The sequence below is a fragment of the Kitasatospora sp. NPDC087315 genome (assembly GCF_044744345.1).
Lineage (GTDB): Bacteria > Actinomycetota > Actinomycetes > Streptomycetales > Streptomycetaceae > Kitasatospora.
In genome coordinates, this window is sequence record NZ_JBIUYD010000021.1 from 93,113 (window position 1) to 145,372 (window position 52,260).

General features: G+C 70.4%; 76 protein-coding genes and 1 pseudogene (1 of these 77 running past the window's edge). 8 read left to right on the forward strand and 69 right to left on the reverse strand.

Going from position 1 to position 52,260, the window contains the following annotated elements:
• The 25 genes and pseudogenes from ACIO5D_RS27540 to ACIO5D_RS27660 all read right to left on the reverse strand — a co-directional run.
• A pseudogene (locus tag ACIO5D_RS27540) lies at positions 1-990 on the reverse strand (hypothetical protein); the annotation flags it as partial.
• 52 nt (positions 991-1,042) lie between these two features.
• Positions 1,043-1,876 carry a hypothetical protein gene (locus ACIO5D_RS27545; protein ID WP_400798583.1) on the reverse strand — a complete coding sequence of 278 codons (834 nt, stop codon included), beginning with the start codon at positions 1,874-1,876 and terminating at the stop codon, positions 1,043-1,045.
• Between the two features lie 180 nt (positions 1,877-2,056).
• Complete coding sequence (locus tag ACIO5D_RS27550) at positions 2,057-3,547, reverse strand: hypothetical protein (protein ID WP_400798580.1); 1,491 nt, start codon at positions 3,545-3,547, stop codon at positions 2,057-2,059.
• Entirely contained in the window at positions 3,540-4,640 is a 1,101-nt protein-coding gene (locus tag ACIO5D_RS27555; RefSeq protein ID WP_400798577.1) for a hypothetical protein, read from the reverse strand. Before ACIO5D_RS27555 ends, ACIO5D_RS27550 begins: the two co-directional genes overlap by 8 nt.
• Positions 4,637-5,566 carry a hypothetical protein gene (locus tag ACIO5D_RS27560; protein WP_400798574.1) on the reverse strand — a complete coding sequence of 310 codons (930 nt, stop codon included), beginning with the start codon at positions 5,564-5,566 and terminating at the stop codon, positions 4,637-4,639. The genes ACIO5D_RS27555 and ACIO5D_RS27560 overlap by 4 nt, the downstream gene beginning before the upstream one ends.
• Position 5,567: 1 nt before the next feature.
• Positions 5,568-6,476: a hypothetical protein gene (locus ACIO5D_RS27565; protein WP_400798572.1), complete on the reverse strand. Its 909-nt coding sequence runs from the start codon at positions 6,474-6,476 to the stop codon at positions 5,568-5,570.
• A complete protein-coding gene (locus tag ACIO5D_RS27570; RefSeq protein WP_400798569.1) occupies positions 6,473-10,939 on the reverse strand; it encodes a phage tail tape measure protein in 4,467 nt (1,488 codons plus the stop codon). Before ACIO5D_RS27570 ends, ACIO5D_RS27565 begins: the two co-directional genes overlap by 4 nt.
• A 45-nt stretch (positions 10,940-10,984) precedes the next feature.
• The gene (locus tag ACIO5D_RS27575) at positions 10,985-11,248 is read right to left on the reverse strand and encodes a hypothetical protein (RefSeq protein WP_400798566.1); all 264 of its coding nucleotides are present in this window, start codon (positions 11,246-11,248) and stop codon (positions 10,985-10,987) included.
• A gap of 116 nt (positions 11,249-11,364) precedes the next feature.
• A complete protein-coding gene (locus ACIO5D_RS27580; RefSeq protein WP_400798563.1) occupies positions 11,365-11,928 on the reverse strand; it encodes a hypothetical protein in 564 nt (187 codons plus the stop codon).
• 108 nt (positions 11,929-12,036) lie between these two features.
• Positions 12,037-12,540: a hypothetical protein gene (locus ACIO5D_RS27585; protein WP_400798560.1), complete on the reverse strand. Its 504-nt coding sequence runs from the start codon at positions 12,538-12,540 to the stop codon at positions 12,037-12,039.
• A gap of 133 nt (positions 12,541-12,673) precedes the next feature.
• A complete protein-coding gene (locus ACIO5D_RS27590) occupies positions 12,674-13,120 on the reverse strand; it encodes a hypothetical protein (RefSeq protein WP_400798558.1) in 447 nt (148 codons plus the stop codon).
• The gene (locus tag ACIO5D_RS27595; RefSeq protein WP_400798556.1) at positions 13,117-13,299 is read right to left on the reverse strand and encodes a hypothetical protein; all 183 of its coding nucleotides are present in this window, start codon (positions 13,297-13,299) and stop codon (positions 13,117-13,119) included. Before ACIO5D_RS27595 ends, ACIO5D_RS27590 begins: the two co-directional genes overlap by 4 nt.
• Positions 13,296-13,697, reverse strand: a complete 402-nt coding sequence (locus ACIO5D_RS27600; protein WP_400798553.1) for an HK97 gp10 family phage protein — start codon at positions 13,695-13,697, stop codon at positions 13,296-13,298. Before ACIO5D_RS27600 ends, ACIO5D_RS27595 begins: the two co-directional genes overlap by 4 nt.
• A complete protein-coding gene (locus ACIO5D_RS27605) occupies positions 13,694-14,131 on the reverse strand; it encodes a DUF6093 family protein (protein WP_400798551.1) in 438 nt (145 codons plus the stop codon). The genes ACIO5D_RS27600 and ACIO5D_RS27605 overlap by 4 nt, the downstream gene beginning before the upstream one ends.
• On the reverse strand, positions 14,131-14,502 hold the full coding sequence (locus ACIO5D_RS27610; protein ID WP_400798548.1) for a hypothetical protein: 372 nt from the start codon (positions 14,500-14,502) through the stop codon (positions 14,131-14,133). The genes ACIO5D_RS27605 and ACIO5D_RS27610 overlap by 1 nt, the downstream gene beginning before the upstream one ends.
• 95 nt (positions 14,503-14,597) lie before the next feature.
• Positions 14,598-15,341, reverse strand: coding sequence for a spherulation-specific family 4 protein (locus tag ACIO5D_RS27615; RefSeq protein WP_400798546.1), 744 nt, complete (start codon positions 15,339-15,341; stop codon positions 14,598-14,600).
• On the reverse strand, positions 15,332-16,189 hold the full coding sequence (locus ACIO5D_RS27620; RefSeq protein ID WP_400798543.1) for a hypothetical protein: 858 nt from the start codon (positions 16,187-16,189) through the stop codon (positions 15,332-15,334). Before ACIO5D_RS27620 ends, ACIO5D_RS27615 begins: the two co-directional genes overlap by 10 nt.
• Positions 16,186-16,518 carry a hypothetical protein gene (locus tag ACIO5D_RS27625; RefSeq protein ID WP_400798541.1) on the reverse strand — a complete coding sequence of 111 codons (333 nt, stop codon included), beginning with the start codon at positions 16,516-16,518 and terminating at the stop codon, positions 16,186-16,188. Before ACIO5D_RS27625 ends, ACIO5D_RS27620 begins: the two co-directional genes overlap by 4 nt.
• A gap of 89 nt (positions 16,519-16,607) precedes the next feature.
• On the reverse strand, positions 16,608-16,919 hold the full coding sequence (locus ACIO5D_RS27630; protein ID WP_400798539.1) for a hypothetical protein: 312 nt from the start codon (positions 16,917-16,919) through the stop codon (positions 16,608-16,610).
• Positions 16,913-17,974, reverse strand: coding sequence for a major capsid protein (locus ACIO5D_RS27635; RefSeq protein ID WP_400798536.1), 1,062 nt, complete (start codon positions 17,972-17,974; stop codon positions 16,913-16,915). Before ACIO5D_RS27635 ends, ACIO5D_RS27630 begins: the two co-directional genes overlap by 7 nt.
• Positions 17,975-17,986: 12 nt before the next feature.
• A complete protein-coding gene (locus ACIO5D_RS27640) occupies positions 17,987-18,730 on the reverse strand; it encodes a hypothetical protein (RefSeq protein WP_400798534.1) in 744 nt (247 codons plus the stop codon).
• A 111-nt stretch (positions 18,731-18,841) separates the two neighbouring features.
• Entirely contained in the window at positions 18,842-19,624 is a 783-nt protein-coding gene (locus ACIO5D_RS27645; RefSeq protein WP_400798532.1) for a hypothetical protein, read from the reverse strand.
• Positions 19,625-19,705: 81 nt separating this feature from the next.
• Positions 19,706-21,547 (reverse strand): hypothetical protein, encoded by a 1,842-nt coding sequence (locus tag ACIO5D_RS27650; RefSeq protein WP_400798529.1) that lies wholly within the window; start codon positions 21,545-21,547, stop codon positions 19,706-19,708.
• A 24-nt stretch (positions 21,548-21,571) separates the two neighbouring features.
• Positions 21,572-23,140, reverse strand: a complete 1,569-nt coding sequence (locus tag ACIO5D_RS27655) for a terminase large subunit domain-containing protein (protein ID WP_400798527.1) — start codon at positions 23,138-23,140, stop codon at positions 21,572-21,574.
• Positions 23,133-23,747, reverse strand: coding sequence for a hypothetical protein (locus tag ACIO5D_RS27660; RefSeq protein WP_400798524.1), 615 nt, complete (start codon positions 23,745-23,747; stop codon positions 23,133-23,135). The genes ACIO5D_RS27655 and ACIO5D_RS27660 overlap by 8 nt, the downstream gene beginning before the upstream one ends.
• Before the next feature lie 271 nt (positions 23,748-24,018).
• Here ACIO5D_RS27660 and ACIO5D_RS27665 point away from each other — a divergent pair, with 271 nt between their 5' ends.
• Positions 24,019-24,393: a hypothetical protein gene (locus ACIO5D_RS27665; RefSeq protein ID WP_400798522.1), complete on the forward strand. Its 375-nt coding sequence runs from the start codon at positions 24,019-24,021 to the stop codon at positions 24,391-24,393.
• A gap of 129 nt (positions 24,394-24,522) precedes the next feature.
• Here ACIO5D_RS27665 and ACIO5D_RS27670 read toward each other — a convergent pair whose 3' ends face one another.
• Complete coding sequence (locus ACIO5D_RS27670; protein WP_400798519.1) at positions 24,523-24,696, reverse strand: hypothetical protein; 174 nt, start codon at positions 24,694-24,696, stop codon at positions 24,523-24,525.
• 208 nt (positions 24,697-24,904) lie between these two features.
• On the opposite strand from ACIO5D_RS27670, the gene ACIO5D_RS27675 reads away from it, so the two are divergent.
• The 4 genes from ACIO5D_RS27675 to ACIO5D_RS27690 all read left to right on the forward strand — a co-directional run bounded on the left by ACIO5D_RS27675 (position 24,905) and on the right by ACIO5D_RS27690 (position 27,706).
• Entirely contained in the window at positions 24,905-25,372 is a 468-nt protein-coding gene (locus ACIO5D_RS27675) for a hypothetical protein (RefSeq protein ID WP_400798517.1), read from the forward strand.
• A 92-nt stretch (positions 25,373-25,464) separates the two neighbouring features.
• Positions 25,465-25,995, forward strand: a complete 531-nt coding sequence (locus ACIO5D_RS27680) for a hypothetical protein (RefSeq protein ID WP_400798515.1) — start codon at positions 25,465-25,467, stop codon at positions 25,993-25,995.
• The gene (locus ACIO5D_RS27685; protein ID WP_400798512.1) at positions 25,992-27,122 is read left to right on the forward strand and encodes an MAB_1171c family putative transporter; all 1,131 of its coding nucleotides are present in this window, start codon (positions 25,992-25,994) and stop codon (positions 27,120-27,122) included. The genes ACIO5D_RS27680 and ACIO5D_RS27685 overlap by 4 nt, the downstream gene beginning before the upstream one ends.
• Positions 27,119-27,706 (forward strand): hypothetical protein, encoded by a 588-nt coding sequence (locus ACIO5D_RS27690; RefSeq protein ID WP_400798509.1) that lies wholly within the window; start codon positions 27,119-27,121, stop codon positions 27,704-27,706. Before ACIO5D_RS27685 ends, ACIO5D_RS27690 begins: the two co-directional genes overlap by 4 nt.
• 64 nt (positions 27,707-27,770) lie before the next feature.
• On the opposite strand, the gene ACIO5D_RS27695 is transcribed toward ACIO5D_RS27690, so the two are convergent.
• Entirely contained in the window at positions 27,771-27,920 is a 150-nt protein-coding gene (locus tag ACIO5D_RS27695; RefSeq protein ID WP_400798506.1) for a hypothetical protein, read from the reverse strand.
• 237 nt (positions 27,921-28,157) lie between these two features.
• Between ACIO5D_RS27695 and ACIO5D_RS27700 the strand changes: the two genes are divergently transcribed.
• Both ACIO5D_RS27700 and ACIO5D_RS27705 read left to right on the forward strand, forming a co-directional pair.
• Positions 28,158-28,994, forward strand: coding sequence for an XRE family transcriptional regulator (locus ACIO5D_RS27700; protein WP_400798503.1), 837 nt, complete (start codon positions 28,158-28,160; stop codon positions 28,992-28,994).
• Positions 28,995-29,028: 34 nt separating this feature from the next.
• Complete coding sequence (locus tag ACIO5D_RS27705) at positions 29,029-30,087, forward strand: PhlD (protein WP_400798501.1); 1,059 nt, start codon at positions 29,029-29,031, stop codon at positions 30,085-30,087.
• A gap of 102 nt (positions 30,088-30,189) precedes the next feature.
• Here the strand turns inward: ACIO5D_RS27705 and ACIO5D_RS27710 are convergent, their stop codons facing one another.
• The 21 genes from ACIO5D_RS27710 to ACIO5D_RS27810 all read right to left on the reverse strand — a co-directional run bounded on the left by ACIO5D_RS27710 (position 30,190) and on the right by ACIO5D_RS27810 (position 40,175).
• The gene (locus ACIO5D_RS27710; RefSeq protein WP_400798499.1) at positions 30,190-30,381 is read right to left on the reverse strand and encodes a hypothetical protein; all 192 of its coding nucleotides are present in this window, start codon (positions 30,379-30,381) and stop codon (positions 30,190-30,192) included.
• 54 nt (positions 30,382-30,435) lie between these two features.
• Positions 30,436-30,765, reverse strand: coding sequence for a hypothetical protein (locus tag ACIO5D_RS27715; protein ID WP_400798497.1), 330 nt, complete (start codon positions 30,763-30,765; stop codon positions 30,436-30,438).
• 127 nt (positions 30,766-30,892) lie between these two features.
• Positions 30,893-31,342 (reverse strand): hypothetical protein, encoded by a 450-nt coding sequence (locus tag ACIO5D_RS27720; RefSeq protein WP_400798495.1) that lies wholly within the window; start codon positions 31,340-31,342, stop codon positions 30,893-30,895.
• The gene (locus ACIO5D_RS27725; protein ID WP_400798493.1) at positions 31,339-31,533 is read right to left on the reverse strand and encodes a hypothetical protein; all 195 of its coding nucleotides are present in this window, start codon (positions 31,531-31,533) and stop codon (positions 31,339-31,341) included. Before ACIO5D_RS27725 ends, ACIO5D_RS27720 begins: the two co-directional genes overlap by 4 nt.
• 34 nt (positions 31,534-31,567) lie before the next feature.
• Positions 31,568-32,101, reverse strand: coding sequence for a hypothetical protein (locus ACIO5D_RS27730; RefSeq protein WP_400798490.1), 534 nt, complete (start codon positions 32,099-32,101; stop codon positions 31,568-31,570).
• Between the two features lie 541 nt (positions 32,102-32,642).
• Positions 32,643-33,029 carry a DUF3846 domain-containing protein gene (locus ACIO5D_RS27735; protein ID WP_400798487.1) on the reverse strand — a complete coding sequence of 129 codons (387 nt, stop codon included), beginning with the start codon at positions 33,027-33,029 and terminating at the stop codon, positions 32,643-32,645.
• A 71-nt stretch (positions 33,030-33,100) separates the two neighbouring features.
• Positions 33,101-33,595: a hypothetical protein gene (locus ACIO5D_RS27740; RefSeq protein WP_400798484.1), complete on the reverse strand. Its 495-nt coding sequence runs from the start codon at positions 33,593-33,595 to the stop codon at positions 33,101-33,103.
• Between the two features lie 69 nt (positions 33,596-33,664).
• Positions 33,665-34,057: a WYL domain-containing protein gene (locus ACIO5D_RS27745; protein ID WP_400798481.1), complete on the reverse strand. Its 393-nt coding sequence runs from the start codon at positions 34,055-34,057 to the stop codon at positions 33,665-33,667.
• 224 nt (positions 34,058-34,281) lie between these two features.
• Entirely contained in the window at positions 34,282-34,776 is a 495-nt protein-coding gene (locus tag ACIO5D_RS27750) for a hypothetical protein (RefSeq protein ID WP_400798478.1), read from the reverse strand.
• Positions 34,777-34,925: 149 nt separating this feature from the next.
• Entirely contained in the window at positions 34,926-35,216 is a 291-nt protein-coding gene (locus ACIO5D_RS27755; protein WP_400798476.1) for a hypothetical protein, read from the reverse strand.
• 103 nt (positions 35,217-35,319) lie between these two features.
• A complete protein-coding gene (locus ACIO5D_RS27760) occupies positions 35,320-35,862 on the reverse strand; it encodes a hypothetical protein (RefSeq protein ID WP_400798473.1) in 543 nt (180 codons plus the stop codon).
• A gap of 187 nt (positions 35,863-36,049) precedes the next feature.
• A complete protein-coding gene (locus tag ACIO5D_RS27765; RefSeq protein ID WP_400798471.1) occupies positions 36,050-36,691 on the reverse strand; it encodes a response regulator transcription factor in 642 nt (213 codons plus the stop codon).
• Complete coding sequence (locus ACIO5D_RS27770) at positions 36,688-36,897, reverse strand: hypothetical protein (protein ID WP_400798468.1); 210 nt, start codon at positions 36,895-36,897, stop codon at positions 36,688-36,690. The genes ACIO5D_RS27765 and ACIO5D_RS27770 overlap by 4 nt, the downstream gene beginning before the upstream one ends.
• 60 nt (positions 36,898-36,957) lie before the next feature.
• Complete coding sequence (locus tag ACIO5D_RS27775; RefSeq protein WP_400798466.1) at positions 36,958-37,287, reverse strand: hypothetical protein; 330 nt, start codon at positions 37,285-37,287, stop codon at positions 36,958-36,960.
• 62 nt (positions 37,288-37,349) lie between these two features.
• On the reverse strand, positions 37,350-37,652 hold the full coding sequence (locus ACIO5D_RS27780) for a hypothetical protein (protein ID WP_400798463.1): 303 nt from the start codon (positions 37,650-37,652) through the stop codon (positions 37,350-37,352).
• A 10-nt stretch (positions 37,653-37,662) separates the two neighbouring features.
• Positions 37,663-38,295 carry a hypothetical protein gene (locus ACIO5D_RS27785; protein ID WP_400798460.1) on the reverse strand — a complete coding sequence of 211 codons (633 nt, stop codon included), beginning with the start codon at positions 38,293-38,295 and terminating at the stop codon, positions 37,663-37,665.
• Entirely contained in the window at positions 38,292-38,519 is a 228-nt protein-coding gene (locus ACIO5D_RS27790; protein ID WP_400798457.1) for a hypothetical protein, read from the reverse strand. The genes ACIO5D_RS27785 and ACIO5D_RS27790 overlap by 4 nt, the downstream gene beginning before the upstream one ends.
• 134 nt (positions 38,520-38,653) lie before the next feature.
• Positions 38,654-39,010 carry a hypothetical protein gene (locus tag ACIO5D_RS27795; RefSeq protein WP_400798455.1) on the reverse strand — a complete coding sequence of 119 codons (357 nt, stop codon included), beginning with the start codon at positions 39,008-39,010 and terminating at the stop codon, positions 38,654-38,656.
• Positions 39,007-39,228 (reverse strand): hypothetical protein, encoded by a 222-nt coding sequence (locus tag ACIO5D_RS27800; protein WP_400798452.1) that lies wholly within the window; start codon positions 39,226-39,228, stop codon positions 39,007-39,009. The genes ACIO5D_RS27795 and ACIO5D_RS27800 overlap by 4 nt, the downstream gene beginning before the upstream one ends.
• An 82-nt stretch (positions 39,229-39,310) precedes the next feature.
• Entirely contained in the window at positions 39,311-39,511 is a 201-nt protein-coding gene (locus ACIO5D_RS27805) for a hypothetical protein (protein WP_400798449.1), read from the reverse strand.
• A gap of 91 nt (positions 39,512-39,602) precedes the next feature.
• The gene (locus ACIO5D_RS27810; RefSeq protein WP_400798446.1) at positions 39,603-40,175 is read right to left on the reverse strand and encodes a hypothetical protein; all 573 of its coding nucleotides are present in this window, start codon (positions 40,173-40,175) and stop codon (positions 39,603-39,605) included.
• 112 nt (positions 40,176-40,287) lie between these two features.
• On the opposite strand from ACIO5D_RS27810, the gene ACIO5D_RS27815 reads away from it, so the two are divergent.
• Positions 40,288-40,473, forward strand: a complete 186-nt coding sequence (locus ACIO5D_RS27815) for a hypothetical protein (protein WP_400798443.1) — start codon at positions 40,288-40,290, stop codon at positions 40,471-40,473.
• 178 nt (positions 40,474-40,651) lie between these two features.
• Here ACIO5D_RS27815 and ACIO5D_RS27820 read toward each other — a convergent pair whose 3' ends face one another.
• The 21 genes from ACIO5D_RS27820 to ACIO5D_RS27920 all read right to left on the reverse strand — a co-directional run.
• Positions 40,652-41,218 carry a hypothetical protein gene (locus ACIO5D_RS27820; RefSeq protein WP_400798441.1) on the reverse strand — a complete coding sequence of 189 codons (567 nt, stop codon included), beginning with the start codon at positions 41,216-41,218 and terminating at the stop codon, positions 40,652-40,654.
• Entirely contained in the window at positions 41,215-41,424 is a 210-nt protein-coding gene (locus ACIO5D_RS27825; RefSeq protein WP_400798438.1) for a hypothetical protein, read from the reverse strand. The genes ACIO5D_RS27820 and ACIO5D_RS27825 overlap by 4 nt, the downstream gene beginning before the upstream one ends.
• Positions 41,425-41,458: 34 nt before the next feature.
• Entirely contained in the window at positions 41,459-41,716 is a 258-nt protein-coding gene (locus ACIO5D_RS27830) for a hypothetical protein (protein WP_400798435.1), read from the reverse strand.
• 9 nt (positions 41,717-41,725) lie between these two features.
• A complete protein-coding gene (locus ACIO5D_RS27835; RefSeq protein WP_400798432.1) occupies positions 41,726-42,109 on the reverse strand; it encodes a hypothetical protein in 384 nt (127 codons plus the stop codon).
• Between the two features lie 17 nt (positions 42,110-42,126).
• Positions 42,127-42,744: a hypothetical protein gene (locus ACIO5D_RS27840; protein WP_400798429.1), complete on the reverse strand. Its 618-nt coding sequence runs from the start codon at positions 42,742-42,744 to the stop codon at positions 42,127-42,129.
• 105 nt (positions 42,745-42,849) lie between these two features.
• Positions 42,850-43,182, reverse strand: coding sequence for a hypothetical protein (locus ACIO5D_RS27845; RefSeq protein ID WP_400798426.1), 333 nt, complete (start codon positions 43,180-43,182; stop codon positions 42,850-42,852).
• Positions 43,179-43,886 (reverse strand): hypothetical protein, encoded by a 708-nt coding sequence (locus tag ACIO5D_RS27850; RefSeq protein ID WP_400798423.1) that lies wholly within the window; start codon positions 43,884-43,886, stop codon positions 43,179-43,181. Before ACIO5D_RS27850 ends, ACIO5D_RS27845 begins: the two co-directional genes overlap by 4 nt.
• 75 nt (positions 43,887-43,961) lie before the next feature.
• Positions 43,962-44,090, reverse strand: coding sequence for a hypothetical protein (locus ACIO5D_RS27855; protein ID WP_400798420.1), 129 nt, complete (start codon positions 44,088-44,090; stop codon positions 43,962-43,964).
• A complete protein-coding gene (locus ACIO5D_RS27860) occupies positions 44,090-45,028 on the reverse strand; it encodes a hypothetical protein (RefSeq protein WP_400798417.1) in 939 nt (312 codons plus the stop codon). Before ACIO5D_RS27860 ends, ACIO5D_RS27855 begins: the two co-directional genes overlap by 1 nt.
• 52 nt (positions 45,029-45,080) lie before the next feature.
• Positions 45,081-45,479, reverse strand: a complete 399-nt coding sequence (locus ACIO5D_RS27865) for a hypothetical protein (RefSeq protein ID WP_400798414.1) — start codon at positions 45,477-45,479, stop codon at positions 45,081-45,083.
• Positions 45,480-45,619: 140 nt separating this feature from the next.
• The gene (locus ACIO5D_RS27870; RefSeq protein WP_400798411.1) at positions 45,620-45,967 is read right to left on the reverse strand and encodes a hypothetical protein; all 348 of its coding nucleotides are present in this window, start codon (positions 45,965-45,967) and stop codon (positions 45,620-45,622) included.
• Between the two features lie 74 nt (positions 45,968-46,041).
• The gene (locus ACIO5D_RS27875; RefSeq protein WP_400798408.1) at positions 46,042-46,467 is read right to left on the reverse strand and encodes a hypothetical protein; all 426 of its coding nucleotides are present in this window, start codon (positions 46,465-46,467) and stop codon (positions 46,042-46,044) included.
• The gene (locus ACIO5D_RS27880; RefSeq protein ID WP_400798405.1) at positions 46,464-46,889 is read right to left on the reverse strand and encodes a hypothetical protein; all 426 of its coding nucleotides are present in this window, start codon (positions 46,887-46,889) and stop codon (positions 46,464-46,466) included. Before ACIO5D_RS27880 ends, ACIO5D_RS27875 begins: the two co-directional genes overlap by 4 nt.
• Complete coding sequence (locus ACIO5D_RS27885) at positions 46,886-47,233, reverse strand: hypothetical protein (protein WP_400798402.1); 348 nt, start codon at positions 47,231-47,233, stop codon at positions 46,886-46,888. Before ACIO5D_RS27885 ends, ACIO5D_RS27880 begins: the two co-directional genes overlap by 4 nt.
• A gap of 92 nt (positions 47,234-47,325) precedes the next feature.
• On the reverse strand, positions 47,326-47,760 hold the full coding sequence (locus tag ACIO5D_RS27890; protein WP_400798400.1) for a hypothetical protein: 435 nt from the start codon (positions 47,758-47,760) through the stop codon (positions 47,326-47,328).
• A gap of 180 nt (positions 47,761-47,940) precedes the next feature.
• On the reverse strand, positions 47,941-48,258 hold the full coding sequence (locus tag ACIO5D_RS27895; RefSeq protein ID WP_400798397.1) for a hypothetical protein: 318 nt from the start codon (positions 48,256-48,258) through the stop codon (positions 47,941-47,943).
• A 159-nt stretch (positions 48,259-48,417) separates the two neighbouring features.
• A complete protein-coding gene (locus ACIO5D_RS27900) occupies positions 48,418-48,657 on the reverse strand; it encodes a hypothetical protein (RefSeq protein WP_400798394.1) in 240 nt (79 codons plus the stop codon).
• Between the two features lie 104 nt (positions 48,658-48,761).
• On the reverse strand, positions 48,762-49,331 hold the full coding sequence (locus ACIO5D_RS27905) for a hypothetical protein (protein ID WP_400798391.1): 570 nt from the start codon (positions 49,329-49,331) through the stop codon (positions 48,762-48,764).
• Positions 49,332-49,523: 192 nt separating this feature from the next.
• Positions 49,524-49,823, reverse strand: coding sequence for a hypothetical protein (locus ACIO5D_RS27910; protein ID WP_400798388.1), 300 nt, complete (start codon positions 49,821-49,823; stop codon positions 49,524-49,526).
• A 435-nt stretch (positions 49,824-50,258) separates the two neighbouring features.
• Positions 50,259-51,182 (reverse strand): ParA family protein, encoded by a 924-nt coding sequence (locus tag ACIO5D_RS27915; RefSeq protein ID WP_400798385.1) that lies wholly within the window; start codon positions 51,180-51,182, stop codon positions 50,259-50,261.
• Between the two features lie 100 nt (positions 51,183-51,282).
• Positions 51,283-52,260, reverse strand: the 3' portion of a protein-coding gene (locus ACIO5D_RS27920) for a ParB/RepB/Spo0J family partition protein (RefSeq protein ID WP_400798382.1). Its footprint extends 477 nt past the window's final position; only the last 978 of its 1,455 coding nucleotides appear in the window; its start codon lies off the right edge, out of view; the stop codon is at positions 51,283-51,285.

Genomic DNA, 52,260 nt, shown 5'->3' on the forward strand with positions numbered 1-52,260 from the left:
GGGGCCCTCGTTGTAGAAGCGGCCACCGCCCCGGGCCACCAGCAGCTCGCCGAGGCGGGCGACACACGCGTTGTTCGCGCCGGGGCCGAACTGGTCGGCACCGGGGAAGGCGTTCGGATCCGGAACCGGCTGCGGCCGGGAGGGCGTGCTGCCGCCGGGCACCTTGCCCGTGTCGAGGTTGCCCGGATCCCAGTGGTCGTTGCCCGGGACGTGGCAGTGCCCGTAGTGGCCGCCCTTCGACTGCCAGATGTCACGGCGCCGGGACATCGGTGCGGACGGCGAACTGGCAGGCGGCCCGGCCGGCCAGGTGTCCGGCACGCCGTGCGCCCGGGCGGCCGCGAGGAGCAGCTGGAAGTTCGGCTTCGCGGCCGGGTCGAAGCCGTCGGTCCACGGGGAGCCGGCCCGGGCGACGACCTCCACCTGGATGTTCACCGAGCCCTCGCGGTTGGTGCGCCGCGTGCCGTCGTTGGCCAGCGCCCGGCCGGACTGGGTGAGCGGCCCGAACTGGCCGAGCCGGTCGCTGGTCGGGTCGTACAGCACCTGGGGCTCAACCCCGGCCGACCTCAGGTAGGAGCCCATAGAGTCGAAGTACCGGGCGCCGGAAGGGCATTCGGTGGTGTGCCAGGTGACCCGGGGCCCGGACTCGGGGTGATCCATCGCCCCGCCGATCACCTGCCCGCCGAGGCGCTCGACACCGTCGATGTAAGCCGGGCCGGACAGCTTGCGCGGCCGTCGGCCGACGGCGGCCGGGCCAGGGTCGGGGGCGCGGACCTCGTACGGGTCGGCGTCGGTCGGCACGTAGTGGTCAAGGTCGCCGTCCTCGCGCAGCACGTACAGCGCGCCGGGCTGGCGCGGGTGCTCGCGCAGGAACCGCGGGGAGCTGTCGAGCGCGGCGATCGCGCGGACCTGGTCGACGTGGGCCTGGTCGACGATGCCGCAGTAGGTGGTGGATCCGTCGGGGTGGACGACGGCGGCGTGGAACTCGGTCACGGGTTCCCCCTTCGGTGGGGTGAGGGGTAGGAAAGGCGGGGGCGGCGAGCGGTCAGGGCGCGCCGGCCGGGCGGAGCTGGATCGCGTCGATCTCGCGGCGCAGCGCGGCGTAGATGTTCAGCGGCAGCAGGAACTCGCCGTCGAGGCCCCAGCTCCCGCCCCAGGAGTTGCGGACGCGCAGGACGGTGTGCTCCGGGTCGACCCGGCCGTGCGGGTCGAAGCCGAGCTGCTCAACGCCAATGGCGCACACCTCGTGGCCGCCAGCCACACCAGAGGCCTCCCAGCTGGTCAGCTCGCCGATGTTGCCGTTGGTCGGCGGGGTGAACCAGGCGTTGTACCAGGGCAGGCCGAGCAGCACCGGGCCGTGCTGGAGCAGGCTCACCAGGGCCGTGGCGGTGGTGGCGTGGACGTAGGAGTTGATGAGGCCGCGCCGGTAGGTGGCGCGGGCGACGCCGAGGCCGGAGGAACCGCAGTCGTCGTGCGGCCACTGCTGGGACAGCCACTCGTCCTGGCGGGTCGCTTCCGAGTACAGCCGGATGGTCCACTCCTGCGCCGCGACCGCGTCCGCCAGGTCAAGGCCGGAGGAGGCGCACTGCCCGGCGCTGAGAACCACGGACAGAGCGGTGGCGGCGGCGTTGGCGGTGCAGCTGCCGAGCGCGTCGACGTCGTCGGTGCCGTCCACCAGGAGGCTGGTACGGATGCCCTGCTGGAGCAGGTTCTGCTGGTCGAGGACCGGCACCTTGGGTTCCCAGTGCACCGCGCGCAGGGCGGCTGGTGCCGGTTCGTGATGCTGCCAGCGCAGGGAGCGGGCGTCGAGGACCTGGTGCCGGCCAAGGGCCGGGTGCTGGTTGTAGAGGCGCACGGAGATGCCGTGGCTGGTGGTCATGCTGGTCCGCTCTCCCCCGTGCCCGGTCAGATGGCTGTGGTGGCCCCGGCCGGAGCTGGGACGTCCCTCGGGGGCGGTGCGGACCGCGTGAGCGGCGGCGGACGGAGGGTCGTCCGCACATGATCAATGATAGAGCCGCAGCGGTCGTGCGCTGTCGTGCTCACTCCCGCTGTCTCTGCGTCAGCCCAGGTCCCAGACGCAGCGGGAGAGGGAGACGAAGCCGTCACTGATGGGGCTGCTGGAGACGACCTCGATCCGGCCGTCCCGGTGGATGAACACGATGACCCCGGCTGCGCCGCCGGCCGCCGGCCGGAAGATCTCGTCGACGACGGGGGCGTAACCGCTGGGCAGGGTACCGATCACGCCGCTGGTGAATCCGCCGGGCACGCTGGCCACTCCACGCAGGGCCACCGTGCCGTCGGTCTGCTTCTTCACCTGAACTTTTCGCCAGCTTCCGGGTGTGCCGTCCCCGAGGTTGCCAAATGTGGGCTTGAACGTGATGTCGGTCCAGGTCTCACCGTTTGTGATCTTGGAGAATGCGCCGAGGACGATGTTCGCGCTGGGGCCGACGGTGAGGTCCCCGCCGCTGATCTTCACGGGGCTGTTGATGTAGAGGCCGCTGCCGGTGGCGTAGCTGAGGCTGGAACCGTCGGCCAGGTCGACCTGGAACAGTGCGGGGTCGATGTACACCATGCCGTGCTTGGCCGGGTTGGCCTTGGCCCGGACGAACAGCCTCACCATCCCCTCGGTGTCCCCGTCACCGGCACTGCCTGCGATGCTCGCCTCGCCGTTGAGGCCGGTGGCCCCGCTGGCGCGCAGCATGAAACGGGCGACGCCGGAGTACGCCGACCCCGGCTTGCCACCGCCGAGCAACAGGGTGGAGACGTGCGTGCCACCGGTGTCGGCGATCCGCGGGCTCGACAACGTGGTGACCGGGGTGGCTGGCGAGTCGTCGACTGGCGCCACAGCCGCCGTGAACTGTGCGGGTGCCTTCTCTGCCGCCGCACCGGAGTAGAGCGTCACAGCCGGGTTGGGATCGCCGGTGAGCGGGTCGTTCGGGGTGAGGGTGACCCGGCGACCGGAGGTCCCCGTCTGGACGGTTGAACCAGTCACGGTGACACCGGTGAGGGTGAACCCGTTAATGGCGTTGGCCTCAAGATCCGGACCGTCAGCTCTACGCGGCGTTCCGGAAACGGCGGTGGTGACCGGGCCGGCGACGCCTGCGGTCGTCCGGGCGCGCAGGCGCACCCACCACTGCGCGTACCCGAGGGGAACGGTCACGGGGCCGCCCTGCGGGGTCTCGATGGTACCGACCAGAGTAGCCGCACTGGGGACGAACGTCGCGTTGGTGCCGACGTGCACTTCGACCCGGGAGAAGTCCAGCGGCGCGGCCACCGCGCCCTGCCATGTCCCGTCCCAGGAGACCGTGAGCGCGGCCAGCGCCGGGGTGACGGCCGGCTTGGCGGGTGTGGGCGGTACGGGCCCGTTGGTGACGTTCACTGCGGTGGTGCCGTCGCCCTGCTGGCCGATGACAGCGCGAAGTGACCCACTGCCGTCGTAGACGTTCACGGCGCCGTTCTCGATGCTGGAGTGCTGGAGGCGGGGTGAGGACTCCAGCCGTTGGAGTCGTAGTTCCAGCGCAGCCATGCGCCAGCCGATGTTCTCAGCCACTGGTGCTCCCGTAGGTGAATGACGCGGACGGTTCCAGGTCGATGGTGTAGGTGTCGGTGTCGGGGTGGGTTGTCCAGCCGGTGATGCGCATCCACGTGTCCAGGTCGGTCCAGCGGTTGTGCACGGTGGTGCGGACGTCGTCGCCGATCTGCCAGGACCCGGCCGGGGCGGCCGGGTGGTGACGCACGGTGATCTGGTGGACGGTGCCGAGCTGCTGACGGCCGATCCGGGCGGCGGAGGCGAGGGAGGCGAGCAGGGTGTTGTCGGTGATGTCGGGCCGGGAGAGGAGGCTCTCCAGGCGCAGGCGGCCGTCGCGGACGGAGTTGACGGCGCGTACCGCATCGCGGCCCTCGCCGGCGCCGGTGGCGATGACGGTGTTGGCGTAGTGGTCGTAGTCGTAGGTGACGGCCGGCGACTGGATGATGTTGACGCCGGTGGCGAACGAGATGTCGTTCCGCCGGGTACCGAGCCGGGGGTAGCCCATACGTACCCGGCGGACCGGACGGCCATCGGGCCCGGCTTCGGCGGTGTGGGTGTACTCGGGGTGGTCGGCAGCGGCGGTGAGGGTGTCGACGATCTCGCCGAGCACCGGGTTCGTCCACCACGGGTAGGTGATGGGCTGCTCGGTGGTGCCCACCCGCAGCGGGCTCACCGCGGTATCGAGCTGGACCCGCAGGTTGCCGTCCGGCTGCTCCTGGGCGTATGCCCACACGTCGCTGATGATCTTGCACGGGTCGGCCTGGATGTAGGGACCGCGGCTGCCCAGATCCCCGTGCAGATCGTGACGGCGGCGCAGGTAGCTGGGCCAGCCGGCTCCCTCCACCGTGTAGACCTCGCCCTCGGGCTCGACCAGCCACAACAGGTAGCCGTCACGGATCTGGTTGTCCCGTACCGGGTAGACGACGGTCGACCCTTTCGACAGCAACTGGGGGTTGGCCTTGACGAACCTGGGCTTCAACGTGGCTTTGAGCGATCCGGGACCGTCGAGCTGGGGGCCGAACTCCACGTCCTGCAGAGGCAGCGCCGGGTGCAGCACTACGTCGGTGAGGGCATCGGCCAGAACGTACCGCCACAGCCGTCCAAGGGCGGTCACAGCAGGCCCTCGACCCACTCGATGTCCAAGAACAGACGGGTGGCACCGTTGGTGTCAATGGTTCCAGGGTCCGGGTGAACCTGGGTCTGAATCTTGAGGGTCTGGGTGGTACCCCGGATGTCGGCCGGAATCGCCATCACGTCGCCGATCATGTGGTTCGCGCGACGCCAGCCGGTGCCGCCGTCATCGTCGATCTGGCTGTTCGCACCGGCCGTGGTGTTGAGCATGTGACGCAGGTCGGCGAAGAAGTTCCCGCCGACCAGGCGCAGCCCGGACATGGTGGTGGACAGAATCGCGGTCACCGCCCAGGAGGGGATGTCGAGCTGCCAGCGCCCGGAGCTCGGCCAGTCCTTCCAGGTGTCGTTGGTGTAGGCGATCGGGTCGTAGGGCTGACCGACGAGCGGGTACATTCGGCGCTCGCGGCGCGGGTTGGCCAGGAACCGCAGGTCCTTGACCATGTCCGAGGTGATCACGGACGTGCCGGGGGGCATGTCGATGCGAGCCAGGGGCAGCGCGGTCCAGCCTGCGGGCGGCCGAGTCGCGCTTGAGACGACGTTCGACGCCACGGCGAACTCCACGGTGGCATCGGTGGCCGGGTTGAGCCCGCCCTCGAACTCGGGATCCAGGACGCGCACGCAGACCATGTCGGAGCGGGCGGTAGAGCCGGTCGGCGCGATGTCAACGTCGAACGAGCCGATGTTGTAAAACGTGTAGTGGCCCTGCCAGGTACTGGTGCGGCCCTTGGCGATGCCGGAACCGTCCGCGATCCGCACCTTCGTACCGGGCACCGTCAGCGAGCTGACCTTGAGGTCACCGCCGGCGGTGACGCCCTCGTTGCCGCGCGCGAGGTCGCGGATCATCAACCTGAACGACTGGGCGGGGTGCGTGGCCCCGTTGATCATCAGCGGTGTCTTCACCAGGGCCATATCAGGCTGCCTCCTTCTTGAGAGTGCGCCAGGCCGGCCACCAGGTGGCAGTCAGCAGCGCAGTATTGGTCGGGTCGGTCGCTGCGAACTGCAGCTGGGAACGGCCAGGCGGGATCACGAACTCGTCGATCCGGTCCCCCCAGCGCAGCAGCGTCGCAACGTTGCCGTCGCCGTCGTTCAGCACGGTGCGCCAGCCCGGCCGGGTGTCGATCTCCACCCACTGCCCGGCGAGCAGGGAAATGGTCAGGCCGATGCTGCGCGCGCTCTCCACGTGCGTGATGACCGGGTTGACGCAGGGCCCGTTGATCCGCAGGACGGGCCAGGTCGACGAGGTCCCGGGGTTCAGCAGCGTGCCCGGCGGCTGACCGGAAGCCACCGCAGCGGTGACGACCGGTGCCACAACCGGGGCGGCGAATCCACCCTGGCTGATCGAGCCAAGCCGGATCTGTGTCTGCTCCGGCTGGTCGGCATAGAACAGTGGGTCGGTGGCCATGAACTCGATGTCGAGCGGCACCCAGCCGTGGACCAGCTGCTCCTGGTCCTCCTCCAGCTTGCGCAGCCGCCCGCGCAGTACCCGGACCGGCCGGCCCGGATACTTCAGGCGCAGTTGGGCGGTCTCGCCGCCGACGAGCCGGACGCTGTCGGGGTCGGCCTGCTCCTGGAGCGCGGCAAGGATATCGAGTGCGGCCGCCGGGTCGCCGGGACACTTCACCGCACAGTCAATCCGGACCAGGCGGCCGCCGTACTGCTCGGCGCCCGGCCACAGGCCGTCCTCCCCGGACGGCTCAACATCGTTGATCCGCTTGTCGGGCAGCCCGAGGACGATGATGGTGCGGATCGGCACGTTCGTACCGGCGCCGATCAGGACGCCGCCAAGGTCATGCTGGTGGTCGATCAGGGGCGTGGTCAACGGCGCCGGATCCCTTCACGCTGGGCCCGGCGTACCTGGTAGGCGATACCGGAGGTGATCTGCTGCTCGGTGGCGCCGGGCCGGGTGATGTTGACGGTCTGCTGGCCGATCAGCGGCTGCCCGTTCGCCTTGTCCTGGACCACGACGACGGTGGTGGCACTCGGACGGGCGGTCACGAGCTTGGCCGCCAGCGGGGCGGGGATCTGCGGCAGGCCGGGTCGGGCAGTGGCGTACGAGCGGGCCGCCAGGCCGGTGCTGAAGCCGCCGTCGGCGAACTGGCGGGCCCGGCCGTTTCCTAGGCCGTAGACGACCTGCCCGCCGAACCGCCGGGCAACTTCGTCGAGGATCTGCTCCGAGCGGCCGCGCTTGGCCAGGCTGAGCGGGATGTAAGCCTCGCCGCCGGTCTCGTCCTCCGCCCACACCCGCCATTCGCCGGCGCGGGCGATCTGCGCGACGTGCTGCTCGCCGCCGTTGGCGAACGCGCGGGCCCTGATCCCGCCGTCGGCAAATGCCGAGCGGATCCCGCCATCGGCCTCGATCGCCCGGTTCTCGTACGACATGCGCCCACGGGTGCCAGGGGCGGACACCTCCTGGACGGTGACCGTGACGGTCTTGTCCCGCAGGGTGTTGAGCGCGCCCTGGATCCTGTCGATGCCGCTCTGCGCCGTGCCGGTCGGCACGGTGACCTTGACCTCGCCACCGGGCAGGGTCTGCACCTTGAACCCGATGTCGGCGAGGGCCCTCTGTGCCTCGGCGGTCAGCGCGGTGATGGTGACCGACTTGTCCTGGGTGTTACGGATCTCCCGCTGGACTTCGGTCAGGCCCTGGATCGCGGAACGGGTCTCGGCAGTCATGGTGATGGTCTTGTCCGCGATCTGGGCCTGCGTCTTGATCAGCTGGTCCAGGCCGGCGCGCGCCGTATCGGTGAGCGCCGTGATCTTGACCTCGCGGGTGCCGGGGATCGTCTCCACCGTCAGCCCGAGGGAGCGCAGCATGGTCTGCGCGTCGGCGGACAGCGCCTCGACCTTGATCTCAACTGCCTTGGGCTGCGCCTTGACCTGCGTCTGTACGGCAAGCAAGTCGGCCAGCGTCGAGTCGACGCCCTCCGTCTTGAGCAGCACTGCGACCTGGCCGGGGATCAGGCCCATGCTGTTGGCGACCTGGTCGGCCTGGTCCTTCGTCAGCCCGTACGACTGCGCCAGGTTGACCGCGGCGGAACGGCCCTTGGCCATCTGGTCGGCGGCCGCCTGGATCGACGTTGCCATGCTTTCGCCGTGGGCCTTCGACAGGTTGTAGGCCTGGACGGCGGCCGCCCCCGAGGCGTCGACGATGCCGTTCAGGTTGTTGTAGAGCGCCTGACCGTTGCGGGTGGTGGTGTTGATCGCCCCGGAGGCCTGGACGAGGGCGTTGCCCCAGCCGTCGGCGCTGTTGATGCCGTCCTTGATCGCATCGTTTCCGGAGAGGATCGCCGAGTTCAGCCGCGCCTCGGCAGCCTGCATGCTGACGGTCCCGCCGTTCAGCAGGTCCAACGCTTCCTTCAGACTGCGGGTGCGGGAGTCGGCGTCCCCAGTGGTGTCCGACAGCCCCTTTACCGCCGTCTTCAACCTGTCGAAAGCAGTCGTACCGTCGCCGGCGCCGCGCTGTGCGTCCGCCATCCGCTTGACGTTGTCGATGCTCTCCTGGAGCTCGCCCTTCACCCCGCCGAGGGCGTCGGCCGCGCGCTTCGCGTTGAGGCCGATATCGGTGTAAACGTACGACCCGCCGGCCGAGGTGGTCACCCACGTCCGGTTGGCGTCGGCGGTTTGCTTCAGGCGCTGCTGGAGGGTTTCGAGAGAAGTGCCCTGCCCCAGGTAGGCATCGGTCAGCTCCCGCATCGGGACGTTGGCCTTCTCCAGCGTCTGGACCAGCTTGTCCTTGCTGTCCTTGACCTTGGTATCCACGAGGACCTGAGCGGCCTGGGCGCGAACGTTGTCGTTGATGACACCTCCGCTCTCCTTGAGCGCGGAGGTCAGCGTCTTGATGCGTTGCTGGTGTTCCTGGGCAGCCTGGGCGGCGGCCTGCTGGCGCTGGGCCAGCAGGCCAAGGCCGAGAGTGACGCCAAGCATTACGATGCCCCATGGGCCGCCCATGAAGCCCATGAGGCCGGTCATGGCACCCTTGAGGCCGGTACCGACGGCCGCTGCCGCGCCTGCCACACCACCGGTGAACCCGCCGATGTTGGCCTGGGCGTTCCGGAAGGAGCTGGCCATGGCGCCGATGATCGGGACGCGGTTCTCCAGCGCGGCGAACGCGGCACCCAGGCGGCCCATACTCACGCCGGAGGCCTCGGCCAGCGTCCGCTGATACGTCATCTGGTCGTTGAGACCGCGCCAGGCCCCCGTGACGCGGCCGCTGACGGTGCTGGCGACGCCTTCCATCACCGGGCCGACACGGCGGGCCAGCAGCATTGCAGCGATGGCCAGCTGTACTGGTCCAGGAAGCTCAGAAAACAGGGTGATGACGTTCCCGAGGATCCGGCCGATCGGCACCAGGGCGCCGGATACGAACACGATGGCGCGCCCAGCGAGGTCCATACCGGTGGCGACAATGTCCAGCACGCCAACGCTTCGTTCACCCTCCCGGTTGAAGCCCGCGAAGGCCTTCACAACGGGTTCGGCACCGTGCGCAAGGTTCCGTAGAACGTCGGCCAAGGTCCGACCAGCGATGTAGATCCCGCGCAGGCCGGTGGCAGCGATCTCCCACGCGGTGTCCTTGAGCGGTTCGGCAAGCGACCGAACGTAGCTGCTGGCCACACCGACGCCCGAGCGGAACTTTTCGGCCATCGTGGGGCCGTAGAGGGTGGCGAGGTCGTGGCCGTAGGCGATGACGCCCTTAAGCGCTGGCGTCCCGTCGGACAGGAGGCGGGTCAGGCCGCGGGCGGCCTTCTCAAGGCCGGGCGACATCTCGTTGTACAACTCGATGCCAGTCTGCTTGACCTGCGTTTTGAGCTGGGTCATGGCACCGGTGAGCCCCTTGCCCTGGGACTCGGCGATCTGGGATGCGGCACCAACCTCGCGAACGGCCATGTTGAGGGCGTCGAAGGAGGCAACGCCCTGGTGGGCCATGGCGATCGCCCCGCTCATGGCCGGCTTCCCCATCGCGTTCTTCACCGCCGCGGTGAAGTCCTGCTGGGACATGCGGTGTTCAGCTTGCTCGAGCTGCTCGATGACGTACCGCAGGCCCTTGAAGTTGCCCTGGGCGTCGTACGCCTGGATCCCCAGCTCCTTCAGCCCCTGGGACATGGCCTTGGTGGGGCTGGCCATGTTGGCGAGCATGCCGCGCAACGTGGTGCCTGCGGTCTGGCCGAGGATGCCGGCTTTGCCGAGCATGCCGACGCCAGCGGCGGCTTCCTCCATGGAAACGCCGAGGCCGTGAGCAACCGGCCCGGCGTACTTCATCGCATAGTAAATGTCGATAATATCGCCGCTCGCCTGGTTGGCGGTTGCAGCGAGGACGTCAGCAGCCTTGGACGCCTGGTCAGCGCCCATGCCGAACTGGTCCATCATGTCGCCCAAATATTTAGCGCTGTCAGCGGCGTTGACCCCGGCGGCCGCTGACAGTACGAGGGACGCTCTCGTGGCGTCCATAGCCTGGTCAGTCCGGAAACCAGCCTTGGCCAGTTCAACCATGGCCTCGGCGGCATCGGCAGCAGTGCTGCGCGGCAGCTTGAGGTCGTTGCCCAGCTGGAGAGCGGTGGCAGAGGCCCGCTGCATCTGCAGGTTGGTGGCGCCGGTGACCGCACCGAAGGTGTTCAGCCCGGACTGGTACTCGTTACCAGCCTCGACCATGCTGTGGAGCCCAAGGATCAAGGAGCCGCCGGCCAGCATGGCGCCCATCGACACGAGATGCTGTTTAACTGTCTGGGCCATCGTGCCGACGCGGCCCAGGTGCTCCTCCCCGGCGTCGCCGATGCGCCGGATCCCGCCCACCGAGGTATCGGAGGCAGCCCCAAGATCACGAACCTCGCGGGTGGTGGCGCGCAACGCCCCGACGAGGGCGCGCAGTTCGGTCTGGGCGGCCTGGGAGCTGGTGGCCACGCCGCGCTGGGAGCGGGCCGCGAGATCACCGGCAGACGCAGTCTCCCGCAGGTGGGTGGCGGCCGCATCGGCGGCCTGGCCGGCTTCACGCTGCTGGGTTCCGGCTCGCTGAGCATCAGTCCCGAGGGTTCGCAGGTCGCGGCCGGCCTGGCGGGCGTAGTCACCGGTGAGGCGTTGCTGACGGCCGGAGTACTGGGCATCGGTGCCCAGGTCGCGGACGCGGCGGGACGTCCGCTGGGATTCGTCTCCCAGCGAGCGCACACCGCGCTGCGAGGTCTCGGTCTCACGGCCGAGTTCGCGGGCGGACTGTCCTGCCTGCCGCAGGGTGATGGCCAGTTCACGGCCGTCACCGCGCAGCCGCAGGAGCAGATTCCACTCCGCGCCCACCAGGCACCTCCCAATCCTCCCCGGGCACCCGGCCCGGGTACGTCGTCAGCGGTGCCGTGCGGCCTGCTGTTGCTCGCGCTGCTCGATAAAGCGGGCGTACTCCTCAGCCGGGACGAGACCGAGCTTCAACCCGGCCGGGGACAGACCTTCCGGCAGTTCCTCGCGCTTGCGCTCGATCGCCTGGCAGCCGGAGCAGCGGGTCGTGGACACCTCGTAGGCGTGACGGTCGCCACCGGCCTCGGGCTGCCACTCCTCGTCCCGGGTGCCGCACTGCGGGCAGGTCAGGCGCGCGAAGTCGGCGTAGGCCACGGCCTTCTCCCGGTCCCCCGGGGTCCAACGGCCCGGTTCGCCGCCGAGGAACTGCGAGTGCGGGATGCCCCACCGGTCGCACAGCTCCAGTTCCGTACGGAACCGGGGGTCAGTCCTCAGCCTTTTCCCAGGTCAGCGCGCCTCTCGGTCTGCGGGGTGAGCGCGGCGTCGAACAGGGCCAGGCGGTCGGCGTGTCCCCAGGTGGCCAGGAACTCGATGGCCTGGTCCTCGGTGATGCCGTCGACGTTGGCGGCGGCGATCAGCGCCGGGGGGAACGTTTCTGCGTTCCACTCGGAGTTGGGGGCCTGGTCGGCCTGCTCCGGGGTCGGGGGGTGGGCCTTCACAAGATCGGTGAAGGTCTCGCCGGGGAGCGCCCGGAAGGTCAGCACCGTGCTGACCTTGTCGGCGCCGACGGTGGCGTTGGCCAGTTCGGCGGCCGCCGTGTCGGCGACGATCCGGTGGGACTCACTGTCGGGGTTCGCGGCGGCCATCAGCGCGGCCTTCGCGGCCCGTTCCTGGATCCCGTTGAACGCCTGCTTCAGCCCGATGTCGTCCCACAGCCGCAGGGGAGTGGTGGCGAGCTTGCGGTTGCGCAGCCGCTCCAGCGTGGCGGTCCAGTGCGCGTCGGCCGCGACAGCGTCGGCCGGCGGCTCGGGAACGGCGGTGGTGGTCTTGGGCATGGTGGCTGTCCTTCGTGGCTTCGGGGTGAGGGGAAGAGGGGCCCGGCCGGGCGCTTTCGCGCGTCCCCTCGTACGTGCGAGAGCGCTCAGCCGGGAGCGAAAGGGCCGTCAGGACGCGGCGGGGACCGCAGCGGACTGCACCGGGCGCCGGGTGACGAAGAAGGAGACCTTGAACTTGGCGGCCTCGTTGTCGACCGTGAAACTCGACGACTGCGAGCCAACCCGCACCGGGAAGATGTCCATGGACTTGTTCGTAGGTACGTCACCCTTTCTGAGGATCACAACGTAACCACTGGTCCCCTTCTTCAAGAGCTCCTCCAGCGTGGAGGTGAGGCTGTCCTCCCAGAAAGTGAACGAGGAGTCGGCGGCCTTGTCCGAGCCGGGGATGGACGAGTCGAACGTGTCCGACATGTCCTTGGTCTCGATCGCCTGGCTCTCGAACGTCCAGCCGTCGACCTCGGCAATGGCGGCGGAGATGTTCGTGCCGGCTGCCAGCTCCGTCCGGGTGGGGATCATGGAGGCGGCGGCGATGGTCGACAGGAACAGGAAGATGGAGGTGCCGCGCCTGGTGTACTTCTCAACCGGCGTCGGGGCGGGGATGGTAGTCGGCATGGTGGACCCCAGATACCTGGTGGGGTCAGCCCGGTGTGTGCGGCCCGGCCCCGTGTGGACGGTGAGGGGTGGCCACCCGCAAAGGGGGTAGCGTCCGCGCTTCGGGCCGCCGCGGTGCGGGTCCTGCACAGCGTCAGAGCTGCGTGGTCCTGCTCGTGAGATCGAGCCGGAACCTGATCATGTCGTTAACGATACCGTCGCCGGGGACCGGGTCTGTCCCCGTGTCAACGTCCAGCAACCGGCCCCGGCACACCACACCCGCCGGGAGAACGAGCGGGTACCGCCACCGGCCGGTCACCGGGTCGCGTTCCAGCACGGCCGCAAGCACCCGGTCGGCCAGCCACTCGACCTGATCCGTGGTCTCGCCGACGCACACGGCCTGGTAAAGGGCGCTGGCGTCCTCAGACAGGTCGCTCATCGGCGCACCCTGCACGTCCCAACCGACCAGGTGCAGCACCGTGTACGGAGGTGGTACCGGTCCGGTGCTGGTGCGCGGCAGGCTCCCGTTTCCGCACGGCTTGCCGGTGGCATCAGCAAGCAGCACGACGAGGGCCTTGGTGACCGGGCGGCGGGCGATCACCGGGCACCGCCTTCCTGCTGCTCACGGCCGTCGAGGGAGTGGTGCACGATCAGCCAGTTGACACCGCCGCCGTCGGCCTCGACGGGCACTGTGTCCGGTCCGCACACGCAGTCCGCCTCGCCGGTTGCCGTGTTGTGGTCGATCAGGTCGCCGATCGGGGAGACATGGCCGACGCTCACGTGATCACCTGCCCGGCGAGGGTACGCAGCTGTTCGTCGACCTGCTGGCCGAACGCGGACATCGCGGGGGCAACGTGCGGGAACGGGGGCTGGTTGTAGTGCCGGCCGAGCGAGTCGACCCCGACGAACCCGAACTCCAGGCGCCGCCCGTACGGCTCTGCCGTCCCGATCGTCGCCTCGGCGAAACCCCCGGTGCCGGGGGCGACTTCAACGGTCCACGACTCGCGGTAGCGGCCGGTGATGGCGTTGGGTCCGGGCCGGCCGGATGCGTGCGCCCGGATCTGCTGGCGCAGCAGGGTGGCCTGGTGGCGGACAAGCCTGGTGACGGCCGGCCCGACACGTTCGGCGGCCTGGTCGAACGCAGCGGCCAGGGCAGCAGGATCGGTGAAGGTGTTCACGGTGCGCCCTTGGGCTGAATCTCGTCGCACCAGGACAGACGTACGGCGATCAACGTCTGCCCTTGTCCGCTTTCGGCGATTCGCCAGCTGCGGGTGAGCAGCGACGGGTCACCCTTCGAATGGACAGCGATGACGGCAAGGGTGTCGTCGCGGCGCGGCACGGGGGTGTGTGCCGGGGTGAGGAGCCTGTAGGCGTTCTTGGCGTCGTCGATGTGGTCCTGGAGATCGGAGGGTACGACGCGGCCGATCGGCTGCGCACCGGTACCGATGACCGCGCCTGGCCCCTCGTAGACCAGCGTGGCGGGTGCGTCCTCAAGTTCGCCGGTGTCCTCGTTCAGGACCCGGCCCACGCCACGGCGGGTCACGCGGACGGTGTCGCCCATGACGAGCTCTTCGACGAGAGCGCTGAGGCCGGAGACGTCGAGCAGTGGCATCAGCTCGCGCCCTTCGCCCAGTCGAGGAGCTGGCGCAGCGCCGCGCGGGTCAGTTCGTTGCGGCCGCCGTCCAGGTCGGTGCGCTTGAAGACCGCGGCTGCGAGTTCGTCCGGGTCGATCCCGGTCAGGAACCCCACAATGTCCGGGCCCGGGCTCTCGGTGGCGATGGCGACGCGGGCCAGGCCGTCGAACGCGGCTGTGGTGCTTTCCTTCAGGTGCAGCACGACCTGCGCCGGCTGCCCGGCGATGTGCTGAAGGCTGTATCCGCGCACCGTCTTGCTGATGTTTTTACCATCCAGATGGACGCTGCCCGCAAAGCCTTCGGCGGTGATGACGACGTGGTGCTGGCCGGGGTTGTCAAGGCTGGTCACGGAGTCTCCCGGGTTGGAGGGGCGGCGGGCCGGTGGGCCTCCGTTGAGGAGCCGGCTGGAGGCGGTCACGGTGGCGGGCAGGTTCTCGAGGCCGGTCACCGCGGCCATCCGGGAGCAGGGCGGGCGGGGAACCGGGCCATCAGGTCGGTTAGGTCCTGCCAGTAGGTGGTGGGTATGCCGTCCCAGGGGTTGGAGGCCGGCCCGGTGTAGGGGGTGGTGTGCATGTGGATGGTGTGGCAGCCGTTCGCCCGGGCGAGGAGGACGGCTTCGCGGGCATCAGCCCAGGTGGTGATGCCGTGTAGCAGGTGCACGGTCTTCTCGGGGCGCCACTTTCGAACCCAGGCGGGCAGAGTGGCCATGGCCTGCCGGTAGTCGGGCAGGGTGCCTTCGAACGTGACGACCTGGTCGGCGATGGCGAAGTAGCGTTCGTCGGGCAGGGTGCCGCAGTTGAGTACGACGGTTTTGGCGCCGCGCTTGCGCAGGCCCTGGATGGTGGTGGCCACGGCTTGGACGTTCGCGGCCGCGGTGGCCACCTGGTCGAGGAAGATGCCGTCGGTGATGCCCCGGGCCACCCACTGGTCGGCCTGCTGAAAGACGGTGAAGTCGACCACGGAGCCGTAGCCGTGGTTGATGTAACCGAGCACCGGTGTCCCCGTGGACCTGACGGAGCGACCGGCGTCGTACAGCACCGGGTCCTCGGTCGCCCCGGGCCCGTTGGCCTGGTTGAGAACGACCCAGCGCAGCGGCAGGCCGCTGACGGCCAGGGTGTCCCAGGCCGCGGCATCGATGCCGGGGTGCTGGTAGAGGGGCACGCCGAGCCCCATGGTGGTCAGCGCCATGCGGCTGTGTCCTCCTCGTCGGCCTGCTGGCCGTCCTCAATGTCGGTACGGCCCGTCAGGTCGGGCCGGGGGATGAAGGAGCGGATGCACCCGGGGTGGGCGATCGGGTACGCGGCCGCCGCAGCGGCGGTGCGCAGCGTGCCGCCCGCTTGGTCGCTGTCCGGATGGCTGGTCCAGCCGCAGCCGGGGCCGTCGACGACCTGCACCCACTCGGCCTCGAGGTCGCCGACCGCGGCCCGGACGGCGGCGGTGTTCGCGGCGGTGACGGCCTGCGCGGCAAGCGCGCTGCGGGCCCAGGCGGCCGCCGGGTAGCGGGTGGAGTCCGCGTACACCACGACACCGAGGCGGTGTTCGCGGGCCAGGACCTCGGTGCTGGTGCTTTCGCGGCGCCGGGCCGTCTCGGCGACGGCACGGTGGAAGGCGCGGGCGCGGCGGACAGTGTCGTTGACGCGGTGCAGCAGCCGTTCGTAGGCGGCGGCCGTGAGCGTGTGTATGGCCTGCTGGTGCTCGGGTGTCCAGTGGAAGCCGGGGCGGGGCAGGTGAACGGGCCACGGAGCGGTGTGCAGCGCGGCCTCGGCACCGTGCCGGTAGGCGATCGGCAGTTCGGTGCTCGCCCAGCGCTCGACGATACCGACGACGGCCGTGTCAAACGCCGCAACGGCCGCGGTGAACGCGCGCAGGGCGGCACGGATGGCGGCCGTACGGCGCCGGGTACCGGCGGCGGCCCGAACGGCGGCGAGTACGGCGTGCTGCGCCCGGGTCAGGGCGTCCCAGGCGGCAGCGAGTTGCCAGGTGGTGGTGTCGATGAGCCGGTGGAGTTCCTGGTCGCGCCAGGTGGTGGCGGTCATCGGCGTGGCCTGGCGTGGAGTTGGACGATGCCGGGGCCGGCGTCTGGTGATTCGGGCTGGGGGTCGTCCGGTGCGGGTGGGGCGGCCGGGTCGGCGAGGTCGGCGATCTGGCGCTCGATGGCAGCAACGTTGGCGGAGTTGTCGATCGACAGGACGCCGGTGAGTGCGAGTTTGAGCGGTTGCGCGAGGAGGGTCTGGCGTCGTTCGCGCAGTACTTCGAGGGCGACGGCGCGGGCGGAGCGCAGCCGGGTGTAGCGTGCGTCCAGGTCGGCCTGGTCGGTGGTGGTGCCGAGTTCGGCGAGGAGCCAGGCCCGGGTGGCGGCGTCCACGGAGTCACCTCCCGTCGTGATTGGGGTGAGGGTTCTCGGGGGCCCGGGGTGGGGAGGACGGCCCGGCCGGGCCCCCGAGGGGATCAGTGCTACTCGGCGGTCTTGCGGCCGCGCCGGGCGGCGGGCTTGGTCTCCGGATCGGGTTCCGGCTCGGGACCGGGTTCCGGCTCGGGGCCGGGTTCCGGAGCCGGGCACTGTTCTCCCCCCTCACCCGGACCCGTCTGCGGCACAGTCACCGGATCGGGGCTGAAGTCAGGCAGCTGCCCCCCGACCCACGCCGCCGGGTTGGAGACCAGCCGGGCCAGGCGCGGCTCCGGCCGGCAGCCAGCCTTCAGCACGACCGTCTGGTGGGTGTCGGGGTCAGTGACGAACACGCTGGCCTCCAACTCCACGGTCACCACACCTTCGCGGTGATGTGGATGTCCGGGACGTACATCACCGGCATCGCGGCGGCGGAGCCCTTGGTCCAAACCTGCGGCGGGTCGTCGCTGTAGCCGTGGGTGACGATGATGCCTGGGGCCTCCTCCCGGATGATCGACGGGTTGGATCCGTTGGACAGCACCAGGGCCTCGGCGGTCACGCCGTACTGCGTCTCGGCCCACTGGGTGGGGTTCGGGGGCAGCAGGATGTACAGGTTCTCGGGGAGCGCGCGCACGTCGGTGCCGTTGTCCAGCGGGATCGGCACGTCGTAGATGGTGATCGGCGGCAGACCGTAACGGGCCCGCACGACGTCGACCTCAGTCTGGGCAAGGACCGCTGTGGGCAGGGTCGCCCCAGGCGCGGCACCGTAGTACGCGGCCCGGTACGACTGGTTGTCCTGCATGAGGGCGCGGGCCTTGTACGAGGTCAGTACCCGGGCCGGCAGCGGCGCGCCGATCGAACGCAGGTACTCGATCCACTTCCTCTCGTCGCCGATCATGTCCGCGGTCGGATCGGTCCACGGCACGGCGGCGGTGGGCATGTTCGCGGCCGGGACCTGGGCGTCGTACTCGGTGTACATGCCGTTCTCGCCCGCGAGCGTGAACTTGCCGTCGGTGAGCAGATCGCCGACGGCCAGCTCCAGGCGGGAGCGGATCGAGGTGACGTGCGCGGCGATGTCGTCGTACAGCCGCTCGATGATGTCTCCGTCGTCCATGCCCCGGGAGGTGTCGAGGAGGATCTGCTCCAGCTCACCGATGATGAACTTCTGGCCGAGCGGGGGCAACATGCCCTCGGTCACGGTCTTGGTGAGCTCGCGCGACCCGATCGGGGTCGTCGAGTCCCACGTGCGGTACTTGGCCGCGGCGATGCGGCGCTTCGTCTGCTTCGTGCGCCACTTCACGCTGTTGAGCGTGCGGACGGGCATCACCGTGTTGGTGAGCTCGTAGTCCGCCGGTGACTTGATTGCCCGCACGAATGCGTGGATCTCGGTTGCGTCGATCCCCTTGAGGAGGTTCGCGAGCATCTCGATAGCCATGGGTCAGCCTCCTCAGATGCCGATGTAGTGGATGAGCGCCGTGGTGGAACCGGGCGCGGGCGGGATGAACCCGGGGACGGGCAGCTTCGACACGTCGACCTGGCCGTGAACGCGCAGCGCCACGACGGCCTTGGACGCCCCGGGGTTGAACGGGACGTCGGCTTCCAGGAACCCGGCCAGGACCTCGGTGCCGTCCGAAGCGGTCGCGGTTCCGCCGCCGGTGGGGGTGGTGACGTTCACGGCCGGGGTGGTGCCGCCGGTCAGGCCGCCCGCGTTGGCGGTCATCTGCGGGACGTTGACGCCGAGGAAGTGGCCGACGAACGCGACGGTGTACGGGCCGCCCGCGGCGCCGGTGACCTTCACGTCGCCGACGGCGATGTTGTTCAGCGCCTCCAGCGCGGCCTGCACCTGTGCCGGGGTCGCGTTGTAGGCGATCGCCGCAGTGGTCTGGGCGTTGTAGGTGAGGGTGTACGTTCCGCCGGTCGGTCCGCCGGTGATGGTGACGGTCTGCGTCTCGGACGTCGGCGGGCTGTACGGCGCGTAGAGGCCGGACTCGTTGAGGCGGCCGAGCGGGATGCCGCTCTTGATGGTGCAGTACGGCTGGGAGACGCCGGAGCCGCGCACCCAGTGCAGACCCTCGGTGAACCGGGTGAGGTCGAGGGTCGCGGGCTGGTTGAGTTCGGTGCCATGGACGCCGGCGAGCCAGCGCCGGTTCGCAGTGTGGGTCGTGGTGGTGGTGATCGGCTGGATGGACACGCCGGATCCCTCCCTGGGGGCAGGTGTCTGCTGGGGGCGGTGGGCACCTGGTGGTGCCGTCCACGGGGAGGGAAGGGCGTGGTCCCTAGTACTGCGGATGGTGCAAGGGGGTCAGGCGAGACCCATGGCCTGTGCGCGGGCGCGCCCGCGGTCTCCGGCCTTCACCACCGACCCGGAAGTGCGGTTCGGCGGGCCTCCGGCCGGGGCACCGCCGGGCGCCGGCGGCATACCCGGCACCACGGTGCTGGTGAAGAGCTTCGGCTTGCTCGCCTTCAGCGCCTCGACGGCGGTGAGCAGCGCGGCATCGTCGGCATCGTCGGCGACTGTACGGCTGAGGAAGGCCTGTGCGACGTCGAGGTCGCCCGGGTCGACACCGGCCCGGGCGAGGGCCGCCTGCTGCTTGGCCTCGCGAAGTACCGTCTGGGCGGTCGCGGCCGCTGTGGCGGCAGCGGCCTCCTTCGCGGCGAGCGCGGCCTCCCGGGCTTCCAGGTCGGCGGCGCGGCGCTGCTCCTCCGTCAGGGCGGCGTCACGCGCGGTCTTGGCGTCCGTGATGAACGTCTTCAGCTGCTCGTCGGTGATGTTCTCGGCGTCGAGGCCGGCGGCCTCGGCGAGCGTGCGCAACGTGGCGGTGGCGCCCTGTTTCTTCTCCTTGGCCAGGAGGTGGCTGAGGTGGCGCTGCGTGTAGGTGAGGACCGGTTCACCGGTGTTCCCCGGGTCGGGCTGGCCCGGGGTGGGCGGGGGTGTGCTCTGCTGGCCGGTGCGGGCGGCGAGTTCGGCCGGGGTCGGTACCGGGGTACCACCGCCGCCGGACGGGGCGGGCGGGGTCGGCTCGGGCGGGGTGTTGTACAGGGTAGCCGCCGCCAGGAGCTGGCGGCGCATCTCGGCACGGCGCATGGGTGTCCTCTGTCCTCCACCGTGAACGCCCCCGCGCCACTACCGAGTGTAGGGGCGATCATGGTGTGCTCTGTCGCCGTGTCACCTGGTCTTGCCCTGTTCAGGGGTGCTGGGCACGGACGGCGGGGTGCCGGGTTGGGGCGGCTGGGGTACCTGCTGGGGCAGAACCACGGTCGGGGGCTGTTCCGGGGGCGGGCCTTGGAGGTGGAGGAAGTCGCGGACGGCCTGCGGGTCACCAGTGGCGTCCGCGAGCTGGCCGGCCGCGGCGAACTGGCGGGCCTCGATCTGGCGGATCTCCTCTTCGGCGTCGTCGACTGTCCATCCGGCCTCGATGAGGCGGTGGATTGCGGTCTCGAGGCTGATCAGCCCGGCGGTGTAGGCGGTGGCGATGTCCTGGAGCAGGCCGGCCAGGTCGGTGGGGGTGTAGGGGCCGAACTCGAGGTCGGCCGGGACAATCGGACCGGTCCAGTCGGGGTGCTGGCCGGCCTGGTGGATGCGCTGAACGAATTTCAGCAGAAGCCTGTACTTGTGGGCTCGGGCGAGGCGGCCGGAGGCGACCATCATGTCCAGCGGGCTCATGGTGAGGGACAGGGCGTAGCCGGACGGCATCTGGGCCTGGTCGGCGGTGCCGAGGGCGACGGCGGGCATCCGCAGGTTCGCGGAGAGCCGGTCGAGGAGGTCGTGTCCGGCGTTGCGAAGTTCAGCAAGTTGGGCGGCGGTGTTGAGGACGTCCATCCGGCCGCCGGTCTCCAGCTTCAGCATCATGCCGGCCTGGACCTGGACGTTGTGCTGGCGGGTCTCGAGGCCGGACACGGCGATGACGGGCATGCCGGTGGTGCTGGTGGCGTGCGCGGTGTCGGTGTCGCTGCCGGCGAGGTCGTCCAGGAGCTGTAGGACGCGGGCCAGGGCCGGGCGGCCCCAGTGTTCTTCGGCGTCCGGGATGGTGTTGGGGACGTGGACGACCGGAATGAAGTCGATCATGAGGTCGAGGCGGTCGAGGACTTCGCCGTCCTCACGGACCGCGTACTGGGCGTGGGCCCGGGGCAGGGTGTGGACGTCGATGTCGCCGGTCAGGTCCTCCATCAGCCAGGTGGCGTCGGTGAGGTAGCACGTCCACACGGACGGGCCGTCGTTCCACGCGTACTGGCGGCTGATCACCCCGTTGTCGTAGACGTCGCCCGGTGCGATCTGCAGCGTGGTGTCGTCCTGCTCCACCGGGGCGCGCACCGGCCGGCCGTTGCCGTCGGCGGTGGAGCTCCGGGCCGGGCCGACGTAGTCGAGTTCCCAGGTGACGCGCCTGACCCGGGCCTTGAGGCCGCGCTGGGGGTCGGCGGGGAGTTCCCAGGCGAGGTGCACGCAGCGGGGGAACTCGTTGCCCGGCTCTTCGCTGGGCTCGAAGAAATAGAAGCCCGGGTCGGTGGCGACCAGGCGGACGCGCTGCCGCTCGGGATCCCATGCCAGGTAGTACACCCCGTCGCCCTGGACGACGGTCTTGCGCTCGGCCTGCTGGAGACGTAGCGAGAACAGCTCGTCTTCCGCCCACTTGCGCAGCCGCTCCTGCACGGCCTGGGCGTGCTCGACGTCCGCGCCGCCGTCACCGGTCCGGTCAGCACCCTTGACGACGATGTGCTGCTCACGGCCGAGGATGTGCGCCATGATCGCGTCGTTGAACATGGCGACGTCGCCGTACTCGCGGCGGTCGTCGTCGGTGCCGCTCTGGATCGCGGCGAGCGCCCCGGCCTGGTTGAGGTCGTAGGCGACCATCGTCTTGTAGGCGGCGAGACGGCGGGCGTCCTCAGCGGGCACCCAGCGGGCGTGCGCCTCGGGGTAGGCACGCCGGTTCGGCGCCCCTCCCTGCGAGCTGAACACCGGTTTGTAGTTCAGCCAGCTCCACGCGTCCAATATGAACTGCCAGATCTTCATGGGTCCTTCCTCAGGCATTGGTGGTCAGCGGCGGCCGGGCAGTGGGCCGCGGGTGTAGGAGTCGGCGGATCCGCCGCTGGCGGAGTCGGCGAGTTCGGTGAGTGCGTGCACGCAGGCATCCATGCGGTCCGGGGAGTCCATGCCGGGCATCCACGTGACCATCTGGCCCTCCAGTTCCACGAACTCCCCGACGTGGTGGACGCCGCTCTGGAAGTAGAGCTGGGCAACCGGTTCGGCGCGGAGCCGTTTGCCTTTCTTGGCGAAAACGTCGATCAACCGGGGGCACAGCAGGCCTCCGGTGAGGCCTTCGCGATCAAGCTCGGCCCAGGCCTGCCGCACAACTTGACGAGCCATGTCACCGCCGAAGTTGTTCTCCACGCCGATAGCGTCAGCGCCGAGCTCGATGGCGAGTAGGCAGGCCTGTCGGCCCCACTGTTCCGCGCCGAGCTTGGCTGAACGGTCGGCCAGGACGTACAGGCCGCCCTGGACGTCGCGTCCGGCTGCGACGATGCCGACTTCGTCGCGCAGTGCGTCGCCGCCGGACGGGTCGATGAAGACGACCACCCGAGTGAGGGTGATACCGCGTAGCGCCTCCGGGGTGATGCGGTTGTCGCTGATCCACGACCAGCGCCAGACCCCGCCCTCCATGGGTCTGGGCCTCTGCTGGTAGAGGGCCCACCAGATGCGTTCGCCGACAGCCTTGCGGGTCTCGGCGAGTTCCTGCTCGTCGTAGCGGGACGGCCACAGGGCGGCGCCGATCGGTCGGCCGAGGATGTCGTCCGCGGAGTCGGCGATCGCTGGGAGGTTGATGCGCTCCCAGCCGTCGGGGTCCTGCTGGAGGATGCGTCCGCAAAGATCATCTTCGTGCCAGCGGGTGTTGATGATGATCTGTGAGGCACCGGGCGCGCGGCGGGTGTAGAAGACCGAGCGGTACCACTCCCACACGCGATCGCGCTGTGAAGGGCTGCCGGCGTCGTCAGAACCCTTGAACGGGTCGTCGACGATGCCCAGGTCGAAGCCCTTGCCCGTCAAACTGCCGCCGACGCCGGCGGTGACCATGCCGCCGCGTACCGCGGAGCGTGGCGGCGCGATGAAGTCGAAGCGGTTCGCCGCCCGGGAACCGGGGTGGAGCTTGACGCCGAGCAGGTCGGTGTGCTCGTTGACCAGGTCGCGGACCCAGCGGCCGTGGTCGTCGGCCAGCTCGCTGCCGTAGGAGGCGAGCATGATGCGCTTGAGCGGTTGGCGGCGGGCAAACCACAGCGGGCCCCAGCGGGACGCGCGCTGACTCTTCCCGTGACGGGGCGGCATCTCCACCATCGCCTTGATGCGCTCGCCAGCCTCGATCCGCCGGTACAGGCCGTCAATCAGGTCGAGGTGCGGGGCCTGGAGCTCAACACCGTCGGTCAGCACGGTGGCCATATGGCCGGGCGAGCGGTCCATGAGCATGCCGCGTTCAACGCGGGCCAGGTGAACGCGCATCGGTGGCTTCACCTGGGCGGCCATAACCTCCCGGTCAGCGGGGGGGAGCTTCTTGTACTCCTCGATGACGGCGGCGAGTTCGGCGTCCGGGTCGCGGCGCTTCTTCTTACCCACCGGCCGGCCCCTGCTGCTTGTCGGCGGCCGCGTTGAGGGCGATGAGCTTGCGCAGCTCGTCCACCGACTCGATGTCGATCAGCGGGGCGCCGTCGGCACCGGTGACCTCGGTGCGCACCGGACGCTTGACGCCCTGAACTTCGTCGAGGCGTGCGAGGACGCGCAGCGCCTGGTCGCGGGCCTTGGACCGGCGATCGGCCATCTTGAGGCGGTCTTCAGGGTCTTCCCAGATGTCCGGGTCGTCGTCGGCGCTGGCCTCGGCGAGGGCGTCGCGGAGCAGCTGCTCGTACTGGGCGACGCGCAGGCGGCGCAGCGCGTCCAGGTCGTCGTCGTACCGCGACTGGGAGGCCTTGAGGGCGCGGGCGATGTCCTTGGCGACGGCCTGGACGAGGCGGCTGTCGGCGAGCGGGGGTTCGCCGGCCTTGTAGCGGTCGGCGCCGTAGCCCTCAGGCACGGCCTTGCCGCGGGTGTTGTGTGCGGGGTCGGCGTAGAGGTGCCGGCCGATCTCGAGGTGCGACCAGCCGAGGGTGAGCTTCAAGCGCACGGCTTCGGCGCGCCGGGCCTGGACGGCCTGGCGCGTGGTGTCGTGCCCGGGGGGTCCGGCCATGCCTCGCTCCATGCACCCCCGCGCACACGGTCCATGATCCCCTACAGGTGGTGGTGCTCGGTCCTGCCAGCTCACGGGTGTGTTACGGGTTCAGGTGTTCGGGGCTCCTGTGGTCGGCCGGGGTGGGAGGATCCGCCGCATGCGGATACGGGTACGAACGGTGGCGGTGGTGGGTGTGGTGCTGGCCGGGGTTGCGGGGTGTTCGGGCGGAACGGGCGGCGGGCCGGCAGCGGGGTCGGCTCAGGACTCGCCGGCAGTCTCGAGTACGCCGGTGACGGCTGGTACGACGGCGGCGGTGCGCGGGCGGGAGCTGGTGGTGCTGCTGGAGGGGCGGCTGCAGCCGCCGCAGACCGTCCGGTGCCTGAACGGGGGCGGGCGGGAGTGCGCGCTGTGGCTCGGGGCGGTCGCCAAGCTGGCGGCGGTGGACGCCCCGAACCTCGTGGACCGGTACCCGGTGGACGCCGTCCGGGCGGGGAGGGTGGCGGAGCTGATCGGCCGGGTGGGATCGGCGGGTGACTCCTACAGCCGCGGCCGGTGCGAGGACCAGGCGTCGTTCGGGCAGGGTTCGCAGTGCGAGACGGACGCGGCGGGGATCGCGGTGGGGGCCCGGCTGCTGGCTGACGAGCTGAAGGCTCAATGGCCCTGACAGGCCGAGGAGTTGGGGTGACGCGCTGGCCCCGGCGGTTTCCGTTGCTGTGCACGGGGGGAGTTCACAGTTCATACGGAGGCCGGGGCCTGGCGCGTGGTTCGATGCTGGGGCAGGGCGGGAGCGGTGTCAACGCGGCCCAGGGCTGCTGGCTGCTGTGCGCAGCTGCTGGATGACGACGGAGATGTCGGGGATGTTCGGCCAGGTACCGGCGGCGCGGGCGCAGCGCAGGGTCGGGGACGGGACGGGGCGCTGGGTCTGGGCGGCCGCGGACGGCTGGAGGACGGGCTGCACATCAACCACCTCGTTGTCGTAGGGCGGGGGTTCGCTTGTTGCCTCCCCGCTATCAAAGTAGCGCTCTCCGGCAGCATAATCACTTGGTACGACCGTCAACCAGAGGGTTTGTCACCGCACAGCGGGTGGGGCGCGCTACTTTGATAGCGATTATTCTAGCTTTGGACACGACAAGAAAGCGGGGGCAGGGGTGAGCCGAGCAGACACTCCCCAGGCCGTGAAGCAGGCCCGGACCATCGCGGGCCGGCTGAATGACCTGATCAACGCCGTGAACGAGGCACGCAACCTGGCCAACTCACCGCACATCACGTACACCGAGCTGGTGGAACGTGCCTATGAGGCCACGCAGCCGGCCCGGCATCTCTCCACCGACAGCGTTCGGCACATCAGGGAGGCACGCAACGGCCGGGGACTGGCGCCGAACCCCACCGTGGCGACCCTTGACGCACTCGGTGCCGCATTCGGCCTGCGCAACGGTGCCCGCTACTTCCTCAGTGATGCCGAGATGGCCGCGGGGATGCTGGACCAGGTGCGTGAAGCCCACGGTCTGTCGGCCACGCGCGGGAACGATGGGGTTGCCGGGCTGATGCACCGTGCTGCCGAGCTCGGGCCGGCGAACCGCCGGGTGGTCAGCTCGCTCATGGACCAGCTGCTGGAGATCGAACGGCTGCACCGTTCACCGTAGCCAGGTCAGGTGCCGGTGTGTTTGGATGCGCACCTCTCTGTTCCTCCCCGCACGCCTCCGCCGGCCTGCACGTTCACAGCCGAAGGTCCCTCATGCCCCTCCCCAGAGGTCTCCGCAGCCGCTGCGAGAAGATCCTCAGCAACCTGCCGATACCCGACCCGTTCAGCGCTGACGCGTTCGCGGACGCGCTTGCCGAGCACCGTGGCCGGCCCATCTCCATGCACCCGCTGCCGTCGACGGCCGACACCGCTGCCCACACGGGCCTGTGGGTGCCCCTGGCGTCGGTCGACGCAGTCTTCTACGAGTCCCGGACCAGCCTGGCCCACCAGACCCTGATCAAACTGCACGAGCTCGGCCACATCGCGGCCGGCCACCAGCCTGACTACAACCCCGAGATGATCCAGCAGGCGTTCCCGGACATGGAACCGCGCTATGTTGCGAAGCTGTTCGGGCTGCCGAGGGCCAGCTACGACTCCGTCGAGGAGCAGGAGGCGGAGACGATCGCGCTGCTGCTCGCGAGCCGGCTGGGCTCGGGCCGGGGAACGACGCCGGACGGCAAGCGGCTGACGGCCACACTCGCACATCCCGTGCGCCAGGACTACGGGACGGCGGGTACCCGGTGAACCTCATCCTGTTCGGTCTGCTTCCGGTCGCGCTGATCGGCCAGTGTCTGTGGCGGCTGCCGGCTGCGGTCAGGGACGGCAACCGCACCTCGCGGTCGTTGTCGCTGAGCGTCGGCGCGCTGGGAACTGCCCTGGCGGCCGGCGGGCCCGCCATCGACAGCGGCTTCCTGCACCACTGGGTGCCCGGCCTGCCGGTGCTGCTGCGCCACCTGTTCGGCATGGGCTCGATCGCCTGCCTCTTCGACTACCTCTACGCGGTACACGACGCCTCCCCGCGTCGGATCCGGGCGAACTTCCCGCTGGTCGGTGTTGCCGCGGCCGTGATGGGGGTGCTGTTCTTCACCGCAGTGCCCCGGCCGGCGACGCCCTACGCCAACGACATCATCGTCCAGCACTTCGACGACCCCTGGGTGACCGCCTACCTGGCCATCTTCTACACCTACCTCGGTGCGTCGATGCTGATCGGGGCTCTGGTGTTCTTGGGTGGGCGGCGGGGTGTGCCGAAGGGGCTGGCCCGGACCGGCGTCACGAGTCTGGCGCTGGGCTGTTCCCTGGGGGTGGTGTACACGCTGCACCGGGTAATGATCATGATGGGGACGATCGCCGACCTCGGGTACGGGTACAACGCCCAGGTCGACGCACTGTCCGACGTGATCATCGTGTTGTCGATCCTGCTGATCGTCACTGGCCTGGTGCTCGCTCCGATGCGGGCGCTGGTGCGCTACGTCCGGGACCAGTACGCGCTGTGGCGGATCTACCCGCTGTGGTCCGACATCGCCGACCAGTTCCCCCACCTCGTGATGGGTGAACGGCGGTCGCGCTGGCGGGAGCTGTTCACCATCGGGGACCGGACGATCGATGTGGCACACAGCGCGTTCACCGTCCGGGACGGGTTCCTGTCGCTCCAGCCGTACGCGGAGCCGGGGACGGCGCGGTCGGCGGCGGTCGGTTCGGATCCGGGGGCGGAAGCCCTGTGGGTGCGGTCGGCGCTGAGGCGCAAGGCAGCTGGTGAGACGGAGGGCCCGAAGCAGCACGACGAGCTGGCGGAGCAGGACTTGCGGGCGCCGGAGCGGGAAATCCGGTGGGCGATGGACGTGGCCGCGCAGTACACCAGGGGGGCGGTGTGAGCGAGCAGTCCGGGATGTTGTGGCAGGTGGCACGGCGGGTCAGTGACTGGGTGGACCCGAAGAACGTCATCGTGGTGGTGTCGCTGGGGTTCGGCGTTCACTACGGCTGGGCCGGCCTCGGCTGGGCAGCGCTCGCCATCGTCTTCGCCGCAGTGGTCCCGATGGCGTACATCGTCTACGGGAAGTCGGGCGGGCGCTGGTCCGAGCGGCATCTGACGAACCGCATCAAGCGGATGTCGGTGCTGCCGGTGATCAGCGCGTCTGCTGCGGCGGGGATCGCGCTGGAGGCGGTGACGTCGGCGCCGTGTCCGATGATCGCGCTGACGGCGGCGATGTGGGCGACGATCACGGCGATCTGGCCGGTGACCCGGTGGTACAAGATCAGCGTGCACGCGGCGGTGACGGCCGGTTCGGTCGTGATGCTGGCTCAGGCGTACGGCTGGTGGTGGCTGCTCGGTCTGGTGGTGGTGCCGGTGCTCGGGTGGGCGCGGGTGCGGGTGCAGGAGCACACCGTGGGGCAGGTCGTCTCCGGGGCGCTGCTCGGCCTGGTGGTGGCCGGCGGGGTGTTCGCGCTGGTGCGGTAGGACCCGGGTTCTGCGGGGCCGCGGTGGTTGCGCCACCATCCTGCGGTGCCGCGCTGTGGAGGGGTCAGCGCGGCGCGGCGGGGTGGTGGCGCAGCTGGTTGATGAGGGTGGTGACGTCCGGTGTGTAGCCGGGTGGGGTGCCGGCCGCGCGGGCGCAGCGCAGGGTCGGCGGGAGAGGGTCGTCGGTGCCGGGGCCCGGGGTGGGGTCGGGCACGGCCCGCAAGTGTGTGCGTGGTGAGGGTTGCCTTAGTTGGGGTGAAGAGTTTTTGTTCGGCATGTTCGGTGCCCCCCTTGGCATTTCGTCCCCCTGTGTGACGGATGATCTCCCTCATGTGATTGTGGCTTACCCGCAGGGTGTTTTACAGGGAAGATTCGTCCCTATAGAAAAGGTAAAATCGGTCGCGTTGCGGTTGAGTCTGTCGGCGTGTCGGTAAAGGGAGCATCAGCCAAGGTGGACAGAAGGCACGTTCCGGACAGAACTGCCCTTAAGGCGTTCCTCGCCGCCCGGCGGGCGGAGATCGACCCGACCGACCTGGAACTCCCCCCGAGCCGCACCGAAGGCTCGGGCCGGCGGGCCCCCGGCCTGACCCAGGACCACATGGACCACCTGACAGGACGGGCACTGGGCACATACGGGCGCTTCGAGTGCGGCCGCTCCCGCGGCGCCGTACCCCCCGAGTACGTCGAGCAGGTAGCCCGGATCCTGCACCTGGACAAGCAGGGGTGGACCACCCTGTGGCACCTGGTCTACCGGCACCAGCCACCCCACACCCTCAACCCCAACGACGGCATGACCATCGGCGGGCACTGGAAAGAAATCGTCACAGCCCACCCTCACCCCTGCTACGCGAACGACCTCGCCTGGAACGTCCTCGCACACAACACAGAATTCGCTTCCCTATTCCCCGGAAGGGAGGCACCACGCAATACGATGGAATGGATGGTCCTTTCCCCCTACGCCCGTGAAACCGGCCTGTACGACTGGGAAAACAGCTGGGCCCGCATGGTCCTGCCCCAGCTGCGGGCCGCATGCAACGAGTACCGCGAGAACCTCGAGCTGGCCGACCTGCAGAGCCGGGTCGAGGCCGACCCCGTGGCCGGCCCGCTCTACCGGTCGATGCCCGACGCCTACTACCAGCAGGACGGCGACACCCGCCAGATGTGGGATGCCGGCCAGAACCGCCTGATCTCCGTCACGATCGCCCCGTCCATGCCGCTCGGAGCCCCCGGCGCCCGGCTGATGTTCCTGCTCCCCGACTACCGCGCCGACGCGACGCTGCGCCGCTGAACCAGCACCGCCCTACCCCAGAGGGGGAACTCCCATGCCGCACGCCTACATAGCCCGGCCGCACTCCGTACTCGGTGAGCACGTCGTGACGATCCAGGAGCTGATCGACGACATCACCGTCCGGCACGCCGACCACCCCCGGATGGGGGTGATCAAGCGGGTCCTCGCCAAGTCCCCGGCGGCGCGCCGCTTCTCGCAGCCGCTGGACGTCGTCCTGGCCGACCGCACCGTCGAGGAACGCAACACCACCGCGATCGCCGACGTCCTGGCAATGACCACCGCAGCCTGCGAGGCGGCACTGAAGGCCACCGGGACGGCCCCGGACGACGTGGACTGCATCATCACCACCAGCAGCACCACGGACTGGGTTCCCGGCCTCGACATCCACCTCCAGGACGCGCTGGGCCTGCCGGCCACGGTCAGCCGGTGGCCGATGACGCAACTGGGTTGCGGGGGCGGTGCACACGCCCTGGTGATGGCCGCGACCTACGTTCGGGCGCACCCGGGAACGCGGGTGCTGGTGGCCGGCGGGGAGTCGCTGTCGAGCATGTACCACCACGGTGACGACCGGATCGAGCACATGATCTACAAGGCGCTGTGGGGGGACTCCGGTATCGCCACAGTCGTATCGGACTCACCTCTCGGCCCGGGTCTGGCCGTTGGGGAGACGTGGGAGTACGTCATCCCTGGCACGAAGACCCGCTACAGGAAGCGGGTCGACGAGCTCGGGATCCACTTCGACAGCGAGAAGTCCGCGACGGACTCGGTGCGCGACATGGCGCCGGAGCTGCGGAAGTGGCTGGCCGGCGGAGCGGCCGGGCCGTGGCCGCTGGAGTTCGTGGTCGCGCACACCGGCGGGGTGAGCATCCTCGACGACCTGGCGCTCGAGCTGGACGTGCCGGCCGAGTGGCTCCGGAACTCGTGGGCGTCGCTGGACGAGGAGGGCAACCTCGGCGGGCCGTCGGTGCTGCGTGTGCTGGAGCGCACGCATGCGGATCCGCCGGAGGCCGGGCAGCGGGGTCTGCTGATCGGTTTCGGGCCGGGGTTCAGTGTGTCGGCGCTGAAGACGGCGTGGCACGACGGAACAGCGTGACCGGGACGGTGGTGTCCTAGAGTGGTGTGCGGGAGTCGTAGGTGGAGCCCCCGGCCTGTGAGCAACACGGGCCGGGGGCTTCGTCGTTGGCCGGAGGCCGGGTCAGGGTATGAGTGGGTGGCGGCGCAGGCCGGCCGGGACGGCCTGGTGGTGGCCGGCGGGGTTGAGGAGCGGGCCGCGGGCGATCCGGCCGGCGGTGGCCGCGGCTTCGGCGGCGATCAGGGTGTAGGTGCGGCGGTCGCAGCGCGCCGGGGCCGGCGGTAGGCCGGTGCGGGGGTTCTGGGGGCCTGGCACGGTTTTCCCCTGGGAGTCGGGCCCGGCCGGAGGTGTTCCGGCCGGGCGGCGGGGTCAGCGGATACGGACGTGGCGGCGCGGTGCGAACCGCCGGCGGGCGCGGTGCGGGCCGGGCTGGTCCGTCTCGACGTCGGGCAGGCTCGGGTCGACCAGGGCCAGGCCGAGGGCCTCGCGCAGTTCCTCATCGAGGAGCAGCAGAACGGGGCGGCCGTCGGTGGTGACGCAGTGGACGACGGTCGGCTTGGCCGGGTCGTGGGGGGTGTCGACCTGCCTGTCCCAGGAGATGGTCAGCGGTTCGACGGGCTGCTCAGTGTGGTGCGTGATGGGTCCGATACTGGCGTCACTGAATTCGGCGGGGCGTCGGCTGAGTACGGCGTACGGCATGTCGGTCCTCTCGGTGAAGCGCTGGTTGACGGTGGCCCGGGCAGGGGCGGCCGCCTGATACCGGCGGCCGCCCGGTGGTGGTTCAGCGGCGGGCAGGGAGGGTGGGGGCCGGGCCGGTCGGGCCCGGCTACTCCTCGGCGTCGGGGTCGTAACAGTCCCGGACCGGTACGGGCATCACCCGGCAGCTGGTGGCCCACTCCCTGCCGTTTTTGGTGACGTAGAGGGTCTGGGGTTCGTCGGCCTTTGGTATCTCGGGGGACCAGCGCATCGGCATCGGGCCGTACATGTCGGTGTAGTGGGTCTCGATGTGCAGGCGGGCGTCAGCGGGGCTGGTGTAGGTGCCGAGAGCGATGCCGTTGAAGTGATCGATCTCGGCCCGGTAGGTGTAGTACTCGGTGCCGGTGTCGGTGAACGTCAGGCGGAGGGTGTGCTGGTCGGCGGTGGTGACGACGATCGCCCACGGCCCACCGGCCTGGACCGGGTTGGACATGGTGACGGTGGTGATGTCGCTGTCGTGCTGCTCGGCTTCGCCGCCGAGGAGCATGTGGACGCGGTGGCGCAGGGTCAGAAGGTTCACCGTGCTGCCCCGGTGAGCTGGCTGCGGCAGGCGGCGGCGCCGGTCAGCCGGGCAACAGCGATGAGGATGCCGGCTCCGTCGCCGATGCTGCGGAAGTAGGCCAGGTCGTCGGTGAGCGCGTCGTGGTCGGCGTCGGTGGCCGGGTGGGCGAAGAGATGGTGGCAGGTCGCCGGGGTCTGGGTGGTGAGCACGTGGTTCTCCGTTTCGGGGCGGGGGTGGGGTGGGTCAGCGGAGGGTGCAAGCGGTGTCGGGGTCGGCGGCGGCGTGCTGGGTGCGCCAGGTGTTCGCGGCGTCCTGGTGGCCGAGAACATCGAGCAGGTCGGCGATGACGGTGGCCTCGGGGCAGGACAGCGGCTGGGTGAGGTGGTCGATGGTGTCCTGGTTGGTCATGCGGTTGACGAAGGCGGCGAGGGTGGTGGAGAGCAGTACGGGGCGTGTGTCGGTGGCCGGGTGGCCGGTGAGGGTGGTCTGGGTGGGGTGGGTCAGGTGGGTGGTGAGGGTGGTGGTGGTGCCGTGCTGGAGGGTGTGGCTGAAGCCCCATCCGGCGTGCATGAAGTGGTCGGCGAGGATGCTGGAGACGGTGTTGCGCTGGTCGGGGGTGAGCCAGTTCTCAAGGTCTGCGGTGATGCTGTCAACCCGGTAGGTGAAGGAGAGCGGCGTGCCGAGGAGGGGGGGAAGGTCGTTGAGGACGGTGGCGATGACGGGGGCGGCGTCGAGGGCGGTCGCGGTGCGGAGGACGAAGACGGCGGTGCTGGGCATGGCGGGGCTCACTCTCGTGTGGTGGTGGTGTGGGCCCGGACCGGCCGGAGGGGGAAGCGGAGTTGTTGGGCGGCGGGAGGGGGTCCGCCCTGGGTCCGCGCGTCCGCGCTCCGGCTGGTCCGGGTGTTCGCAGCGCCCCGGGGGCCGTGTCCCCGTGTCGGTTCGGGGGTGACCGGTGTTCGGTCGTGGCCGCGCTCGGTGGTGCTGCGGGCGGGCGGCCCTGTGGGGTGGGGCCGCCCGGTCTGTGGGGCTACTCGCCGTCGGAGGCGGGTGCCGGGGTGGGGGTGGTCTTGATGGCGGGGCAGGTGGGTTCGTGGCAGCTGGGGACGGTGCGGCAGCAGGGGTCGCAGTCGCAGAGGTGCGGGTTCATGGGGTTCCTCGCGTTGGTGTTGCTCTCGGTGTGGGCACCACTCTGACATAAATAGCATCCACTTTGCAAGTCGTTTATCAGGCCTGGCCATCTACCACGGCCCCGCCGGCCCCGACCGCACGGACGGGGCCGGCCGTTCCCCCGGGTGCACCCCGGGGAAACGGGGCACGGTCAGCGGGCAGTGGACGCCGGACCGATGCTGTTGAGCACGGACACGGCACCGGCGAGCTGATCGGCGGTAAGCGGCTGCGCAAGCTCGGCCAGGTCGGCCCCGCCGGTGAGCACAGCACGGCCCCAGACGGCCCAGGCCGGGGGGAGGAGGTCCCGGCGGTGGCGCTGGATCAGAGCGCCCGCAGCCCGGTTCACAGGCCTGCCGCTGTTGATGCCGTCGTCGTCGCGCCAGACGACCAGACGCTCGGTCAGGGTCATGGCGGTGATGAGGTCACAGTCCAGGATGTCGTCCAGGGCACTGGCGAACCCGCCGGTGCCGAACGGGAGGACGACCAGTTCGAGGCTGCCTCTGTCGTGGATGACCAGGGCGTTGGGGACGGCGGTCAAGGGGGGCGTGTTCCTTTCGGTCGGGGCGGGGCCCGGCTGCGCCCCGGGGGCGGGGCGCAGCCGGGCGGAGGCTACGGGCGGACGGGGTTGGCGATGACTGCTATTGCGGTGCGCAGGGAGGGGGCGGGGGCGTTGTGCAGGCCGCCCGGGCTGCACACGGTGCCCGCGCCGAACCGGCGCATCCGGCCGGGGGCGCAGCCCCGGGAGTGCCATGTGTACTGGAAAGTCCAGCGGTCGGAGCGGTAGTTGGCCGATTCGGCGGGGGTGAGCAGGTAGGCGAGGTGCACGAGGACGAACGGGTTCTCGATGCCGGGGCCGTGTGTCCAGTAGGGGTAGGCCTCCCAGCCGTGGGTGTGGGCGTGGGCGATGAGGTCGGCGGCCGGTTTCGGGAGGGTGTGGCCGGTGGGCGGGACGGCGGCCAGGGTGCGCAGCCGGAGTTTGGTGTCGGTGATGCGCTGGTCGTCTTCGTCGGTGCGGGCGGGGAGGCGGTACAGGCTGCGCAGTTCGTCGGTGAGCCGGGCGATCTCGGTGAGGGCGGCGGCGGGGCTGGGCACGGTGGTGGTCATGGTGGCCTCTTCCGGTGGGGTGGTGGTGGGGCCGGGCCGCACCTGGTGGGGTGCGGCCCGGCGGGCGGGTCAGAGGGAGAGGAGACCGGCCAGGACGGTGACCGGGTCGGCGAACTTGGCGACGGTGGGGCACAGGAGGGCGGCCGGGTTGCCGGGGTGGCGCAGGGTGGGGGCGGCGGGGGTGTCGGTCTCCGTGCGCTCGACCAGGTAGGCGGTGCGGTGGACGGTGTAGCCGGTGATCCGGTCGATGCGGAAGGAGCGGGACTCGCCGGTGCTGCGGTCCATCGCCTTGACCAGGACGTCACCGGCCCTGGAGATGACGAGGTCGTAGATCTCGATGGTGCGGACGGACTGTTCGCCGTTCTCCTTGGTGTAGGTGATGGTGACGGGGTGCTGGCGGTCCATGGCGCGGATGAGGCGGGTGGTGGTGGCGGCGGTGTTGGTGGTGTCGGCGTGGATCATTGGGGGCCCCTCCCGGTTGTGGTGGTTCGTTGTCGGTGACCCCATCCTCTTATAAACAGCATCCACTTTGCAAGTCATTTATAGAGTTGATCTTGAACCTCTCCGGCCCGGCCTCTCCACTCCCCCGCCGCCGGCCTGTACTGGCCGGCGCCGGACACGGCTGCGCCCCGCCCCGGGGAACAGCCCGGAGCGGGGCGCTGCACCGGTCCGGGCCGGGGGCCCGGCTACCGAACCGCCCGGGCGTCGGTGACGAACAGGGCACTCACGCCGTAGCCGATGAGCACGACCGGCGCCCCCGCGCGGCACCCCTTCGCCTTCGACACGCTGCCCCGGTGGATGGTCTCGCCCGGCCGGGCGCCGATCGCCGTTGTCCATGCGGTCCACTGCTCCAGCGTTGCGGGGCGGACCACGACGCACACCGCGTTCGGTCCGGCAGTGACCGACAACGGCATGAGGACGTGTCCGGCGGCGGCGCCCGCCAGCAGGATGCCGGTGGCCTTCGCGGTCGTGGGGGTGACGGAGGACTCGACGGCCATGACGGTGTGGGGCCGGGCGCCGGTGGCGGTGTCCTCGGCGTGCTGCTGCGCCTGGCGCTCGGCTGCTTCGAGGAGGTGGCGCAGGGCGGCCCGGCTGGTGCGGGTGAACAGGCGCCAGGGGCTGGTGAGCAGCCGGCGGTAGTTGCCGAGCTGCTCCGCGGTGAGGGTGGTGGTCTGCGCCATGGGGGGCTCCCGTGTTGTGGTGGTTCGTTGTCGGTGGCACCACACTCGCATAAACAGCATCCACTTTGCAAGTCGTTTATAGGGGTGGTGGAACCAGCCCAAAAGGCTGGCCCCGAGGCACTCCCCCGGGGCCGGCCCCCGAACACCGGTCAGCAGACAGTGGGCGGGTAGCTGTCCGGCCCGGGCGCCTGGTCGGCGCCGTAGAGCCGCTGGACGGCGGCGGCAGCCTCACGGAAGGTGCGGGCGCTCACCCCGTAAGACTCCAGCCCCTCAGCCTCCAGGGCGACGGTCAGGGCATCGCTGGCGGCGGCACAGGCCGGCTCGGGCAGGACCCGGGCCACGGTCATCCCGGTGGCGGTGACACGGATGGCGACGCGCATGGGCTGGTCGGCCAGCGGGGCCGGGGCGATGAACAGAACAGCGATGATCAGACGCAGCACGAGGGAACCTCCGTGAAGGGGCAGGGCCCGCCCCAGGGCGGGCGAGCGGGGATGTTGAGCGGGGAGGGTGCCGCCCCGGTGCGGACCCGGGGCGACACCGGCACTAGGCCGGGGTGATGGTGAAGTTGCCCCGGTTCTCCGCCAGGACGGCCCCGTACTCCCGCGCGAAGGCCTCCAGCACGGGGCGAACCGCCCCCCTGGCGCCGCCGTCGGCCCACGGGTCCTGCCCCGGCCGCTCGGCCGCCAGCTGCTCCTCAAAGGTGGCGTGCCACCAGATCACGTTCACCCTGGCACTGCCGATAAAAGCCACCACGCCCGTACGCGCCCCGGGGCCCTCGAGCATGTGCACCCCGTCCTGCACGCCCTCCGCCGCACGAAGGGCGGCACGCACCGGCTCCAGCAGCACCTGGGCGGCCAGCAACCGGGCACCGTTCGCGTCCATGATCGCGTCGGCCTCCGACTTGGTCACGGGGGTGTAGCGGGTCGTCCGGGTGCCAATGGCGTAGGTGATCGACACGGAGCCGTCGCCGTGGAGCACAGCTACGTTGTTGCCATGCTCGGCCGCCGCCTGGACCTGACTGACGGGGGTGAGCATGTAACCGCCGTTCCCAGAAGGCGACTTGTACATGGTGAAGGCCTTGGACACGGGGTCCTCCCAGTTGTGGTGGTTCGTTGTCGGTGACTCCACTCTCACATAAACAGCATCCACTTTGCAAGTCATTTATGGGGGAGATGGGCACCCCACGTCCTCAACGTGGTCAACACATCCCCGCTGACCTGCAACGATGCGCCAACACCCGGCCAGACGAGCTGGTCGGGGGTCATGGGTCTCCTCAGGAGGTGGGTTGGTCGAAGGCCGGGGCGATGATGGCCCGGATCTGGCGCGCTGCCTCCCGGTTCGCGTCGGCGTAGCCGCTGTAGGCCTTTTCGGCCTCACTCCGGGTCTCGGTACGAACAGCGGCTCGGCGGCGGGCGCTGCGGTCGGCTTCGGCGTCGCGGCAGTCCGGGCAGGCCAGTTCGCGGAGGCGTTGGTGGCGGCGGTAGCCGTTGTGGGTGCCGCACTTGACGTGGGTGAGGAGCCGTTGCTGGTGGGCGATGTGAACGAGGTTGGCGCGGTCGCGGGCGCCGAGCTTGGCGATGAGTCGGGCAACTGCCGAGCCGGCTGCCTGCTCTTCCTCCCAGGCGGGCATGGGGCGGCCGTCGTAGGTGCGGCCGCCGGTGGCGGCGCCGTAGGCCTGGTAGGCGATCTGAGCGGGGGTCTGGCCGGGCATGGGGGTCTCCTTCGGGGTGGGCTGGTTGTGGATCTGGATGGCGTGGTCGAGGGTGCGGGCGCCGAGCTTGCGGCTGGCGCGCTGGAGGGTGGACCTGACGGCGCTGGGGGTGATGCCGAGGCGGCGGGCGATTTGGGCAGGGTCGAGGCCGCTGGTGGCGTAGCGCATCGCGTCGGCCTCGCGCGGGGTAAGAGGGCGGGTCACTGCTGGCCGCCGTTCTGGCCGAGCACCGCACGGGCCACCGCCAGGGCGTGGCCCAGCTCGGCGGAGATGTGCGGGCCACGCCAGGTGACGAAGCGGGCGGCGTAAGCGTCGAGCCACTCGCTGACTGGCTGGTCGTATGGGGCGGTGGGGTGCTCGCGAAGGCGCTGGGCTGCGGCGGTGAGCAGGTCGGCGGGCTGGTCGGTCACTGGTGCTCCTCGGGTCGGGGTGGGGCCTGCCGCCGGGTGCGGCAGGCCGGGGCGGGCGGGTCAGCTCTGGCTGGCGATCAGGTGCCAGGCCGGGTCGGGGTGGTCGGCGAAGTCGAGCTCCAGGCAGGCGTGGTGGAGGCGCGCGTCGCGCTCGTCCTGCCCGGCCGGGTCGAAGGGGGCGAGGGTCTCGGTCTCGCCCATGTCCGCGTCGGCGTACTCGGTGCAGAGGTAGGTGGTGTGGCGGTCGTACGGGCCGGCGGAGGCGTGGCTGATGCCGTCGTGGTGGTTGAGGACGCTGTCGCGGAGTTCCTCGCCCTGCGAGCCGGCGGCGTCGTGGTTGTCGGGGAGGGGGATGCCGTACAGCAGGACGGCGCTGTTCCAGATGCCCATCGGGGGTGCTCCTCAGGTCGTGGCCGCCCGCGGTTGCGGGCGGCGTCGGGCGTCAGGGGGCGTCAGAGGCCGAGTGCGGCGTATGCGGCTCGGTGTGCGACCCGGGTGGGCGTGTCGTCGAGGTGGGCGCCGGCCAGGCAGTGCGGGACGCCGCAGCCGGGCCGGACGGTGCCGATCGGGTCGCGGCCGTAGTGCGTCCGGAATGCGATGGTGACCGGTGGCCATTTGCGTCCGGCGTGCTTCAGCAGGGGGTGGCCGTCACTGGTCGGGCCGGTCCACTCCAGGTGGCCACCGACGATGGGCTGGGTGAGGGCGGCTAGTTTGGCTTCGGGGCTGGGGTATCGGGTCCAGCGGGTGGCGGACATGGGCGGGTCCTCAGCTGGTCGGGGTGCGGGCGGTGGCGAGGGTGCGGAGCTCCTTGGCGTCCATGCGGACCATGCCGGCGGATCCGGGGCCGATTCCGGACTCCGGCCCGTAGTAGGCGGCGACCTTGGCTTCGACCTCGTCGGCGATCCGGTCGAGGTGGTCGGCGGCCTCGGTGAACGCGTTGGCGCGGGCGGAGGCCAGTTCGGCACGGCTGCGGATGAGCGCGTCGCCCTGGGCGAGGATCTCGGCGCGGAGCCTGGCGTTCTCGGCGTCACGGGCGTCCAGTTCGGCCTTTGCCTCCGTCCACTGGCGCGTGCGGAGGTTGAGCTGCGCGTACAGGTTCTGCACCTGCACGGGGCCACCACCGAGGTCGCGCACCGCCGTACGCAGGGTGGCGAGTTCGGCGTCGGCGATGTCGGTGCGGAGCTTGGCCTTGCGGGCGGTCTTGTCCCGGGCGGTGATGGCCTTCGCGTGCTGAGCGGTCACGACTTCGAGGGCGGTGGTGAGCCGGTCCAGCTCGGGCTGCGCGATGGTGAGAATCGCCTCGATGAGGCCCTGCCGCTGGTCACGGGGGCGCATGGTGTCCTCGTCGAGGGCGGCGATCAGGCGCTCGCGGAGGCTGGGCGGCGGGGTGGCGGTCACCGGTCGCCCCCGACGGTCTTGTCGGCGGCGGAGCGGAGCGTGGCGACGGCCCAGTCGACGCCGTCGCTGAACCCGGGGCTCCGGTCGGGATTGCCAGCCTCCAGCACGTCGGCGGCGAGGCGCAGGGCGTCGGCGTGGTGGGTGTCGAGGGGCGTCTTGACGGTCTCGGCCCGGTAGCGGTCGAGGAGGTTCTCCAGGCGCTGGCGGGCGGTGGGCTGGGACATGTGGGTCTCCGTGGTGGGTGTGTGTGGCGGGGCTGTGGGGGCGCTCTGGCGGCTCAGCGCGCCCCCGTGGCTGCGTGGTCCGGTCTGGGGCTGTGGGGCTGTCAGGCGGGCGTCTGCGGGCCGCTGGGGGCGGGCTAGTCGCAGTCCTCGCCGTGGAGGGCGCGGAGGGCGTCGCTGTAGCCGTCCCAGTTGTCGACGCCGTAGGCGTGGAGGGCGGAGAGGGTGGCGGCGGCGGCCTGCAGCCGCTCGTTCTCGGCGCGGAGCCTGGCGTTCTCGGCGTCGCGGGCGTCCAACTCGGGCTGCACCAGCGCAATGACGGCATCGGCGATGGACGGGGCGTCGCCGTGGCAGAGCGAGCATCCGGTCTCGGAACGGTGTTCGTCTTCGCCGTGCTGGGTGATCGGGGGCATGGTGGCGGCCCACGGTACGGCTGCGGTGCGGAGGGCGTGCTCGATGCGGTCGCGGAGGCTGGGCGGCGGGGTGTCGGTCACCGGGCACCACCGGCGGCGGTGATCGCGTTGAGGATCTGCTCGCGGGTGGCGGCGATCAGCCGGCCGTAGTTGGCGGTCGGCAGGACGGCCACGCGGCTGCGGGCCTGGGCGAGCACCTCGGCGGCGTAGGCGTCGAGCAACTGGGCGGACTGCTCGGGGAGCTTGAAGCTGACGTGGAACGCTCGCTCGATCTCCTGGCGGGCGGTGCGCTTGGCCATGTGGGTCTCCGTGGTGGGTGTGTGTGGCGTCGGGTGCCGGGGCGGACGCGACGGGGGCCGTACGGCCGCCCCTGCTGGTTGGTCAGCTCTCGGTGTGGTCGTGGTCGTAGTACGCGCAGGCGGCGGACCAGAGGGGGGCGGCGACGTCATAGCCCTCCTGGAGCAACAGGCGGTCCCACAGGGCGGAGCGGGGGTCGGGCTCGCCGGGCTTGGTGTTCTGCTCCAGCTCCCACATGAGGTGGGCGAGGGCGCTTGGGATGGTGGGGATGTCAAGGTCGTTCATCGGCGTATCTCCGTTGTTGGTGTGGCGGGCGCGGGTGGGGTCGGACCGGTCCGGCGGGCGGCCGGTGGGTTCCGGCCGCCCGGGGAGTGGGTCAGGCGACGACCCAGTACTTGGAACCGGTGCCGCCGAGGAAGCCCTCCCGGCCGCTGGGGTAGCGGGCGTCCCAGCCGCTGCGGGTGCCGGTGATGGTGATCGTGATGGGCTCGCCGACGGGGCCCTTCTTGTCTCCGCGCTGCCAGAGGGTGATGACGTCGCCGACCTTGGCGCCTTTGAGGGTGCGGTACTCCAGGGCGGGAGCGGGTTCGCAGTCGTCGGCGAGCCACTGAAGGCTGCCCTCGACCTCAACACGCTGCGGCTCGCTGCCGATGCGGTCGGCCACCTTCACCACGGTCTGCACGGTTCCGTTGCCGACCACGATGCGCTGGCCGGGCTGGAACTTGGCCGGCGTGGTGTGCTCGGCGATCTCCTCGACTGTGGCGGGCCGGATGCGGACCTTGCGGCCGTCGCGGTACTCGATGTCGGCGCTGCTGCGGGCGGCGGCCATGCTGCGGATGGTGCGTTTCACGGCCTTGTCCATCTGTCCGGCGTTGATCTCGTCGAGGGCGGCGCGGGTGGTGATGAGGGTGGTGGTGCCGTTCTCGATCCGGGTGTGGGTGAGGTCCATGGCGGGCTCCCTGCTCTCCGTCGGGGTGTACGTACACCATAGCGCCTGGTGTACGTACACCACAAGGGCTTCCGGGCTTTCGATGTACGTACACCCGGGGTACTGTGTGGCCATGCCGAACGCCCCGAAGACCCAGCACCGATCAGTCCGCTTCGACGACGACACATGGACCGACCTCCTCGTCGCCGCCAAGGCCCAGGGCGCCGATCGCGCCAAGTTGCTGAACGAGTTCGCCGCCTGGTACCTGCGGCGCCCCGGGGCGAAGCTCCCCGCGCGACCCGAGCCGCCGAAGCCCTGACCCACCCCGCCCTGCAACAACCGCCGGCCGACGCCGCGCGGCGCTTCATGCTGCCCGCGGTCAGTGGCGATCGGCTGGTGCATCGTGATCCCTCTCGGCATGGCGGGGCTGTGGGGGCGCTCTGGCGGGCCAGCGCGCCCCCGTTGGGCTCGTGGTCCGGTCTGGGGCTGGCAGGCGCTCAGGCGGGCGTCTGCGGGCCGCTGGGGCGGTCGTTGGCCACGGTCTCGGCGGCGGGCGTGGGGCCGCTGAGGACGCCGCGGATGCGGTGGGGCGGAATCCAGCTGGCGTTGATGTCCTCGGCAGGGTCTGCGGGAAGCAGGCTCTCGACGGCGTCGAGGCGCCGGTTCAGCTCGGCCATCTCCTCGGCGATGGTGGGTTCGACACCGACGTACAAGGCTCGCTCGGCCTCGAGTTCCCGGACCCGGGCGAGCAGGGCGGGCACGTCGGTGCGGGCGGCCGCGACGAAGGCCGCCCACCAGGGTCCGGGGGTGGCGGCGTCGGTGCGGGCCTGGATGGCGGGGAGGTCGATGGGCTGGGCGGGCAGGGCGGGGGTGCAACTGCAAGTCGGGCAGGTACTGCGGTCGACGGCGTTGCAGTTGCTGCAGTTGCTGCAGTCGGCTTCGGGCTGGCTCTCCTCGGGCCCGGGGCGGTCGCCGTCGTAGGTGCCTGCGGGGATGCTGCAGGTGCAGTCGAAGCCGTCGTAGACGTAGCAGTGGACGAAGTGCCGTGGCTGGGGCTGGGTCATCGGCTGGTCTCCTCGGTGGTGATGGTGCGGACGCAGGCACGGCAGGTGATCACCGCGTCGTCGGCCTTCAGCTCGTCTCGGGGACCGTTCATGTAGCCGCACGGCGTGAGGAGGGCGGTGGTGTCGTCCGGCAGTCGGACCGGTCGGGCGGCGTGGGTGTTGCGGCCTTCGTGGAGGCGCAGGCGGTGCGGGTAGGGCTGGGCCATGGGGTTCTCCTGGGCGCAGGTCGGGCGGGTCCGGTCAGGCGGCGGGCGGCGGGGTGCGCGCCTCGGGGCCGGTCGTGTAGGAGGCCATCTCCTCCATGCCCTCCAGCTGGGCGGCGCGGCGCAGGGCGGCCGTGGCGTACTGGATGAGCCGTTCCAGGTCGCCGGCCACCCGCCGTCCGGCCTGAGCGTCGGCATGAATGTGTCGGGCGTGGTCGGCCACGCGCTCGGTCTCGGCGAGCAGGGTGGTGCGGGCGGATTCGATCTGGCGGCGGGCGAACTCGGTGACATCCATTTCAGGTCCTCAGGTAGACGGGGCGGCGGGCCGGACGCGGTAGCAGCCGTTGCGGTCGAAGCGGATGGTGTCCCCGAAGCGGGCAAACTGGCGGTCAGCGTTGCCGTGTTCGAGGAGGGTGAGGCCGTCGATGGCGACACGGCCGGTGTCGGGGTTGATGCTGGTGTGGTACTTGGCGGGGCCGATGAGCTCCCACAGCTCGGCAATCGTCTCCGTGGTGACGGTCCACTCGGTGGGGGCGGTATCGACGCAGAGCAGGCACGGGGTGTAGCCGGTGGTGGGGGTGATCTCGGCGACGATGCCGCCGTTGTGGAGGCGGGCGGTGTCGAGGGCCGGACAGTTGGCGTCGAGGTGGTAGCGGGTGCTGCCGAGGGGTAGGTAGGCGGCGGCCATGGCGGGTCTCCGGGTGGTCAGGCGGCGGTTTGGGTGCCTCGAAGTCGACGGATGATCAGGTTGGCTGGCGATTCGGTGCCGTCATGGTTGATGCGGTTTGCCTCGTACCAGTTGTCGGTGCCTGGTTCGACGGGATACCAGAGCAGGGTGTGGGTGTCGGTGTGCTGTTCCCAGAACCAGGCTCGGGCGGCGGCGCGGGCGGTGTGGGGGGTGTGGTGCCAGCCCAGGTGAAAGGTGGAGATGTTGCCGGGTTCGTAGGTGGCCTCCCAGGACGGGCAGCCGTCGGCAGTCCAGCGGTCGTGGGCGTCAATGCGGCATACGGCGCAGAGGGTGCCGTGCTGGGTGAGGGCGTCGCAGCGTTCGCAGGGCTGGGCGAGCGGGGCGGCCGGTGCGGGTTCGTCGTATATCCAGGTGGCGATGCAGGTGGTGCAGAGGCCGTCGGGGAGAACCGGCGAGGCACTGAAGTTGTACGGCTGGTTGGGGACGACGGCCAGGGCGCGGCAGTCGGTGAGCGCGAGGGTGCTGGCCGGGGTGCGGAACCGGCCGAGGAGGTTGTTCGGCGGGGCAAGGGTGTGGCGCAGGTTGGGGTCGGCGGTGGCGTACGGGGAGGGCGGGTTGGGGGTGATGGTGGTCAAGGTGTGGTTCCTCGAGGTCGGGCACCACCCGGTGGAGGTGCGGTGATCTTCGCGGTGAAAGAGAACCTACATAAACAGCATCCACTTTGCAAGTCATTTATTGGGTTAGAACAAGCGCTGAGGCGTGCTGCGCCGTCTGCGGTGGGCGTCGAGGCTGGCCACCCCCTCGGGAAGCCGGGCCGGGGAGAGTGTCCGGCCGGAGCGCGTGCAGGTGGCGGCGTGTGGCATGAACCGCTTCTCATGGAGTGCCTGGGGCAGGTCTGCGGTGGGAACGCGGGAGCGCCAGGTGCCGGTGTGGTCGAGGCGGGCAACGACGTTGCCCTGGTCGTCGGGTTCGGGGTCGACGGCCTGGCGGCGGCCGGCGGCGGTGATGGTGGTGCGTACGGTCTGCTGGCAGAGGGGGCAGAGGGTGAGTCCGTGGCGGGAGACGGTGTTCATGCCGCGGTGGCGTTGTCGTCGACCGGGGGCAGGCTGTGCTGCAGACGGGCGTGGTCGAGCAGTTGGGCGAACTCGGCGGGGTGGCGGCCGATGAGGAGTTCGACAGCGGCGGCGTGCGCTTCGGCGGCGCGGCGGCGCCGGAGCGCGGCGGCCGCGTAGTCGCGGACCGTTCCAGGGCCGGCCTTTCCGGCCGGCGGGGCAGTCGGCTGGATGGAAAGCAGGGTGCGGGCTTCGGCCTGCTTGGCGGTGAGCAGGGCAAGGCGGGCCCGGGCGGCGCGGCGGCCGCCGATCGGCCCGGCGGCGGCGGTGGCCGCGGCGGTGCGCTGCTGCTTGAGGATGTGGAGCCAGGCCGGTACGCAGGCCGGGTCGCGCAGTGCGGCGGCGAGTTCGGGAACGAGGAGCTGTTCGACGTCCTTGAGGACCAGGTGCTGCTGTATGTCGCGGGGGCACTCGTTGAACCAGCGGACCAGGGCCTCGTGGTCGTACGGCCGGCCGTCGGGGCCGGTGGGGGCGGAGATGGCGCGCGGGGGCTTGGTGCTGATGTGCCACCAATCGCAGGCTCCGCAGAGGTAGGGGCGCTGGCGGCGATAGCCGAGGAGGATCGCGCGGGGGGTGGCGGCCTTCTCGGCGGTCTCTGCGGTGGCGTAGCGGTTCTTCTCGGGGTGGAGGGGGCACGGCTCGGCGGCCGTGATGGGGGTGTTCACCAGGGTTGCCTTCCGGGTACGGGTCGGCCCCCGCCGCGCTGGGATGGCGGGCGGGGGCCGGGTGGGATGGTGGGGTCAGCCGCGCTGCTGCATGGCGGCGGCCTCGACAGCGGCCCGGGCGTCGGCGGTGGCTTCGGCGACCACCTGCTGGGTCAGGTTGGCGACAACGGCCTTGATCGCGGCCTGGACGGCGATGTCTGCCATCAGTTCTCCCGGGAGGCGGGGGCGGGGGTGTACTTCTCGGCGCCGTTGGGAATGTAGCCGTGGCCGCCACAGTGGTTGCAGGCCTTGACCCCGGTCTCGGAGTTGATCAGGTCGGTCCAGAAGGTGAACTGCGCAGTCCAGTCGGCGAGGGCGTCGGCGTAGCTGTCGCCGTGTACCCAGGTGGGGACGGGGAGGACGAGCTTGCGCTTGACGGTTTCCTGGACGGTCTCGGGGCGCTTCAGCTTCTTGCCTCGCCAGTCGGTGGTCTTCTGGCGGGTGACGGGCCTGGCGAACGGAACGTCGATCTCGACCCGCAGATGCCCTTCAACGCCGTCGTACTGCGCGGTTGACCGACCGACGCCGAACAGGCTGGTGCGCTTCCGCTTGGCGTGGGCTTCGACAGCGTCGTAGAGGCCGCCGAGCTTGCCGGGCAGCCACCACCGGTACTCGGGGTAGTTGGTGAGCGAGGCGGGCAGGTCGACAACCCACCGGGGGTCGTCTTCGGCCGGGGGTGGGGCGCCCTCCAGCGTGCGCCACGGACCGGTGGTGAGGGTCTCGTGCTGCTTGGGCTGCTGCTCGTTGACCGGGTCGTAGAGGCGGTACATGACGTCGCCGAAGTCGTGCCTCATGTCGCTGTGCTGAGCCGGCGTGATGGTGGCGGGGAACTGCTTGGACTCGTCGGTCGGGTCGCTCAGCTGGTAGCCGATGGTCTTCGGGTACGGCGTCCAGTGGACGGTCAGCGGTCCGGTCACGGGCTGTTCGGCGGTCCACCAGTGGCGGAGGCCGGGGGTGGGGGTGAGCGGCTGGCCGTTGCTGGTCAGGGTGACGGTGTCGCCTGGGCGGTAGCGCTCCAGAAGGTGGTGCGGGATGTGGTGGAGGTAGTGGCCGTCGTCGGTGCGGATCGCGTAGTGCTCGCGCGGGTCGTTCTGGTTGTTCATCGGATCCTCGGAGTCGTGGGTGGTGCCGCCCTGGTCGGGCGGGACCGGGTGGTCAGGTGCTGGGGTCGGTGATGGTGCGGCCGGTGGCGCGGATGATCCGGGCGACTTCCTCCCACCCGTTGGCGGTCCACTCGGTGCCGTCGAGGAGTGCGTGGAGCTGGTCCATGGCGTCGTCGTTGCTGAGCGGCGGCAGCGGGGTGGTGATGATGGCGGCGATGGCGTTCCGGACGGCCTGGCAGGTCTCGGGGGACGGGTCGTCGTGTCCGGCGGCGATCGCGCGGGCGGCGTCGGTGATCAGTTGGTCGGTGGCCTGCTCGGCGCTGTGCACGATCTGTTCGGCGAGCAGGAAGTCCATGATTCGGGCGACGTTGATGGCGCGGTGGTACTCGCGGTAGCGGGGCTGGGGCCATCCGGCGGGGAGCTGGGGGCGGGTGCGGGGCAGGGTGAGCACGGTGTTCCTCTCGGTGGTGAGGGGGTGCCCGGCGGCCGAGAGGCCCCAGTGGGGGTGGGGTCTCGGGCGGCCCGGCCGCTGGGCGGGGAAGGGCCGCACCCCCTCGGGAGGGGATGGGGTGCGGCCCTGTCTGTGGGGTGTCAGGCGGCCCGGCCGGGCGTCAGCTCGTATGAGAGCTGGCTGAGCAGTGCGAGGTTGGTGTCCGGGTGGTTCTCGGTGGACGGGTAGATGGTCGTACCGGCGACGGCGACGCCGTGGTACTCGACGGCGATGATGCGCAGCAGTTCGATGGGGATGTTCCAGCCGTCGGAGAGGTCGGCCAGGATGGCGCGGATGCGCGGGAGGTGGGTTTCCAGTTCGGCCTGTGTGTCGGCGGTGAATTCGGTGCCGGGGACGATGGGGTTCTCCCAGGGGCTGCGGGGGCGGCTGACGTCGATGGCGCGGATGACCCAGTCGGTGCCGGGGCGGGCCGGTGCGGTGATGGTCATGGGGTCCTCTCGGGTGGTGCGGTGGTTCGTTGTCGGTAGCCCCGACTCTACTTAAACAGCATCCACTTTGCAAGTCATTTATCAGCGGTGCGGATGCCGCCCGCAGCGGCCACGGTGTCCAGCACCTCGGTGACGACCAGGTCCAGGCGCCCGCCCTTGACCGGCTTCCCCAGCTGCGCCTCCACCCCCAGCAGGTGGGTGTGGTCGTCGTCCGGCAGGACCCTGGCGTCCACCAGGCCGTCGATGGCGGCCTTCGCGCTCGGGTACCAGTTGTGGGGGTCGAGGCGGCCGGCCCGGCCAGGGTGGACGACGAAGGTGATCCGGGCCCGGCGCAGGGCCGGCACCTTGTGCTGGCGCGCGGTCCAGCCGGCGGCGTCCCGGATCGCCTTCGTCCTCCGGGCCTTCACCGCCCAGTGCAGCCGGTGGTTCCCGTTGAGCAGCACCAGATTGGGCGGCAGCCGGAGCACGAACACCCGGGCCTCAGGCGCGGCCGCGGTCACCAGGCGGCGCCGGCCGCGGGGCGGCGGGCCTCGGCGAGGGTGAGGACGGACACCGGGGACTGCTGGTGGCCGGGGCACTCGGCCGCGGCGAGCAGGCCGGCGGCAAGTGCGGCGCTGCTGGTAGCGGGGAAGGTGTGGAGCGCTCCGCAGGCGCCGGCGCGCAGCGCGGTGATGGCGTTGCGGCCGGCGGCGAGGTCGTGGGCGTCGAACTGGAGCCGCACGTCGTCGTCGCTGTACTGGGCGGTTCCGTCGGTGTGGCCGGTCCAGTTGCTGTGCGGGGCGTGCAGGCCGAGGGCGCCGGCCTGGAGCGCGGCGTAGGCGGCGACGGCTTCGGCGCGGCCGGTGTCGCGCCGGCCGGGGCTGGCCGGCGCGGTGAACCAGGGTGAGGCCGGCCCGGTGGCGGTGAGGAGCTGGGTGGTCACGGTGTACCTCCGGTGGTGGCGTTGTCGCGGGCGACGCGAATGATCGTGGCGGTGAGGGCGGCCCGGTCGGCCAGACGCTCGAACTGGTCGGGCCCGGCGGCGATGTGGCCCCAGGGACCGGACAGAGTGCCGGTGATGGTGCCGTCGTTGTGGCGCTTGATGTGGGTGCTGATGGGGTCGTCGGGGAACAGGACGGTGGTAGGTGCGTGCCGGTCGTCGGGCGTGGTGCCGGTGGCTGCGGTGTCCCAGTAGGCAACGGCGCAGGCGAGGCCTGCGGAGGCGGAGTTGAGGGCGCGGCGCAGGGTGCGGTGGGCTCGGGCCAGCGTGTGGTTCTGCATGGTCATCGGGGCTTTCTGGGCGGGGTGACGTGGGCCGGGAGCTGAGGGAGTGATTGCGCGGCAATCACCCCTGGCGGTCTCCGTCCTAGGTCTGGTGGTCAGAGGCCGTCGGCGATACGCAGCAGGCGGCCGATGACCTCGCTGTCGCTGGCGGTGTCGAGCCAGTGGGCGATGCGCTCGATCGGGTCGTTGATCGGAATGACGTGGGTGAGGCTGTTGGCGAGGGTGGTGATGGCGGGGCCGGTGCGCGGGTCGGCGAGCAGAAGGTCGCAGGCGTCGGCGCAGGCGTCGGCGGTGGCGGTGGTGAAGACGGGCGGAAGGTCGCCGGGGTGGACGGCGAGCCAGAGTGCGGCCATGGGGTCGAGGGCTCCGGCGGGTCCGGCACCGGCGAACGCCAGGGGCTCCCAGGGGTCGGGGTAGCCGTCGGGGGCGGCGAATCCGGTGTCGCCGCGCCAGATTCCCCGGTCGCGCAGCAGCGCGGCGGCGGCGGTCATGTCGGTGCGGACGGTGTCGGGCAGGGTGCTGGTGGGCATGGCGGGGTGTGCCTCCGGCCGGTGCGGCTATCGGTGCGGTGAGGGTGCGTGGAAGTGCGGCGGCCGGGCGCGCGGGGAGAGGGTGTCGACCGCAACCGCGCGCCCGGCCTGCTTGGGTCCGGCCCGGCCCCGGGAACCGGGGGGGGGAGGCTCGACCAGTGGCCGGGCCGGAGTCTGGGGCTACTCGCCGAACTGGCTGATGAAGCCGGGCATGCAGTCGGTGCAGCGGTAGCCGTCGGCAGTGCGGTGCAGGCTCACGCTGGCGGTGAGGACGGGGCAGTTCGCGTCGGTGCCCCGGCAACGGGCGAGGTCGGCCCCGGCGGGCAGGTCGATGCCGAGGATCTGGGCGCCGAGGACGGAGACCAGGCGGCGCTGGTAGATGTCCTGGACGCCGTACTCGGTGTCGAGAAGGTCAAGTATGTGGTCGATCTGGGTCTGCTGGTGGTCGGTCAGGTCGGTGTAGCGGGCGGTGTCGGGGCGCAGGTCGAGGGTGAGCATGCGGGGCCTCCCGGTGGTTTGTGGCTGGCTCGTTGTCGGTGATCCCATCCTGACATAAACAGCATCCACTTTGCAAGTCGTTTATGGCGTGGCCCGGACACGCGGAAGCCCCCACACCGTGTGGTGCGGGGGCTTCCCGGGAACGCGGCCGCCGGCGGCCTACCTCTTCATGCACGCGTCCCGGTGGACCTCCAGCATGTCGGACAGGGAGTAGAGGGCCGCCCGGGGCTGTCCCCAGTTCGTCACCTGGTACCGGGCGGCCCACCGCCACAGGGTGGTCGGGCTCACCGGGTTGCCGCACTGGGAGATGAACGCAGCGATCGTCTTGAGGTCGAACAGATCGGTCGGCCGCCGAACGGGCATGCCGGGGACCGGGGCGGGTTCCAGCGCTGTGGACATGTGGGACTTCCTCTGTCGGCGGCGGCCGGCCGGGTCACAGCACCGGGGCGGCTCACAAGGGGGGCGTAGGGGTACGCCGGGCGGAACGGGGGCCGATCAGCGCGTCAGCGCGCAGCCTTCAGCGGCACGCGCCGCTCACGGGCCACGGCGAGCTGCGCCACAGTCCAACTGCGCGGGGCGCCGTCCTCGGTGCCGGCGGCGCAGTGCCGGTTGATGCACGACGCCCGGCTGATCGAGCTGACCCAGACCAGGCCGACGGTGCGGCACTCGGGGCAGGGCTCCCGGCGCACCACCATGGTGTTGCCCATGTACAGCTCGCTCTCGACCGAGTTGCGCCACGCCATGGCGGCCATGTAGGTCTGCCAGTCGACGCCGAGTTCGGCGGCGCGGCGCATCGCCTCCTGGTAGGCGCTGGAGCGGTCGGCCGGCATCGGGGCGGACTCGTCGCCCGCGGCCTCGCGGGCGCGGGCGATGAAGCCTGAGACGGCGTTGTCGCAATTCGCGATGTGCTGGAGGAGCCTGACGTTCACCGGTGCGCTGCCCCCGCCGGTACCGGCCCCGCCGCTGCCGGACCGCGGGCCCTGGCTGCGCTCCAGCCACTCCGGGCTGTCCAGCTCGTCCAGGAGCTTCGCCGGGTTCGGTACCCGGCCCGCCGGCCGCCGTCGTGTCGTCATCGTGTCTGCGCCCCCTGCCTCGACCGCTGCCCCCGGGGGCCCGGGACGCCGTCTATGCCGTACGTCAGGCCGGGGGCGTAGCGGAATGATCACGTCCAGGCATATGCCGGGCTTCATGATGACAGACGGACCTGAGGATGAGGAGGTTTCAGACTAAACAACCTCAGCGCCGCGCCGTATCCGAACGGATCGTCAGAGCTGGTCAGGTGCCTGGATCGCCTCGATCAGCATGCCCTTCAGGTACGCGGCGGAGGTGGGCGGCACCTGGCCTTCAGCTTCGGCGCCGTCCAGGAGGAGAGCGAACGTCGCCAGTGCGATGCGGTGGGGGTCCGCGGTGCCGATGTCCCTGAGCGTCCGGCCCTGCTGGGCGTAGATCTGCTCCCAGAACTGAGCGGCGGTGCCATGGTCGGTGCCAGCGGGCCGGTCGGACCTTCTGCGGAAGGGGGTGACCGTGCCGAGGTCGCGGTCTGATGGTGCAGCCTGGCCGGCCATGGGAGTCTCCTCGTCCGTCCGGCATCAAGGGGGGAAGTCGCTCTGTGCCGCCGGTGAGCGCTGAGCCGGTGGCTAGCGTCGCAAAGAACTGCCTGGTAGCGCTACACCCACCCAGTTAAATGGCGCACAAGTGACCCTCCACCGCCCCCGCGGTGGCTCACCGTAGCTATGGAGATGCCCCCGCACCAGGTGGAGGTTCAATGTTTCCGACAACGAACCAACCACAGATGCGGGGGCATTGAGAGTGTCCCCACGAGCCACGAGCTGCCGCCATGAAGGGGCAGAGAGATTCGCAGAACACCGCGAGTGTAACCCAAACTCATTTCACGCAGTACCCAGTCCCTGCGGCCGGCCCGGGCTGCCATATACCGTCGGTATACGGCAGCTTTCGTTCCCTCGAGGCCGGCCGCGTATACCGTCGGTATATGAGCGTGGTCAGGCTGCCTGGGGTGCCCGGCGCGGGTAGCCGAGGACGTCAGCCACCCGCTCGAAGTCGTCCAGGGCCGGCGACATCGGAGCGTGGAAGCGCAACGGCTTCTGCTTGAAAAAGACCTCCTTCGCCTTCTGCTCGTACCGGACAATGGGCAGCAGCTTGGACGCCCAGTCGGGGTCGTCCCTCACGTGGCGAACTGCGTCGTCCGCGATGGCGCTCTTCTGGCGGTTGACGATGTCGTCGTCGCTGACGTAGACGCTGGTGACCAGGATGTGCTTGACCTCGGTGACACAGCCGAACCGGCGGAACTTCCGACGAGCGGTCTCAATGTCCTTCTCGACATCCATGAGACCGACGATGTACTTGTACTCGTCGTTGAGGCAGCCCACCCAGTGCTCGAAAGCAAGCATGATCGACGCCTGAAGAACACCGGCGGTCGGACCGCAGTCGACGAGGTCGATGAAGCCCTCGTCCTCAGGAAGTTCGTCGCGGAGGTTGGCGAGCCACAGGTTGCCGGCGGGGGCCGCGCCCAGCGTGACCTCCGCGTCGGACAGCTCCTTGGTACCGTGGACGAGGTAGAGGTTCGGGATCTCCCGGAACGCCTTGTCGGTGTCACCCGCGGCGATGCGGTAGCGGGCAGGGACGGTGGCCTCGGCAAGGGAGGCTTTGCCGAGCAGGACGTGGAAGATGGTCTTCTGGCCGCGGGCCGGTTCGCCGTAACCGAGGATGTAGGACAGGCCTCGCTGGGGGTCGAGGTCCCACATGCGGACCTTGAAACCGCGGCGGGCCAGGACGATTCCGAGGTTCAGCACGGCGTGGGTCTTCCCGGCGCCACCGGAGCGGACGCAGAAGGCCAGGGCGTCCGGGTGGCCTTTCTCGTTGTCGTACTCCTGGATGGTGGCGAGGTCTTCGAGAGGGCCGGTCATGGACTCGGCAAGGTTACGGATATGGGCGGTCTCGGACACGGGTAGGCCTCCGCGGTGGTGATGGGTCCGCACCGGGGAGGCCGTATACCGTCGGTATATCTCAGGCGGTAACGCCGAGCCTGCCGTGTTCCCAGTCGGTGAACCGGTAGCCGTTCTCTCGCAGGAACTCGAGGTGCGCGCGGTCGCGGGCGTCCCAGGTGCGGTGTGGGGCAGAAACGCGGATCTCGGCGGCGGCCAGTGCCACGGCGAGAGCGGCGCGTGTGGTCAGCGTACCGCTTCCAGAGTCAAGTACCGCTGCAAGATAGGGGATTGGGTCGTCAATGTCGGGCCCGGCAATGTGGTCGCGCAGCCACTGGTGTGCACGTTCCAGCGCGGCGTAGGAGGTGGGGTCGAGCAGTGCGGGGGTCATGAGCCGGATGGTCTGGCGGGGGTTGTCGAGGTCTCCGGCGGCCACGATCACGCGGCAGGTCTCGTCCCGGCGGGCAGCTGCGTCCTCTTCCAGAGTCGGTTCGGCTGCCGGCTGTTCGGTCAGGGTGCCATGGTCCAGCTGCTCCTGGTCATGGCGTTTTTCATTCTGCGCGGCCGGTGACTGTCCGGTCGGTGGGTGGGTGTTGGGGCGTTCTGGGGGCGTGCTTTCGTTCTCGGGCGCCCCCTGGCTGGTCTTGTTCTCGTCGCGTGGGGAGGGAAGCGACGCTGGTCGATGGGGCTGCTGCGACTGCCGGGCCGGCTTCTCGTTCGGGTCTGCGGATCTGGTGTCTCGATCGGCCAGGACCCGTGCAACGGCAGCGCCGACCTTCAGCCCGTCTTCGCCCTTCATGAGGTTCCAGGCCTTCACGATGTCGCGCTGCCAGACCTTCACGTCCGTGTGCTTGAGCTTCGTCCGGAGCGTGTCCGCGTTCGTGGCATTGAGTTCTCCCCTGGCCACGGCTTCCTGGACCTCGTACGGAAGGAACAGCAGGCTGACGCGCCGGGAGATGTGGGCTTGCCTACGGCCTACCTCCTTGGCCACGGCATTCTGGTCCAGGCCGTCGTCCAGCAGCGCCTGGTAGGCCTCGGCCTCCTCGATGGGGTTGAGGTT

Coding starts and splice junctions, on each gene's coding strand:
- ACIO5D_RS27545 (WP_400798583.1), bottom strand. CDS start 1,876: ATGACCACCAGCCACGGCATCTCCGTGCGCCTCTACAACCAGCACCCG.
- ACIO5D_RS27560 (WP_400798574.1), bottom strand. CDS start 5,566: ATGGCCCTGGTGAAGACACCGCTGATGATCAACGGGGCCACGCACCCC.
- ACIO5D_RS27580 (WP_400798563.1), bottom strand. CDS start 11,928: ATGCCCAAGACCACCACCGCCGTTCCCGAGCCGCCGGCCGACGCTGTC.
- ACIO5D_RS27585 (WP_400798560.1), bottom strand. CDS start 12,540: ATGCCGACTACCATCCCCGCCCCGACGCCGGTTGAGAAGTACACCAGG.
- ACIO5D_RS27605 (WP_400798551.1), bottom strand. CDS start 14,131: ATGCCACTGCTCGACGTCTCCGGCCTCAGCGCTCTCGTCGAAGAGCTC.
- ACIO5D_RS27615 (WP_400798546.1), bottom strand. CDS start 15,341: ATGGCGCTGACCACCATGGGGCTCGGCGTGCCCCTCTACCAGCACCCC.
- ACIO5D_RS27620 (WP_400798543.1), bottom strand. CDS start 16,189: ATGACCGCCACCACCTGGCGCGACCAGGAACTCCACCGGCTCATCGAC.
- ACIO5D_RS27635 (WP_400798536.1), bottom strand. CDS start 17,974: ATGGCTATCGAGATGCTCGCGAACCTCCTCAAGGGGATCGACGCAACC.
- ACIO5D_RS27645 (WP_400798532.1), bottom strand. CDS start 19,624: ATGCGCCGTGCCGAGATGCGCCGCCAGCTCCTGGCGGCGGCTACCCTG.
- ACIO5D_RS27650 (WP_400798529.1), bottom strand. CDS start 21,547: ATGAAGATCTGGCAGTTCATATTGGACGCGTGGAGCTGGCTGAACTAC.
- ACIO5D_RS27660 (WP_400798524.1), bottom strand. CDS start 23,747: ATGGCCGGACCCCCCGGGCACGACACCACGCGCCAGGCCGTCCAGGCC.
- ACIO5D_RS27680 (WP_400798515.1), top strand. CDS start 25,465: ATGCCCCTCCCCAGAGGTCTCCGCAGCCGCTGCGAGAAGATCCTCAGC.
- ACIO5D_RS27705 (WP_400798501.1), top strand. CDS start 29,029: ATGCCGCACGCCTACATAGCCCGGCCGCACTCCGTACTCGGTGAGCAC.
- ACIO5D_RS27715 (WP_400798497.1), bottom strand. CDS start 30,765: ATGCCGTACGCCGTACTCAGCCGACGCCCCGCCGAATTCAGTGACGCC.
- ACIO5D_RS27730 (WP_400798490.1), bottom strand. CDS start 32,101: ATGCCCAGCACCGCCGTCTTCGTCCTCCGCACCGCGACCGCCCTCGAC.
- ACIO5D_RS27740 (WP_400798484.1), bottom strand. CDS start 33,595: ATGACCACCACCGTGCCCAGCCCCGCCGCCGCCCTCACCGAGATCGCC.
- ACIO5D_RS27745 (WP_400798481.1), bottom strand. CDS start 34,057: ATGATCCACGCCGACACCACCAACACCGCCGCCACCACCACCCGCCTC.
- ACIO5D_RS27750 (WP_400798478.1), bottom strand. CDS start 34,776: ATGGCGCAGACCACCACCCTCACCGCGGAGCAGCTCGGCAACTACCGC.
- ACIO5D_RS27775 (WP_400798466.1), bottom strand. CDS start 37,287: ATGGGCATCTGGAACAGCGCCGTCCTGCTGTACGGCATCCCCCTCCCC.
- ACIO5D_RS27780 (WP_400798463.1), bottom strand. CDS start 37,652: ATGTCCGCCACCCGCTGGACCCGATACCCCAGCCCCGAAGCCAAACTA.
- ACIO5D_RS27790 (WP_400798457.1), bottom strand. CDS start 38,519: ATGTCCCAGCCCACCGCCCGCCAGCGCCTGGAGAACCTCCTCGACCGC.
- ACIO5D_RS27800 (WP_400798452.1), bottom strand. CDS start 39,228: ATGGCCAAGCGCACCGCCCGCCAGGAGATCGAGCGAGCGTTCCACGTC.
- ACIO5D_RS27805 (WP_400798449.1), bottom strand. CDS start 39,511: ATGAACGACCTTGACATCCCCACCATCCCAAGCGCCCTCGCCCACCTC.
- ACIO5D_RS27810 (WP_400798446.1), bottom strand. CDS start 40,175: ATGGACCTCACCCACACCCGGATCGAGAACGGCACCACCACCCTCATC.
- ACIO5D_RS27815 (WP_400798443.1), top strand. CDS start 40,288: ATGCCGAACGCCCCGAAGACCCAGCACCGATCAGTCCGCTTCGACGAC.
- ACIO5D_RS27820 (WP_400798441.1), bottom strand. CDS start 41,218: ATGACCCAGCCCCAGCCACGGCACTTCGTCCACTGCTACGTCTACGAC.
- ACIO5D_RS27825 (WP_400798438.1), bottom strand. CDS start 41,424: ATGGCCCAGCCCTACCCGCACCGCCTGCGCCTCCACGAAGGCCGCAAC.
- ACIO5D_RS27830 (WP_400798435.1), bottom strand. CDS start 41,716: ATGGATGTCACCGAGTTCGCCCGCCGCCAGATCGAATCCGCCCGCACC.
- ACIO5D_RS27835 (WP_400798432.1), bottom strand. CDS start 42,109: ATGGCCGCCGCCTACCTACCCCTCGGCAGCACCCGCTACCACCTCGAC.
- ACIO5D_RS27845 (WP_400798426.1), bottom strand. CDS start 43,182: ATGAACACCGTCTCCCGCCACGGACTCACCCTCTGCCCCCTCTGCCAG.
- ACIO5D_RS27855 (WP_400798420.1), bottom strand. CDS start 44,090: ATGGCAGACATCGCCGTCCAGGCCGCGATCAAGGCCGTTGTCGCCAAC.
- ACIO5D_RS27860 (WP_400798417.1), bottom strand. CDS start 45,028: ATGAACAACCAGAACGACCCGCGCGAGCACTACGCGATCCGCACCGAC.
- ACIO5D_RS27870 (WP_400798411.1), bottom strand. CDS start 45,967: ATGACCATCACCGCACCGGCCCGCCCCGGCACCGACTGGGTCATCCGC.
- ACIO5D_RS27885 (WP_400798402.1), bottom strand. CDS start 47,233: ATGACCATGCAGAACCACACGCTGGCCCGAGCCCACCGCACCCTGCGC.
- ACIO5D_RS27890 (WP_400798400.1), bottom strand. CDS start 47,760: ATGCCCACCAGCACCCTGCCCGACACCGTCCGCACCGACATGACCGCC.
- ACIO5D_RS27895 (WP_400798397.1), bottom strand. CDS start 48,258: ATGCTCACCCTCGACCTGCGCCCCGACACCGCCCGCTACACCGACCTG.
- ACIO5D_RS27900 (WP_400798394.1), bottom strand. CDS start 48,657: ATGTCCACAGCGCTGGAACCCGCCCCGGTCCCCGGCATGCCCGTTCGG.
- ACIO5D_RS27905 (WP_400798391.1), bottom strand. CDS start 49,331: ATGACGACACGACGGCGGCCGGCGGGCCGGGTACCGAACCCGGCGAAG.
- ACIO5D_RS27910 (WP_400798388.1), bottom strand. CDS start 49,823: ATGGCCGGCCAGGCTGCACCATCAGACCGCGACCTCGGCACGGTCACC.
- ACIO5D_RS27915 (WP_400798385.1), bottom strand. CDS start 51,182: ATGACCGGCCCTCTCGAAGACCTCGCCACCATCCAGGAGTACGACAAC.